Source organism: Bacillus cereus group sp. MYBK101-2, assembly GCF_051918845.1.
GTDB classification, from domain to species: domain Bacteria; phylum Bacillota; class Bacilli; order Bacillales; family Bacillaceae_G; genus Bacillus_A; species Bacillus_A paranthracis.
This window is the reverse complement of record NZ_JBQAIE010000004.1, coordinates 230,687-288,357: the sequence shown is the minus strand read 5'-3', so window position 1 is coordinate 288,357 and position 57,671 is coordinate 230,687. Positions and strand designations below refer to the sequence as shown.

Below are 57,671 nucleotides of genomic sequence, written 5' to 3'. Positions count from 1 at the left end.
CACGGTGCAGATACTGTACTTGTACAAGAGCTTTTAAAAGAAGATATGGATCAGTATTTACGGGTTGCAAAAGCTATTAAAAATGCGTACATTTATAAAAATGGAATTGCGATTGCAAAAGTTGATAGCGATGATTACTACGATCAAGTGCTTATTGCGCAATCAGCGGACACATTATTAACAATGACAGGAATTATTGCATCATTTGTTATTGCAAAACGTGGCGAGAATTTCATTGGAATTAGCGGCAGGTCTTTAGGTGAAGTGAATGTGCAGCTAATTATGGAAAACTTAGGTGGTGGCGGGCATTTAACGAATGCAGCCACACAAATGAAAAATGTTACAGTAGATGAAGCTGAGGAGAAGCTTCGATTTGTTATTGATGACTATTTACAGGGAGGCACACAATCATGAAAGTAATTTTTCTAAAAGACGTAAAAGGTAAAGGAAAAAAAGGGGAAGTAAAAAACGTACCAGATGGTTATGCAAATAACTTCTTACTAAAACAAGGATTAGCTGCTGAAGCGACGAATAGCAGTATGAAAACTTTAGAAGCTCAAAAGCGCAAAGAAGAAAAAGATGCAGCAGCAGAGCTTGAAAATGCAAAACAATTAAAAGAAACGTTAGAGAAATTAACTGTAGAATTAAAGGCTAAATCTGGAGAAGGCGGCCGTCTATTCGGTTCAATCACAAGTAAACAAATCGTAGATGCAATGCAAAAATCTCACAATATTAAACTTGATAAGCGTAAATTTGAAATGGATGATGCAATTCGTGCATTAGGCTATACAAACGTTACTGTGAAATTGCATCCGCAAGTAACAGCAACAGTAAAAGTTCATGTTAGTGAACAATAAAACTAAGTTAAGCAAGGAGGATTGCGTATGAGTGATGTAATGGCTGATCGTACCCCTCCGCATAATATAGAAGCTGAGCAGGCAGTCTTAGGTGCTATATTGATTGATCAGGATGCGTTAACATCGGCATCGGAACTATTAGTACCTGACTCATTTTATCGAACGAAACATCAAAAGATTTTTGAAGTCATGCTTGGTTTATCTGATAAGGGGGAGCCAATTGACTTAGTAATGATGACGTCAGCAATGGCTGATCAAGGGTTACTAGAAGAAGTTGGTGGGGTTTCTTACTTAGCAGAATTAGCAGAAGTTGTTCCGACTGCCGCTAACGTAGAGTATTATGCAAGAATCATCGCTGAAAAAGCACTGTTACGTCGTTTAATTCGAACGGCGACTCATATTGTGTCTGATGGATATGAGAGAGAAGATGATGTGGATGGTCTTTTAAATGAGGCTGAGAAAAAAATATTAGAAGTATCTCATCAGACGAATGCGAAAGCATTCCAAAATATTAAAGACGTTCTTGTAGATGCTTACGATAAAATCGAACTTTTGCATAATCAAAAAGGTGAAGTGACCGGGATACCAACTGGATTTACTGAATTAGATAAGATGACGGCAGGGTTTCAGCGAAATGATTTAATCATCGTGGCGGCACGTCCGTCGGTAGGTAAAACGGCATTTTCATTAAATATCGCACAAAACGTAGCGACGAAAACGGATGAAAATGTAGCGATTTTTAGTCTAGAGATGGGTGCTGATCAGCTTGTTATGCGTATGCTTTGTGCAGAAGGGAATATTGATGCACAAAGACTTCGTACCGGATCGTTAACTTCTGATGATTGGGCGAAATTAACGATGGCAATGGGTAGCCTTTCTAATGCTGGTATTTATATTGATGATACGCCGGGGATTAAAGTAAATGAGATTCGAGCAAAATGTCGTAGATTAAAACAAGAACAGGGTCTTGGTATGATCTTGATTGACTACTTACAGCTTATTCAAGGAAGTGGGAAATCAGGAGAGAACCGTCAGCAGGAAGTATCTGAGATTTCTCGTACACTAAAAGGGATTGCGCGTGAATTACAAGTTCCTGTTATTGCCTTGTCACAGTTATCTCGTGGTGTAGAATCTCGTCAAGATAAACGTCCGATGATGTCTGATATTCGTGAATCGGGAAGTATCGAGCAGGATGCCGATATCGTAGCCTTCCTATATCGTGAAGATTACTATGACCGAGAAACGGAAAATAAAAATACGATTGAAATTATTATTGCAAAGCAGCGTAATGGTCCAGTAGGCTCAGTAGAGCTCGCATTCGTTAAAGAGTTCAATAAGTTCGTTAACTTAGAACGTCGTTTCGAAGATGGACATGCGCCGCCGGCATAACGATAGTATAAAAAAGAAACGCATTTCTTATAATAAGATGTGTTTCTTTTTTTTTATAGAAAAGATAAGGCTTTCATAGTGTGAAAATATAATTCTTACGAACGAAAAAGTTTTTTTATAAAAAAATGTTCGCTTTTTGGTTGACTTCTTTTTCGGTTTTGGTACAATTATATTGTTTGAATAGATCGTTTGAAAATTGCGGAGGTGCTTTAATAATGTCTTCAGTAGTAGTTGTAGGAACACAATGGGGCGACGAAGGAAAAGGTAAAATCACTGATTTTCTTTCTGAGCATGCGGAAGTAGTTGCAAGATATCAAGGTGGAAATAACGCAGGACATACAATTGTATTCGGCGGGGTTAAATATAAATTACACTTAATTCCATCTGGTATTTTCTATAAAGAAAAAATTTGTGTAATCGGAAACGGCTTAGTAGTAGATCCGAAAGCGTTACTTGAAGAGTTAAAATACTTACACGATCGTGGTGTAAGTACTGATAATTTACGCGTAAGTAACCGTGCGCACGTTATTTTACCTTATCACTTAAAACAAGATGAGTTAGAAGAAGCAAGTAAAGGTGATGACAAAATCGGTACAACGAAAAAAGGTATCGGTCCTGCATATATGGACAAAGCTGCTCGTATTGGTATCCGTATGGCTGATCTTCTAGACCGTGAAGCATTTAAAGAGAAGCTTGAGCGCAATTTAGCACAAAAAAATCGTTTGTTTGAAAAAATGTACGATACAGAAGGTTTCAGTGTAGAAGAAATTTTCGAAGAGTACTTCGAGTACGGACAACAAATCGCACAATATGTGTGTGATACGTCTGTTGTATTAAATGATGCATTAGATAACAATCACCGTGTATTATTTGAAGGTGCACAAGGTGTTATGCTTGATATCGACCACGGTACGTACCCATTCGTTACATCTTCTAACCCGATTGCTGGTGGTGTAACAGTTGGAACGGGAGTTGGCCCTGCAAAAGTTACTCGCGTTGTAGGTGTATGTAAAGCATATACAAGCCGTGTTGGTGATGGTCCATTCCCTACGGAGCTTCATGATGAAATTGGTCATCAAATTCGTGAAGTTGGTCGTGAGTATGGAACAACAACTGGTCGTCCACGCCGCGTAGGTTGGTTCGATAGCGTTGTTGTAAGACATGCACGTCGTGTTAGTGGTTTAACAGATTTATCATTAAACTCTATCGACGTTCTAACTGGTATTCCAACACTTAAAGTTTGTGTTGCTTACAAATACAATGGCGAAGTTATCGATGAAGTTCCAGCAAACTTAAACATTTTAGCGAAATGTGAGCCTGTATACGAAGAGCTTCCAGGTTGGACAGAAGATATTACTGGTGTAAGATCATTAGACGAACTTCCTGAGAATGCAAGAAAATACGTAGAACGTGTTTCTGAGTTAACAGGAATTCAATTATCTATGTTCTCAGTTGGACCAGATCGTAATCAAACGAATATCGTTCGTAACGTATACGAAGCTTAATTGATATTTTTAAGAAAAAACTCATGTCCGCATGAGTTTTTTCTTGTTTTTTATAAAAAATAAAAAAAGGTATTGCAAAAAATAAATAAAACATGTTATGATACATCTTGTCGTCACGAAAATATGACGTTGGTGAGTATGAGCCATTAGCTCAGTTGGTAGAGCATCTGACTTTTAATCAGAGGGTCGAAGGTTCGAGTCCTTCATGGCTCACCATTTTATTTTTCGTGGCCCGTTGGTCAAGTGGTTAAGACACCGCCCTTTCACGGCGGTAACACGGGTTCGAATCCCGTACGGGTCATGTTTTTTTTATGTTCATTTTTGGTCCCGTGGTGTAGTGGTTAACATGCCTGCCTGTCACGCAGGAGATCGCCGGTTCGACCCCGGTCGGGACCGCCACTTTTGTTTATACCACCATTAGTGGTTTTATATATAGTTTTGGCTCGGTAGCTCAGTCGGTAGAGCAGAGGACTGAAAATCCTCGTGTCGGCGGTTCGATTCCGTCCCGAGCCACTCTCAGGATATTAAGTGGGCCCACTTAATATCCTTTTTATTTGTGTAATTTTACAAAATTGAGTAGTTATTTTAAAATAGAATGAGGAGCCTCTAGCAGTTGAAGCTAGAGGTTTTTCTATAGATCGTATAGGATTCCGTGTAAAAGTGGATCATACATGAGTCTGTGAGAATAGAGGAGAAAGTACTTAAGCAAAAGATGCGGTCATATAGGGACATACTATGTAGACATCAATGTGTTTAGGGATATTGACCATATTTTTACCCCGCTATTTAATGGGCAGTAAGGCCTCCACTTTAAAATTCAGCGAAAGCAAAGAAGTTAGGTGGAGGGAGGGCTGCCCGTGAAAGCCCAATTGGTGAGAGCTAATTAAAGCTTCACTTTATAAGGAGGAAATAAACGATGATGGGAAAGAAAATTTTAGTAGTTGATGATGAAAAGCCGATTGCAGATATTTTGAAGTTCAACCTAGAAAAAGAAGGTTTCGAAATTGTAATGGCGCATGATGGTGATGAAGCAATTGAAAAAGCAACTGAAGAACAACCAGATATGGTTTTATTAGATATTATGCTACCAGGTAAGGATGGCTTAGAGGTTTGCCGGGAAATACGTAAAAGCTCAGAAATGCCGATTATTATGCTTACAGCGAAGGACTCTGAAATCGATAAAGTATTAGGACTTGAGCTTGGGGCAGATGATTATGTAACGAAGCCATTTAGTACGAGGGAATTACTTGCTCGCGTGAAGGCGAATTTACGTCGCCATCAGCAAGGTGGTGCGGCAGAAAAAGAAGAAAATACGGAAATGGTTATTGGACCAATTGTTATCAATCCAAATGCGTATAGTGTAACGAAACGTGAGGAAAATATTGAGCTTACACACCGTGAATTTGAGCTATTACATTATTTAGCAAAACATTTAGGACAAGTTATGACACGTGAACATTTATTGCAAACAGTTTGGGGTTATGACTATTTTGGAGATGTACGTACAGTGGATGTAACAGTACGTCGTCTACGTGAAAAAATTGAAGATAATCCAAGTCATCCTACATTAATTGTCACTAGACGTGGAGTAGGGTATTACTTGCGTGACCCAGAGCAGGAATAGTATATGAAGAAAGTCGGTTTTTTTCAATCTATTCATTTAAAATTTGTACTCATATATATGCTATTAATATTGATAGCTATGCAAGTTATTGGGGTATATTTCGTAAGAGAGTTAGAAAAGAGTCTTGTACAAGGTTTTAGAGATTCTTTAACGCAACAAACGAACTTATTATCGTATAACTTGAAACAAGAGTTTAAAAAAAGTTATACAAAAGCAGAGACAGAATCAACAGGTGAAACGATTAAAACTTCCATTCGAAAATTTGCCTCTGATCGAAAGAAGGATATTCAAGAGGTAAGTGTATTTGATGCCAATAGAAAGCTGCTCGCTATTTCAGATGAGTCAAAGCAAAACAAGGTAAATAGAACGTCAACTGATATAGCTGTTCAGCGGGTATTGGTACAAAAGAAACCAGAAGTGAAAATTGAGAAGGATGGTCGTACAGGTCACCGTGTACAAGTTATGATTACTCCTATTATGGATGATAATAACAAAGATGCACTTGGTGCTATTTACGTTGTTGCATCCATGGAAGATGTTTATAAGCAGATGAAGGATATTAATCAAATCTTTGCGACCGGAACCGTTATTGCATTACTCGTAACAGCTGTACTTGGAATTTTGTTAGCTCAAACGATTACGAGACCAATCTCTGATATGCGAAGACAAGCAATTGAAATGGCAAAAGGAAACTATTCAAGAAAAGTAAAAGTGCATAGCCATGATGAAATTGGACAATTAGCATTATCTTTCAATAATTTATCAAAAAAATTACAACAAGCTCGTTCTTCAACAGAAAGTGAAAGACGTAAATTGTCATCCGTATTATCACATATGACAGATGGAGTAATTGCTACTGACCGAAAAGGGGACATTATTTTATTAAATGATCCTGCGGAAAAGATGCTAAATGTTTCGCGTGAAACGGCGCTCGATCAATCTGTTTTAGAAGTGTTGGGAATACAAGAAGAATTTACGCTCGATCATTTATACGAAGAGCCGGATTCTGTTTTATTAGATTTTAGTACGAGAAATGAGCCATATATTTTACGCGCTAGTTTCTCTGTTATTCAAAAAGAGACAGGGAAAGCAAATGGTTTAATTGCCGTATTATATGATGTGACTGAGCAGGAGCGTATAGAAAGAGAACGACGCGAGTTTGTAGCAAACGTCTCTCATGAATTAAGAACGCCATTAACGACAATGCGCAGTTACTTAGAGGCACTTACAGACGGTGCGTGGCAAGATCCAAATATTGCACCACAATTTTTAACAGTTACACAAGAAGAAACAGAAAGAATGATTAGACTTGTAAATGCGTTATTGCAACTATCTAAACTCGATAGTACAGAACATCGTTTAATGAAAGAATGGGTCGACTTTACTGACTTCTTTAATAACATTATTGATCGTTTTGAAATGTCTAAAGAGCAAAACGTAAGCTTCAAACGATCTTTCTCTAAAAAATCTCGATTTATTGATATGGATACGGATAAAATTACGCAAGTATTGTATAACATTATTTCGAATGCATTAAAGTATTCACCAGAAGGTGGAACAGTAACATATCGTTTACGTGATCGCGGAGAATTATTGGAGATTAGTGTAAGTGATCAAGGAATGGGTATTCCGAAAGAAAACGTCGATAAAATCTTTGAACGTTTTTATCGCGTAGATAAAGCACGTTCAAGACAAATGGGCGGTACAGGACTTGGATTAGCAATTGCGAAAGAAATGATTGAGGCACATGGTGGCTCGATTTGGGCAAAGAGTGAGGAAGGAAAAGGGACAACGATTTATTTCACATTGCCTATGGCAGCAGATGAAGAGGACGAATGGGAATGAGTATGGAGAATGTTAAAACGATAGTTTTAATTAATTTAGTTGTAATTAGTCTATTTCTTACTTTTAACTTATGGACGTATGTGCCAGATTCCACATCTATGCAAAACGCAAAATTTGTACAGGGGAATGAGGGAAATACTCAAACGAAAATCGCTGATGTTGTCCGCCCTACTTCTATCATTGTGCATAAAGATAAAAATCATTACGGGAGCAAAAGAGGGGGAGATATAGAATCAATCTATAGAACTTTGGAAGCAGGGGAATTACATGAGTTCAAAGAGATATCGATTGCTAAGGCTGACTTTCTTTCTTATGTGCATGGTGAAGGGAAAATTGAACTTATTTTCCCTACCAACATCCCATTTGATGCAGTTAAATCTATGTTTAGTATGAAAGAAAAAAGTATAGATAAGCCTAAACACTTTAATCGAATTATTCTTGACCCTTCTAGAAGTAGGGATCAAGAAATTAAAATTAATTTTGTTTCCGATGGTGATAACTCTAGAATATATGAAGCAAAATTAAGTGGTGTGTATTTAAAAGATATTGTAAATGCACAAAATCAATTTATAGTATCAGCGAAACCTTATTTTGACTATCAAATTAATGATATGAAAAAGCTATTTTTACCAGATGGAACGACAGAATTAAGTAATATAACATATATTTCATCTAATTTGGCGGTTGATACATTTAAGAATGCTCTTTTTAGTGACCCACGTTATTTAAGCCCGATTACCGAGCAATCGAAAGAAATATTTACAGATGGTATTAGGTCTATGGAGATTGAAAATGATCAGCATATGCTAAAGTATAAAAATTCTTCTGTTTTAAGTGAGAAAAAGCCAGATAATTTAATGCTTTTACAAAAAAGTTTTGATTTTGTAAATGGTCATAGTGGGAGTTTGGATTCATATCGTTTGGACTATATGAATAAAGGACAGACAGTATTCCGCTTACAGGAAGATGGATATCCCGTATTCAATACTGATGGATTAGCTGAATTGAGACAAGTATGGGGATCAGAAGAAGTAATGGAATATGAAAGACCGTTGCTTTCTTTAAATACGAAAGGTATAGAGCAGAAGGTTACTCTTCCGTCAGGTCATGTTGTAATAGCATCCTTAGAAAATAATGCCGCGGTAGATAAAAGATCCATTAAAGACATTGGGATTGGATACAAATTATCACTAGATGGGCAAGTAGCGCGACTACAGCCAATTTGGTATGTAAAGTTTGTTGAAGATGAAGCTGGCAAACAAAAAATATATGAGTGGAATGAGGGGGGACTAAATGGATTGGGATCGGATTAAAACCATATTTATTGTGACCTTTTTTGTTTTGGACCTCTTTCTCATTTTTCAATTCATTCAAAAGCAAGATAGTAATCAATTGGAGCTTATTGCAGAAACGAAGATAGATCAAGAATTAAAAGCAAACAAAATTACGATGGGTAATTTCCCTAAAGAACCGAAAAAAGAGTCATTTATTAGGGCTGAAAACAAGGCATTTAAAGAAGAAGACATACAGTCTTTAAAAAATCAAACGGCGCATATACAAAATATGTACAAAATAGAAAGTAAGCTAAAAGAGCCCTTTTTAAATACAAAATCTTTATCAAAAGATAAGTATAATGATTTTTTGAAGAACTATGTATTAGATGGACAAAAGTATGAGTTTGGAGCGATGAAAGACTCTAAAATTTACTTCTTCCAAAAATATAAAGATAAGCCTATTTTCTATAACGATCAGGCAATGATTGTTGTGGAATTAAATGAGAAAAATGAACTTGTGTCGTACACGCAGACGATGTTAACAGATTTAAAAGAAATGGGCGAAAGTGAAAAAACGAAACAGCAAGAAATTATTACTGCCCAAACCGCTTTAGAAAATCTGTATTTAAAAAATAAAATTCATGGGAATACACATGTAAAAGAAGCGCAAATTGGTTATGCCAACCTTACCGCATCTACTTCTAATAACCAAGTACTTGCTCCAACGTGGAACTTAAAGACGGAGCAGAAGCAGGACTTCTTTGTAAATGCAATTGAAGGACAAGTTATGGAATTAGGGGAAAAGGAAAATCAAGTGGTTGATGAACATACTGGAGTGAGAAAGAATGGGTTTGCATTTTAGCGTACTTGCAAGTGGAAGTACAGGGAATATGCTATATGTAGGAACAGATGAAAAGAAGTTACTTGTCGATGCAGGTTTAAGTGGTAAAGCAACAGAGGCTTTATTTAAACAGGCAGAATTAAATATAAATGATGTATCGGGTATTCTTGTAACACATGAACATAGTGACCATATTAAAGGCTTAGGTGTATTGGCACGTAAATATGATTTACCTGTTTATGCAAATGAGAAAACATGGAATGCAATGGAACACTTAATAGGAAATATCCCAACTGAGCAAAAGTTTATTTTCTCAGTTGGGGATGTGAAAACATTTGGTGATATTGAGGTCGAGTCATTTGGGGTGTCTCATGATGCGGCAGAGCCGATGTTCTATGCTTTTCATAACAATAATAGAAAGTTAGCCCTTATTACAGATACAGGGTACGTGAGTGACCGTATGAAAGGTGTTATTAAGGGAGCTAATGCTTTCGTATTTGAAAGTAATCATGACGTAGAAATGCTTCGTATGGGACGTTATCCATGGAGTATTAAACGACGTATTTTAAGTGATGTGGGGCACGTTTGTAATGAAGATGCTGCATTAGCGATGGCGGATGTAATTACAGATGAGACAAAACATATTTATTTAGCCCATTTAAGTTTAGATAATAACATGAAAGAACTAGCACGTATGTCAGTATCACAAGTATTAGAGGAAAAGGGATTTGGAGTAGGAGAAGCCTTCGAAATTCACGATACAGATCCAAAAATGCCGACAAAAATTCAATACGTATAATTCTTCATTTTAGTAAACAATAAAGGTGAATATAGTTGTTTTCAGGAAGATAGGTGAACAAATATGTCCTTTATTGATGAAGAAAATTATCGTATGAAACGTGCAAGAAAAAAGAAGCATAAAGGTATTGTTATTTCTAGTATAGCTGGAACAATTGTAGGAGCTTCGTTATTTGCATTTGGAGCTCCTTTGTTTTCAAATGATGCAGGCGCGTTTCCACAAGCAGAAGCAAGTGGAAGTAATATGGCCCAAGCGCAAGGAATTAAACAGATTAGCTTTGTCGATGCTGTTGATCGTGCATCTGAAGCTGTTGTTGGAGTTATTAATATTCAACGAGATAATTTTTCAGAGGCAGATTCAGAAGCAGGTACGGGATCAGGTGTAATTTATAAGAAGACAGATGGTCAAGCTTATATTGTAACGAATAATCATGTTGTTGCTGGAGCAAATCGTATTGAAGTAAGTTTAAGTGATGGTAAGAAGGTCCCTGGAAAGGTATTAGGAACCGATGTGGTCACAGATTTGGCTGTACTGGAGATAGATGCAAAGCATGTGAAAAAAGTAATTGAGATTGGCGATTCTAATACTGTTCGTAGAGGAGAACCAGTCATTGCGATTGGAAACCCGCTCGGGCTACAATTTTCTGGAACCGTCACACAAGGTATTATCTCGGCTAATGAGCGTATTGTCCCTGTAGATTTAGATCAAGATGGACATTATGATTGGCAAGTAGAAGTATTGCAAACAGACGCAGCAATTAATCCGGGTAATAGTGGTGGGGCGCTTGTAAACGCAGCTGGTCAATTAATTGGTATTAACTCAATGAAAATTGCGGCAAAAGAAGTAGAAGGAATTGGACTAGCTATTCCTGTTACTAGAGCTGTTCCAATTATGAATGAATTAGAGAAGTACGGAAAAGTAAGAAGACCGTATGTTGGAATTGAACTTAGATCATTAAATGAAATTCCAAACTACTATTGGTCAAAAACGTTGCATTTACCAGGCAATGTAACAGAGGGAGTTTGCATTTTAGATGTGAAAAGTCCTTCGCCAGGTACAGATGCTGGTTTGCGAGAACACGATGTGATTGTAGCAGTAGATGGAAAACCAGTTCGCGATATTATCGGATTCCGTACGGCCTTATATGATAAAAAAATTAATGATAAAATGACTCTTACGTTTTATCGTGGTACAAAACGAGCAACAACAACGGTTAAACTAGGCATTCAAAAGTATTAAAAACAGGAGGGCCTACCTCCTGTTTTCTATTGTAGAAAAGTGAGGTGAAGAATATGAACTTACCTTGTTGTTTAGAACATGTTGAATTAGCGTTAGATATTATTGTGGATGAGTGTGAAGTCGCGCCGGTTATTAACAATGTGGATAACTCGGAAAAAGAGAAAAAAACATGTGAATTTTGTCAAAATGAGGCGACATATGTTGTATCGAACACAGATTCTCACACAATATGTGGGTAACAATTGTGGATATGTGGATAAGTTATGTGGATAACATGTTTGTAAGGTGGGGAATACGTGTGAATATCTCGATTATTTCAATTGGGAAATTAAAAGAAAAATATTTAAAACAAGGTATAGCAGAATACTTAAAACGATTATCTGCATACGCAAAAGTAGAAGTAATTGAATTGCCAGATGAAAAGGCACCAGAAAATTTAAGTGAAGCAGAAATGTTAATTGTAAAAGAAAAAGAAGGTATACGTATACTAGATAAAATTTCTGATGATACGCATGTCATTGCGTTAGCGATAGAAGGAAAGCAAAAATCATCAGAAGAATTTGCAGTAAGCTTAGATCGTCTTGCTACATATGGGAAGAGTAAAGTTGCATTCGTAATTGGTGGATCACTTGGACTAAGTTCAGAAGTAATGAAGCGTTCAAATGAATCACTTTCTTTTTCAAAGATGACATTACCACACCAATTAATGCGATTAGTATTGCTTGAGCAAGTGTATAGGGCATTTCGTATTAATCGAGGGGAACCGTATCATAAATAGTAATAGTACATTCAAACGGCTACAGATGTGGCCGTTTTCTATATTTCCTAAAATAAGTATGTTTCTATTTCTAAAAAAGTATGCTGTAATATGAAGAGGAAAAAGTATAAGTAGTCATAGAAGTGAGGAGTTAAAGGTGAAGAAGTTTAAGAAATTTTACTTGGAGATTACGAGTGTATGTAATCTTGCGTGCAGCTTTTGTCCGCCGACGGAAAGACAGAAGCAATTCATTTCTGTGGAGGATTTTGCAAAAAGGTTAGACCAAATTAAACCACACACAGACTACATTTATTTGCACGTGAAGGGTGAGCCGTTGCTGCATCCAAAAATAGATCAATTGTTAGATTTAAGCCACGAAAAAGGGTTTAAAGTTAATATTACAACGAACGGAACGTTAATTAATAAGAGAAGGCATAGATTGTTAAATAAGCCTGCTTTAAGACAAATGAATTTTTCACTGCATAGTTTTGATGGGCACCCAGGCTCACAAGACAAAGAGGGGTATGTAAGAAGTATACTTTCCTTCATTAGAGAGGCAACAAGCCAATCAGATTTAATTGTTTCACTAAGATTATGGAATTTAACGCAGGATAATAAAACGAATGCTGAAATCCAGAAAAATAGAGAGTTATTATCCATCATCGAAAATGAGTTTGATCTATCTTATCAAATTGAAGAGAAGCTTACACCAGGAAAAGGTATAAAAATTGCCGAACGCGTCTTTATTAATCAAGACTATGAATTCCAGTGGCCAGCGTTGCATGAAGAAGAGGATGATGGAAAAGGATTCTGTCATGGTCTTCGAAATCAAGCTGGTATTTTAGCGAACGGAACGGTTATTCCTTGTTGTTTAGATGGTGAAGGGATTATTAACCTTGGAAATATTAATAATGATTCATTCTCTAACATTATAGAAGGCGAAAGAGCAACAAACATTGTTGATGGATTTTCGAGAAGAGTTGCAGTTGAAGAGCTATGTAGAAAATGTGGATACCGTAAAAGGTTTGGAAAGTAAATAAAAAATAAACCCTCATAAAGTGAGGGTTTATTTTTTATCCCGCTATTTGCCGGACAGTAAGATCCCCACCTCAAAATTCAGCGGAAGCAAAGAAGTTAGGTAGGGAGCGGGCTGCCCGTAAAAGCCCGATTGGTGAGGGCTAATAATCAGTAGGGGATGGACACCCCCCACTGATTAAAGTTTCACTTTATTCTTGATAAGAGCGCTCTAATTCATCAATTAAGGAACCAACGTAAGAAACAGCCCTGCGGATTGCGTCTGGTTTTGACATATCGACTCCGGCATGTTTCATTAATTCAAGTGGTTTCATCGTACCACCAGCGCGAAGTACATCTAACCAGCGATCAACGGCAGGTTGTCCTTCCTCTTTAATCATTTGAGCCACCGCAGTAGATGCAGTGAGGCCTGCGGAATATGTGTAAGAATATAAGCCCATATAATAATGAGGTTGACGCATCCAGGTTAAGCCAGCACCTTCATCAATTTCTACGGAATCTCCCCAGAATGTTGAAAGTACATTTGCTTTTATTTCAGTTAAAGTTGTAGCTGTAAGTGCTCCATCTTCTTCTGCTAGGCTGTATACTCTTCTTTGATATTCTCCCTCAAGTAAGTGAGTAACAAAGTTATGATAATATGTGCCGAGTAGTTGCAGAATGACCCATCTACGCATTCTCTTATCGTCAGTGGTCGCTAATAAATGCTGGCCCAATAGTAATTCATTCATTGTAGATGGTGCTTCAACAAAGTACATAGATGGACGTACATTCATAATACGCTGGTTTTTATTTGCTAAATAAAAATGACCAGCATGCCCAAATTCATGAGCTAATGTGAAGCAGCCACGCATCGTATTTTGCCATGTAATTAAAATGTATGGATGAGAACCGTATGGACTTGAACAAAATGCCCCAGTTGATTTGCCTACGTTATCTGCAAGGTCGACCCATCTTTCTTTGAATCCTTTTTCGATAATGGCACTATATTCATCGCCAAGTACTTGTAAAGATTCTTGAATGAGTTTTCCAGCTTCTTCGTAAGTAATTGCTGGATTAAATTCGGGATCTAAAGGTGCATGTAAGTCGCAGAACAGCATTTGATCGAGTCCTAACACTTTCTTTTTTAAATCTGCAAAACGGCGCATATGAGGCGCCAATTCTTTATAAATAATATCGAGTTGATTGTTATACATTTCAAGTGGAACTTTTTGAGGTTCTAAAAGCATATGAGTAACAGATTCGAATTTGCGTAAACGAGAGAGTGTTACTTGTTTTTTGACCTCGGTAGCATATGTTGTTGCCACGGTATTTTTATATCGCTTCAAAGTGGACACAAATGATGAGTATGCCTTTCTGCGTATGTCTACGCTTGGAGAAAACTCATATTTACTTTCAAATAATGCAAATGAGACAGGAAGTTCATTTCCTTGTTCGTCTTGTATGGAGTTAAAATCCATATCGGCTAATTTAGTCATACCGTAAATTTTGTATGGAGAACTATGTACCTCGCCAAGTGCAGCAAGTGCTTCTTCAGTTTCAGGAGAGAGCGTGTGCGGCCTTTTTTGTAGTATGTCTAGTAATGATTTACGGAAAGGTTCGAGTTTTGTTTCTTCAGTTAAATATTTTTCAATTGTGCCTTCTTCTAATGAGAGAATTTCATTATGAATAAAGGATAGCGCCGTATGTACTTTCGTCCATAAAGCAGCAACTTTGGAAGAGTTCGCTTGAATAACTGGATTTGTACGGTCGGTAGATTCTTTTAAATTTGCGTAGGAGTATAGTTTTGTTAACTTCATTAAAAGCTCTTCTTCTAAAAGTAGGCAATGTAATAAGATAGTGGGGCTAGTGTGTAATTGACCTTTAAACGCATCAAGTTTTTTTATATCATCTGTTAATACACGTAATGCAGTTTCCCACTCTTTATCAGATTCGTATAAATTAGAGAGGTCCCATGTTAATTCAGTAGGAACTTCTGCACGAATATGGCGTTTCTCAATTACATCTTTCATATATTATATCCCCCTTATTATAAGTATCTAAAAACATGATACTAGAAAATTCAGTAAAATGAAAATATTTTACATTTCTATATATGAAAAAGAAGGACAAGCATAAAACTGCTTGTCCTTCGAGTTAAATTTAAAAATTAATATACTTTATCACCGTTGAAAATAGAGTTTTTCACGACTACATAATCTACAGTACGAATAGAGTCTAATTTTGTTCCACCAGCGTAAGAGATAGAAGATTGAAGATCTTGTTCCATTTCGATTAAAGTGTCTTCTAAAGAACCTTTATGCTCAACGAACATTTTCTTACCTTCAACGTTTTTCTTCTCACCTTTTTGGAATTCAGAAGCTGAACCGAAGTACTCTTTATAAAGTTTGCCGTCTTTTTCGATTGTTTCCCCTGGAGACTCTTCATGACCAGCGAATAGAGAACCGATCATAACCATAGTCGCCCCAAATCGAATAGATTTAGCTACGTCGCCATGTGTACGAATACCACCGTCAGCGATAATTGGTTTACTTGCAGCTTTTGCACACCAGCGAAGTGCAGCTAGCTGCCAACCGCCAGTTCCAAATCCTGTTTTAATTTTAGTGATACAAACTTTACCAGGTCCAATACCAACTTTTGTTGCGTCAGCACCAGCGTTTTCTAATTCTCTTACCGCTTCTGGAGTTCCAACGTTTCCAGCGATAACGAAGCTTTCTGGTAAATGCTTTTTAATATGTTGAATCATGTTGATTACAGCATTAGAATGTCCATGCGCGATATCAATCGTGATGTATTCAGGCGTAAGATGCTCAGCAGCTAATTGTTGTACGAATTCATACTCGTCTTCTTTTACACCAACGCTAATAGAAGCGATTAATCCACGTGATTGCATATCTCTAATGAATGAGATTCGTTTCTCTGGTTGGAAACGATGCATGATATAGAAGTAATTATTTTCAGCTAAATACGTTGCAATTCTTTCATCAATAATCGTTTGCATATTTGCAGGTACGACAGGTAATTTAAATTTATGTTTACCTAAAGTGACAGTTGTATCACATTCAGAGCGGCTGTTCACAATACATTTTGCAGGAATTAATTGAATATCTTCATAGTCGAATACGTTTTCCATCATTTACACCCCTAAAATACGAATATTTTATTTTTATTAATAAAAAATGTTCGTCTATATGATAATTTACATTGTTTTCATTAAAAAGTCAAAGGATTTCTTAACGTTTTTTTTAAAAGTAGATTTTATATCTAAAAAACACCGTTAAAAACGAATTTAAAACGTTTTTTTGTTTATATTGTTCGTCTATAAAAAGATTTGAAAATTAAGATGATTACACAAGGATGTATGTATTCTTTTTATTTTTTTTTGAGTGGATGTAGGATTCTATGAAAAGGTTAATGCTAACAATACGAGCAAAAGATGTTATCAAGTAGTTGAACAATATATGAAATGATAAGGTTTATTTCTATGTAAAAAGATGAATCTGGCATAATCCATCTTTTTGTGTGAGGTTTCAAGTATAATAAGTAGGGCGATAGTAACGTATACAAAAGATAAATAAGAAAATAATACAGAATAAAATGAGGTTAATATATGAGTGGAAAAGTTTTTTTTGAGTATAAATTAAGTAAAGAAATTGTAAGGGCACTTACTGGGTTAGGGTATGATCATCCAACAGAAGTACAAGGTGAGGTTATTCCAGTCGCATTACAAAAGAAGGATCTTGTTGTGAAGTCCCAGACGGGAAGTGGAAAAACAGCTTCATTTGGTATTCCACTTTGTGAAATGGTGGAGTGGGAAGAGAATAAACCACAAGCATTAGTTTTAACACCAACGAGAGAGCTTGCGGTACAGGTAAAAGAAGATATTACAAATATAGGTCGATTCAAAAGAATCAAAGCTGCGGCAGTTTATGGGAAATCCCCATTTGCACGTCAAAAATTAGAATTAAAACAAAAGACACATATTGTAGTTGGGACTCCTGGTCGTGTGTTGGATCATATTGAGAAGGGTACCCTTTCTTTAGAGTGTTTGAAGTATTTAGTTATTGATGAAGCAGATGAGATGCTAAATATGGGCTTTATCGATCAAGTAGAGGCAATTATTGATGAATTACCTACAAAAAGAATGACAATGTTATTTTCAGCAACACTCCCAGAAGATGTTGAGAAATTGTCTCGTACATATATGAATTCACCAACTCATATTGAAATTAAAGCGGCTGGGGTTACGACGGATAAAATTGAACATGTTCTTTTTGAGGTGATAGAAGACGAGAAGCTTTCATTACTTAAAGATGTAACAACGATTGAGAATCCGGATAGTTGTATTATTTTCTGCCGTACACAAGATAATGTAGATCATGTATATAGACAATTAAAACGAGCTAACTATCCTTGTGACAAAATACATGGCGGTATGGTACAAGAAGATCGTTTTGAGGTCATGGATGATTTTAGAAAAGGAAAATTCCGTTATTTAGTAGCAACAGACGTGGCTGCAAGGGGAATTGATATTGATAATATTACACATGTTATTAATTATGATATTCCACTTGAAAAAGAAAGCTATGTACATCGTACTGGAAGAACGGGACGAGCTGGAAATAGTGGAAAAGCTATTACATTTATAACACCATATGAAAATAGATTTTTAGAAGAGATTGAGGAGTATATTGGCTTTGAAATTCCAAAGGCAATTGGACCTTCAAAAGAAGAAGTTATGAAAGGGAAAGCTGCATTTGAAGAAAAGATACATGCTAAACCAATTATAAAGAAAGATAAAAATGCAGACATCAACAAAGGCATTATGAAGCTTTACTTTAATGGCGGGAAGAAAAAGAAAATTAGGGCGGTAGATTTCGTCGGTACAATCGCTAAAATTAAAGGTATTACAGCAGAAGATATAGGCATTATTACGATACAAGATAATGTTTCTTACGTTGAAATATTAAATGGAAAAGGACCACTTGTCTTGAAAGTCATGAAGACTACAACGATTAAAGGGAAACAACTAAAAGTTCATGAAGCAATTAAGTAAATAAAAACTATCCACTTTAATAGGTGGATAGTTTTTTATTTATGATTCTTTTAAATCATCCACTAGTTGCTCCGCTAAACGTCTATACATATTACTCATAGTCACGAAGGATGTTAGTAGTAGAAATTTTTCTAGCTTTGTGTCTTCTAAGGAAGAAATCTCATTTACTTCTGTAACACGGTTATTTACGTCTTGTTTAAAGCTTTCGACATTGCTTTCAGTAAGAGCAAGATAATTTTTGTATAACGTATTTAATTCGAATGAATCATCATTTAATAAGGAGTCATTTATAGTTTCTAATGAACTTTTTATGTCGTTAATGGAAAGAGCACCTTTTAATTGATAAATTAGGCTAATTAAAATCATATGCTCTTTTGAATACTTTTTATTTTTGATAGGGATGAATAGTTTCCCTTTTGCGTAATTATTAATCATCGTTTTTGTTAATACTTTTTCATCATCAGTTCTCGTTGTATCTGCATAAGTATTCTCAAATAGTTGGACAACTTGATCTACATATAAGTCCACATTTGGAATATCCTCAAGTTTAATATTTTTTTCTAAATGCAATGTCTCAAGTAATTCATTTATATTTTCCACGTAGAATCCCTCACTTTTATAACTTAGTGGAACTTAATGTCTAATACATCCTTAAATATGGTATTACGAAACAAATAAATTGTAAATGTTGACCTTAAAAAGAAATGTGTATATAATTACACGTAGTTATTAAAACTACATGTAATTATATGAGGGGTGTTATTATGAATACTTACGTAAGAGAACCAGTTAATGCATTTACTCACTTAGGTGGAGCGATATTATCATTTATTGCCTTATTAGCTATGCTTGTGAAAGTTTCTATCAAGATGCCATCATTTGCTGCAATTACAGCTGTTATTTTGTTTGGGATTGGAATGATGGTCCTTTATACGGCATCAGCTGTATATCATAGTGTTGTGGCCAATGAACGTGTTATTTACTTCTTTAGGAAGCTAGATCATTCTATGATTTTTATATTAATTGCAGGTACATATGCACCCTTTTGCTTAATTACATTAAATTCAGCAAGTGGTTTGCTATTATTTTGTTTAGTCTATGCAACTGCGATTTGTGGCATTGTGTTTAAAATGTTTTGGTTTAATTGTCCAAGATGGTTATCGACAGCAATTTATATTACGATGGGTTGGTTAATTGTTTTATTCTTTGCACCGTTAGCTGAGAATTTAAGTACAGGGGGCATTGTTTTCTTAGTACTTGGGGGCATTTTTTATACAATTGGTGGATTTATTTATGGAACAAAGCCAAAGTGGCTAGAGTTTAAATATATGGGACATCATGAAATTTTTCACGTTTTTGTATTATTAGGTAGTCTTGCACATTTTCTAAGTGTATATTGTTACGTAATTTAATAAGAAAAATGCCACATAACAAAAATTATGTGGCGTTTTTCTTATTATTTGATTGGAATCATATATGTTATAAAATTATTATGGGATAAAATGTAAGTTTCTGTGTTCGCATATTAAACATAGGATAAGAAATATGTGATATACTTTGAGAAGTTTATAATGAATGAAATATGGAGGACTATAATTATGGCAATACTTGTAACAGGTGGAGCAGGGTATATTGGTAGTCATACATGTGTAGAATTACTAAATAGCGGTTACGAAATTATAGTAGTTGATAATCTTTCGAATAGCTCGGTAGAATCTATAAATCGAGTGAAAGAAATAACAGGAAAACAATTTAAGTTTTATAAAGAAGATGTTTTAAATCAAGAAGCACTTGACGCAATTTTTGAAGAAAATGCAATCGAAGCAGTTATTCACTTTGCAGGATTTAAAGCTGTAGGGGAATCAGTAGCAATTCCATTAACATATTATCATAACAACATTACGAGCACTTTAGTGCTATGTGAAGTAATGCAGAAACATAATGTAAAGAAGATGATTTTTAGTTCATCCGCAACTGTATATGGTATCCCGGAAACGTCACCGATTACAGAGGAGTTTCCATTAAGTGCAACAAATCCATATGGTCAAACGAAATTAATGATTGAGCAAATTATGCGTGATGTAGCGTTTGCAGATAGAGAATGGAGTATCGCGTTACTTCGCTATTTCAACCCATTTGGTGCACATGAAAGTGGACGTATTGGAGAGGATCCAAATGGAATTCCAAATAACTTAATGCCATATGTCACACAAGTGGCAGTAGGTAAGCTAAAAGAATTAAGTGTATTTGGAAATGACTACCCAACGAAAGATGGAACAGGCATCCGTGACTACATACATGTTGTAGACTTAGCAAAAGGTCACGTAAAAGCGCTAGAGAAAGTACTGAATACAACAGGAGTAGATGCTTATAATTTGGGCACAGGTACAGGGTATAGTGTACTTGAGATGGTTGAAGCATTTGAAAGGGTTTCAGGAAAAAAAGTTCCTTATAAAATTACAGAGCGTCGTCCTGGCGATGTGGCAATATGTTTTGCAGATGCATCAAAGGCAAAACGTGAACTAGGATGGGAAGCAAAACGTGGATTAGAAGAAATGTGTGCAGATTCTTGGAGATGGCAATCAAATAATAAAAATGGCTATTTGGAAGTTTAATATGTAGATACAAAAAATGACCTTTGCATGAGCAAAGGTCATTTTTGTATTTATTTCCTGTTAAGTTTATTAGCTAATTTGGTAAAAAAGGTCCGCTGTTTTATAGGAATATTTGACTGGCAAAATGTATAATAATCAATATCTTTAATGTAAGTAAAGAGCCTAGAAATAGCATATAGGAATGTAATAGAAGATCCAACGGCGAAACTAATGCCGTAACCATTGAATCCAAATGGAAGTAGGATAAGGCTTAATAACAAGTTTGCAAAAAAGAAAATAGCTGATGTTCGAAATGCCCCTTTACGATCCTCAAAGTATAGGAGTAGTAATGTAATAACGAGCACCATTCCATTTGCATAAGCACCAACTATAGTTAGTTGCAGAATAGAGTAATTAAGTGTTGTCTTTCCAGATTGCGAACTAAACATCCATATTATAAAAATAATAAGTAAGGAAAAAATACCTTGATTACGAAGTATACGTTCCATTTCCTGCTTTAAGACAAAGTTCATGGAATCTTTCAATTGTAAAAGCGTATGTAATGTTCCGCCATTATTTACCGAACCGAAGAACTTTTTATATCTTTCATAAAACCTGGTTTCAATGGATACTACAAAGAAAATATAGGTTGGGATAATACTTAAATACGCCCAGAAAACAGAAGTATCATAAATTTGATGATAAATAAATGTGTTTTCAATATTTCCCCGACCGTCTCCAAACCAAATAACAAAATTACATACCCAAATACCCACATTGTAAAAGAGGCTTGACCAAAATAATTCTGGATATTTATCTAAATAAGACAGAAAGGTAAATTGTTCAGTAGCATCACTATTTGGAAACATTCGTACAATAACGATACTTAACCATACTAGTGTAATGAAAGTACCGAGTGTAAAAGAAATTAAAAGCAATAGGGCAGATCCATGTTCTAACCCAAGTGTAGGGTGCCAGTAAGCTACTAGGATAATTCCTAATAGTGAAAAAATGGATCCAATTAAAAATGCCAGTGCAATTGATTGATAATCTTTAGCTGCTGTTAAATAAATGGACTGAATCCAGATGATATTTAAAGCTAAAAATAAAAATAGCATCACAATTTTATAATATAAAGCTAACGGTGTGAAAAATGCAAACAAAAGCCATAACATAATAGCTAAAAAAAGTGTGATCTTCGTCATTCCTAAAAATGAAGAAAATACTTTATCAGCTTTTTGTTCGTATAAAAGGTCAGCTACATATCTAGTTACAATGAGCTGCAATGCTCCGTAAATAATTTGAGAAAAAATAAAGCAATATGAAATTGAAATAGTGAAAAGACGCTGTTCTTCAATTGAAATAGAATGAAATAAATTCAAAATGAATCGAATAGTTGTTACTGCTAAAATAACGACTAACCAAGGACCAGCTGTAACAAATAACGAAAATCCATAAGCTTTTACCCTTGAAGAATAGTAGTCTTCCTGAAATAATTTTTGTAATCGAAATCCTATACCTGCCATGTTTTCGCACCCCTTTCTAAATAAAGCTTACGATAACTATCAACAACACCTGATAATTGATAATATGCTTCAATACGATTACGCCCATTGTTTCCGAATTGTTGAATGGATTCAGGGTGGCGATAATACCATTCTAAGTGGGTGGCAACTTGTTCAGGAGATACAGGTGGTACAACAAAGCCACATTGGCCGTAAGGATCTTCATCTTGTCCATAAATTAACTCCTTACAAGAACCAACGTCTGTAACAACCCATGGTAATCCCGATGCCATTCCTTCTAACATAGCTAGTGGTTGCCCTTCAGATATGCTAGTTAATACGAGAATATCCGTTTGTTTTAAGTAATCTTTAATGTTTACTCTGCCAGTCATTATTACATGTTCTTTTAATCCAAGTTGCTGAATTAAATCACGACATTCTTGGGCATACTCTGGTTCTTCTGTATCAGGACCTAATAAGTAGAAGATAAACGGAATATCTTTTTCTAATAATAATTTAGCTGCATAAATCATTGTTTTTACGTCTTTAATTGGCACAACTCGTATAATAGCAGAAATAATGAGTTTATCTGAATTATGTTTTGGCTTACGTAGCCCTTTATAGTCAGATAAAGTAACACCATTTGGAATAATGTTTAGTTTATGGGCCGGAGCTCCTAGTTCTTTTTGATATGCACTATTCCGTCCGAATAACGTAATCACATCAGCAGCTTGTTCATATGCTTGGTGAGATAAATGATGGAAGAAAGAAACCCACCTTTTTTTATATTCAATTGGTATCCAAGTTGATTGGAGTATTTCCTCTTCACGTTCCCGGGAATAAATACCATGCTCCGTTAGAATAAATGGTATATCAGATTTGGCACCAATTGCAGCACCAAGAAGCCCACCATAGCCTGTAGATACAGAATGGATAAGATCTAATTCAGGAAAATCAATTTGTAAAATTTGAATGATTGGTGTGAACATAGATCTCCACATCCAAAAGTAATTTAAGAAAGAGCCACTACTTTCTTCATACAAATAGCTTTCTTTTACTATTTCATAAAATTCACGACTTTCGAAGAAGGAATGTAGTGTTCCTAGCTTTTGCTTGTTCCCTAATATTTGTAATGCTTCTGTGTCGTTAGCTTGGAATGTAAACCATTTTTGAAGTGTTTGTACTTCATCAGTCGTTAAATTGGTTTTTATATGGTTTGAGTCACTTTCTGATTGTAAGGGAATCATAATGATATCTTTTACATTGTTAGGAATTTCATATTGATATTCCTCTTCTGTTTTTATTTGCGGTACGATCGCAAAAATGGTGAATTCATGTTCTTTAAATTGTTGGATAATCATTTGTACCCAACTTGCTACTCCGCCACTGACAAAAGGATAACTTCCTTCAACGACTAAACCTATTCTCATCTGCTATACCCCTTTAATTGGAATTGTAGCGTTAGCTTGTTTTAATATAACGCTATAAATTTGTGAATCTAGCTTTGTAACTGTGCCGTATGGGAATGAACCGGTTTTCAATTTTTTCCCTTCTTCCACACGTATAATCGTTGCAGTGTGGTTTGGTAATCCTTTATATGCAATGTGAACAGCATCATCTTCATAAGAAACAGCTAAATCACCGGTTTGATAAATTTTCATGGAAGCAGTTGCTTCACTTTGTGTCATACTTTTTATATAAGGATATCTTTCTCGTATTTCTTTAATTGTCGTTTTATAAGCTTTAAATAATTCTTCCCACGTTAAATTACCCGAACGTTTTTCATCAAGGATATCATCTGGATGGACGAAATGTGATATAACCCCTAAATTTGCAGTAACATCAGCTAAAATAAATTGTTCTTCATCTGAAATAGCATAGCCACTCGTAATACGTGGGAAGTGATAAATATTTTTGTTGTGCTCGTCTGGTCCAAATTCTTGAATTAAACTGCCGTTACTTTTACTTCCCACATATAGAGAAGCAACTGTTTCCATAGTTGGAACCGCGTCGTTTAATGCACTTAATCCAGTTGTATTTATAATATTGGATGGTGGTACATAGGTTTTTAGTTTTTCGTTTGGAAAGAAGTTATACACGAGTTTTTGTAAAGCATCTAAGGATCTCTCCATGTCCTCTTTTGAATTCCATGGAACATATTCAAGCGCTTTATCTACTGGGTCTGGTGGTAATAATAAAGGTTGATGGTTATAGCCATGAATACCGATTTCTCCACCGTGACTTAATAATTCTCTCCCAAATAATAAATAGGTATTTCTATTTTTACCTGTAAAATTTTCAAAGGGTGGCGTTACTTTATTTTGATATGTCCCAATTGCAACCCCTGTATATTTAATATCAAACTCTTCAGAGATATCCTTCATATTTTTCCACCAATGTTTTTTATAAAATTCTTCAACAGAAATTTTTTCTGTTGTTAAGTTTTTTAGTTCTCCACTTGGAATTGGAGATGGGAAGTCATCGATATACATAATCTCCGCTCCAAGTTGTACTGTAGCGAAAGTCGGGAAAATAGTACCCAGTGATTGAACGAACATACCTCTACCTAATTTATCGTTCAATGCTGTTGTATTCCAATATAAGACTTTTCCTTCACCGTAGTCATTGGTCCAAAGGATGGGAGTATCTTCTGCAGTAATCAAAGTATCAGTTGTATTCTCATCTAGCGTAATATTCATTGAGCTATGAGTGAACAATGGAGAAGAACTTGAGAGATCAGGATAACCAGGGAATAAAACTTCTTCAAAGGTTAATCCTTTCACATCTTTGAAGCCTTCTTTTTTTGTAATACCAAATAATGTGTTCCAGGAAGAATCTGAATCAAGTCGGTTTGCGATAATAATCCTTCCACCCATTTGTACAAAATTTTGAATATCAGCTTGTGGAAGTTGCGCCATTATTTCACCTGTAATAATAATTCCTGTATAGGGAGAGGGAGTAAGTCCCTTAATTTCATTAGCTGTAATATTTTTATAGTGTAGGTGTGCGTAATCCATTGCCTTTTTCGTATTAAATTCGACTTGTTGCCCTAATGTATTATCCGTTTTTAAAACGTATAATTGCATTTTTTGTCCATTTTGGGCTACATCTTTTGCTTTGAGTGTTTTAACAATATCTGTTTTTTTAGTTTTAGGAACAGAAAACTTTTGATAGAAATTTTCTGTTCGATATATAAGGATAGATATAATTAAGAGAAATAAAATGATACTAACAATTCCGATATATATATTAATCCCCTTTTTCAATGTGTGCGCCTCCAAACTGCCTTACAAATAATTGATATTTACGCGGTAGTATATGAACTCTTTTTGCAGCTGCTAGATTATTGATTAAGTTATAGAGCTCGTCCCATAACTTTTGCTCATAATATATTTCAAGTAACCCAACATAACCGTAATATGATTCAGGATAAAAATGAATAAGATTTAAAAATTGTTCTTCAGACTTTGCATATTGTTTTGTATGTAGAAACAGATTTCCAAGGTGGAAAGGATAAAGAGGTTCGGTAGGGAATAGTTCTACACTTTGTGTAATAAAATTCATAAATTCGGCGATTATTTTTTCTTTTTGCTGATTAGAAAGAAGACCACTGTCTATATATCTTAAATAGTTAGAAACCAATTCTTTTGCAATTTCATTTTGTGGATTTTGTAGAAATTGCTTATTTAAGTATTCGATCTGTTTTTCGTACCGTTCATTTAGTAAATTAATAGTAGTTGCTGCGTAATGTACAGTTTCAGGATCTTTATGGTGAATGGCTTCTTTCAATAAGCCTCCTTCATTGGAAATAGGGGAGGAGCTTAACTGTACAATGAGTTGTTTATGTAATTCAGGCTTATCTAGTTCTAATCCAGAAGAAAATGAAATTAGGTCCATATCTTGTTTTGCTGATGCCAAAATATCTTCATAATGATCAACTTGAAAGGAAACATACTCAGAGTATTGCTGTAACCACTCGGTCTTGGAGCGTCTTATATTCAGTAATAACATGATTGCTGATACAATAAGTCCGACAAGCGGGAAAAGGAGAGAGATAATTAAGCAAAACTCAATAATTCCTTTCTTATCTTCAGTAATCAAACCTTTCGTAAATCGAAATAAAAGAAAAACCAAAATAGCATAAATAAAGTAAAGAAGGAGTAAAATCATTAGAATACCACTCCTTTAGAAGAAAGAGCGTTTTGTATACGAGTTTTGACTGGTAATAAAAATTTTTCTTCAGTGCCAGGTAATAGAATCATAACTTTTTGCTCGAGCGTGCTATAACCGAATATATCAATATCACGCAAATGATCTTTTAAAATAGAATTTATCATTTCTAAGGAATCTTGTGGAACAGTAAATTCAAAATAGGAATATGGATAAGATAATGTTTCATAACGTTTCTTTTCTATTTTTAGTAAATGTTCAAATTCATCTTCATAATAAATGCTCGTTTTAGGGAATGTACGATCCTCTTGACTTGATAGCCAAAGATTAGAAGCGTTTTGTAAACGATCACCCATCCAGCGTAAATACCATGTGAAAAGTTCGAATTGCTCAGAAGTTACTTTTGAAAATTCAATTTCGTCTAATATAATGACGTATTGTACATCATCTTGGAATAGGACGGGACCAACTAAAAGTGGAGCGTCTTGAAAATCCTCTTCTGTACGGAAAAAAGGTCGATTATGTGCTAGAGCATTTTTGATGACTAGCGAAGCATTTTTAACAAAAATGGATTGAGGTAATGTATTTTTACCAGTTTCTGCTCTTAATTTAATACGAAGTGATTGTTTATTGTTATCGACGTGATAGATACCAATTTTTTTTGCTCCGAAATACATTTTTAATACATTTATCCCCTCATCGAGTACAATTTCAGGATGTGTATGATTTAAAGCTTTAAACATATGATACATTTTAGATAAGTGATTATTTGATTCAAGTACACGAGAACGTAGTGTAATACGTGTTTCATCCAATTGTTTCACAACATATTTTAATTCTTTATTTTCGGCTTTTAGCTCATTATTTATCATATGTACATCTTCATACCGTTCCTTTTGTGCAGTACTCATTAGTCCACAACATAAACTAATAACAAGTAAGAAAATCCAATTAATCCAGTAATCTAATGAATAAAAGTACAGTAATATATCATCTTCCTTATATATACCGCTTACAAAAATATAAATCATTGCTTCTAGAAAGGTGAAAAGGGCGATAGATATGCCATACCGGCTAGAAATAATTAATGTAATAAATAAGAGTAAGAAGTATTCATACGTTGGTGTTAGAAAATCAGTTAGTATTGAGAGAAAAAATAGAGCAATAAAGAGAATCGTAGGTTCAATCATTTTTTGTAATAAATTAGATTGTCTATAGTGCATAAAAAATCCCTTCTTTCGTTTGCGAATTTAATTTTGAGGAATAGTACACTGAAATAAAATACATAATTTAAAAGAATTATTTTAAAATATATAAAGCCCAAATCATTTTATCAACAGAGATGTAGTAAATTCAAGTGAAATAAATTCTAATTTTTGTTAATGTATTGTATTTATTGGAATTTTTATTAAATATCGAGCTTGAAAAAATGTAAAATGTTATTGTATTACTATACTTGTATTAATATTTAAAATGATAAAAAATTACAGTTTTATAGGGGGGGAATATTATTATGGAGTGGAAACGTTCCATATGCTTTTTAGCTATATTTTCTTTTATTTTTTCCTCAAGTACATTCGCCCAAGCAAATGTCGTGGAACCAGTTTTAAAAAATGTACGAAGTTATAAAATTTATTATGGTGAAGCAAATGAGCAAGTAATTGAGGGACTTTCAAAGTATGACATGGTCATTATAGAGCCATATGCATTTTCGAAAGAGCAAGTTCAGCAATTAAAAAAATCAGGAACAGTAGTCCTTGGGTATGTTAGTGTTTTAGAATTAGAATCGTGGCATAAATCGCAAGTAGTTGAATCAGACTATTATTATCGAGACGGTAAGACAATGAAGATTGAGCAGTGGGATACATATATTATGAATTTAGCTGATGAACATTACCGGCGGATTGTTGTAAATAAAGTGAAACAGCAAGTTATTGGAAAAGGAATAGACGGTGTGTTTTTAGATACCGCTGGTGATATTGACGACTATTTTTATGATCAGCCAGTTACACAAGGGAAATTTCGCGAAGCATATGTAAATTTATTAAAAGAAATAAAAGGTGTTGATTCTGATTTGCTTCTTATACAGAATTGGGGATTTGACACAATCAAAAATACATCCTTGAATTTTATACATGGTGTATTGTGGGAGGACTTCAATAAACAAGTTATTACGAAAGATGAATGGAGTCAAAATTGGATGCGCTATTTTAAACAACAAAGTAATAAGATTGTAACGTTTACCGTTACTCCAAATACCGTATCTAAAAAATATAGTTCTATAAATGGATTTATTCCTACAATTAATCCGAATGATATTTATGATAAATAGCAATTATTAGGGATGAGAAACTATCAATATTGACTATGAAAGTTTAGGTCAGTATACGATTATCTTATAAAGATGAATGTATTACTGACTAGCTCATTTTATAATATTCCATGTTAGAAATTAGTAGAATAAGATAGAAAAAGTGCATTATCCTATTAATTTTTATAGAAATAAAAAACGTAATATTTAAAATAACATCAATACTTGTGTCATGGTTAGAGTACGTTTATAATCAAGGAATCCTATTAATGTTCTGATAGGGTTATTTATGATTGAAAGCGTTTTAAATTTGGTGTTCTTCAAGGTAGGAAGTCTGACCTATTTGGATTAAAAATTATGTATGTAGTTTTAAATAGGAAGAAAAATAATAAAGAATCACTTTATATTGTGGGGAGGTTAAAAGTGTGAAAGGGAAAGACTTTCACACGAATACATATGGGTTACGTAGGATTATTACTTTCGGGTGCAGCTTTATTTTTAAATAGTCTTGTTATATTAGGAAAAGCAGAGATGAAAAGTGCAGGTGTTTTTAACTTATTTGTGGGTGCACTACAAATTATTATTCCGTTCTATTTAATCATGATTTCTGATCAAAGTAATTGGACGGTATATTCATATGCAGCTACTTTCTTATTCGGATTAACCTATTTATATGTAGGTGTTACTTTTATAAAAGGAATGGACAGTAGTGGTTTAGGGTGGTTCTGCATTTGGGTAGCAATTATTGCTTTATTCTATATGGTTGTTTCATTTGTTCAATTCCACGATGTTGTGAATGCGTTAACGTGGTTTATGTGGGCATTACTTTGGTATTTATTCTTTGTATTAAATACACAAAAAAAGAACATCAATCAATATCTTGGAAGGATTGCCTTCGTACAATCTTGGGTAACATTGACGTTACCTTCACTCTTTTATTTTATGGGAGTATGGGGAGAGGGATTCGTATATGAATTATGGGTTTATGTATCTGTAATTTCTATTTTATACTTCTGTTATTGTATTTATAAATATCGAGTACGTTAATATATTTTTTGTAGAAAAGCATGGAATCGTTAAACGAGTTCCATGCTTTTTATATGTTAGCATTTATAATAGAGAGGTAGTATTTTACAATTTATCGAAATGGGGATGATAAAGTTGAAGAAGGTATTGGTGCTAGGGGGAACTAGATTTTTTGGTAAACATTTAGTAGAAGCACTTTTGCAAGATGGGCACGATGTAACGATTGCGACGAGAGGAATTACGGAAGATTCTTTTGGGAGTAGAGTAAAAAGACTTATTGTAGATAGAGAAGATGAAAAACAACTAGCAGAGCGTCTAGCAGATAAAAGTTATGATATTGTATTCGATAATTTATGCTATAGCTCGAACGCAGCGAAGATAATATGTGAAGTGTTACGAGGGAAAACGAAGAAATACGTTATGACATCTTCAATGGCTGTCTATGAACCAACACTAAGTTTATTAGAAGAGGACTTCAATCCGTACGAGTATGCAATCGCGTATGGAGATAGGAATGACTTCAATTATGGTGAAGGAAAGAGAGTAGCCGAAGCAGTTGTATTTCAACAAGCAACATTTCCAGTTGTTGCAGTTCGTTTTCCAGTTGTTATTGGAAAAAACGATTATACGAAAAGTTACAATTTTATGTTGAACATATTGTGAGAGAAGAACCTGTCGCAGTGAATGATCTAGATGGAAAATTGTCGTTTATACATGAAGAAGAAGCCGGGGAATTTTTAGCTTGGTGTGGGATGAAAGAAATAGAAGGGCCAATTAATGCTTGTAGCAACGGGGTAGTTTCTACTCGGGAAATTATTCATTTTATAGAAGAAAATACGGGAATAAAATCACTCATTCAAGAAGTAGGAGATCATGTAGCACCTTATAATGAAGTGACTAATTGTACATTACATAATGGAAAAGCTAATGAATTAGGATTCCCGTTCCGAGGGTTGAAAATAGAAATGGAAAAAGTATTACGTTATTACATACATGCAATGAAATAATCATAAATCCCCCGGTGGCAATCCGGGGGATTCTGGAGGATTTCGACAATACTAATTTTACATTACCAAACTTACCTTATACGCACGACTAATGTTTTTGTGATTGAATTGCTTGTAAATATTTTTCATTTACCCGGTCCCAGTTCACTGTATGCCACCAGTTGGTAACAAATTCTGGGCGACGATTTTGGTACTTTAAATAATAGGCATGTTCCCATACATCAATGACAAGTAATGGAATTTTGCCTTCTTGCAAAGGTGTATCTTGATTAGGTGTACTCATTACAGTAAGTTCTTCACCGTCAAGAACAAGCCATCCATAACCACTTCCAAAACGGCTAATTGCTGCTTTAGACAGTTGATCTTTTAAGTTGTCAAAGGTATTGAAATAATAATCAATTACTTTTGCAACGTCTCCATTAGGCTCGCCGCCACCCCGTGGGCTCATTACTTCCCAAAAAAGACTATGACAATAATGTCCACCACCGTTATTTCTGACAGCTGTAACAATGTCCTTTGGTAAAGCTTCTAAATTACATAGTAACTCTTCTAAAGATTTATTGTGTAATTCCGAATAGTTTTCTAGTGCGGCATTCAAATTATTTACGTATGTCGCATGGTGCTTTCCATGATGAATAGAAAGTGTATTGCTATCGATATATGGCTCTAGTTCATCATAGTCATATGAAAGCTTTGGCAATTGAAATGAAGACATGACATTTCCTCCTTTCTCTCTAAAAGTTGGTCTAGGTAAAAATAATTTACCTGAGTAAAAAATACACCTATTTTTCATGAAAGTCAATAGTAATCTCTTAATTTTCTGAAAGATAGTACAATAAAAGTAACACTTAGACTTTCGTTTGTGACTCTTATTCTTTTTGCTTATACTGTAAAGTAGTAACGTTTTGTTGAAATAGAAGGAGATCGCTTATGAGTAAAACGAAGCAATTAATAGAGGAAGCGAGTCATTTTATTACGATTTGCTATAAAGAGCTTAATAAAGAACAATTCATAGAAGAACGCATGAAAGAAATTCGAGTTGAAATAGAGAAGACGGGGACGTATGAACATACATTTGAAGAACTTGTTCACGGATCGCGAATGGCATGGCGCAATAGTAATCGATGTATCGGAAGACTATTTTGGAGTAAGATGCACATATTAGATGCACGTGAAGTAAATGATGAGGAAGGTGTATATAATGCATTAATTCATCATATTCAATATGCAACGAACAACGGAAAAGTGAAACCGACCATTACAATTTTTAAGCAATATCAAGGTGAAGAAAATAATATACGAATTTATAATCACCAATTGATTCGGTATGCAGGATATAAAACAGAAATGGGAGTGATTGGTGACTCTCATTCCGCTGTGTTTACAGATTTTTGTCAAGAACTTGGCTGGCAAGGAGAAGGTACGAATTTCGATGTATTGCCACTTGTGTTTTCTATAGATGGAAAAGCGCCGATATATAAAGAAATTCCGAAAGAAGAAGTAAAAGAGGTGCCAATTGAACACCCAGAATACCCAATTTCGTCACTTGGAGCAAAATGGTACGGGGTTCCAATGATTTCAGATATGCGCTTAGAAATTGGCGGTATTTCCTATACAGCAGCTCCGTTTAATGGATGGTATATGGGAACAGAGATTGGGGCACGTAACTTAGCGGATCATGATCGCTATAATTTACTTCCAGCAGTTGCGGAAATGATGGATTTGGATACATCAAGAAACGGTACGTTATGGAAAGATAAGGCATTAGTTGAATTAAACGTGGCTGTTTTACATTCTTTTAAAAAACAAGGAGTCAGTATTGTTGACCATCATACTGCGGCGCAACAATTTCAGCAATTTGAGAAGCAAGAAGCTGCTTGTGGTCGTGTTGTAACGGGCAATTGGGTGTGGCTCATTCCGCCGTTATCTCCAGCTACCACTCATATTTATCATAAACCGTATCCGAATGAAATTTTGAAGCCGAATTTTTTTCATAAATAGTTTGTAGTATAGGGCATTTTCTGTAAAAATATAATTTTTTTTTAACTACTGTTACGTAGCAAATGGAAGCCTTTACCCTCGGTTATTTTTGGAAGGAGCTTTTTGAACCAAGGAGTTCCTTATGTTATAATCAAATTTCTGTTTCGAAGACCTTATAGAAATATAAGGTCTTTTATTTTGCTTTTTTATGTAAGAGGAATAGAAATTTTCTTTTAAATAAGGGATTTAGCATATTTTTAGGGACAACATAAGTGTGTAGGAAATAGATAAATTATTATGCTTATATAATCATTGTGTTTTGGGTGTAAACAATAAAACATAATAAAGTTGTTTTTTTAGATTGCTGAGGAAGGAGGAAGTGTAAATGAGGATGAAGAGTCGAAAAACGGATTGGCCTGTATTTCTTATGAGTGGTGGTTCGCTTTTATTATTTGTAATTGCGGTTTTCTTAAATAAAAATTATGTAGAGGGAGTCATTAATAGCAGTTTTGCAGCTTCAATTAAATATTTTGGTGCCTTCTGGCAAGTTTTATTAATTGGTACATTTATTGTTGCAATGTGTATGGCATTCTCGAAGTATGGGAGAGTTAAACTTGGGGGATTAGAAAAACCTGAGATTAGTACGACAAAATGGCTTGCTATTATAATGTCTACATTATTGGCCGGAGGTGGTGTTTTCTGGGCAGCGGCAGAGCCGATGTACCATTTAATGACGGTGCCACCAATACATGAAGGTATAACTGCTGGAACGAAAGAAGCAGTAATGCCTGCTTTAGCACAAAGTTATATGCACTGGGGTTTCCTGGCTTGGACAATTTTAGGTACAATTAGTGCGGTAGTTATGATGTATGGGCATTATCATAAAGGTATGCCATTAAAACCTCGAACGCTTTTATATCCTATTTTTGGAGAGAAATTGCGAAAGAGTTGGCTTGGAACAATGATCGATGTATTTGCCATTATTGCGGTAGCGGCAGGCACGATTGGTCCAATTGGATTTTTAGGCCTACAAGCAAGTTATGGCCTACAAGCATTGTTTAACATCCCGGATGTGTTTACGACTCAATTAGCCATTATTGTTTGTGTAGTAGCTGTTTCTACTATATCTGCGGTAACAGGAATTGATAAAGGGATTCAAATTATAAGTAATTTAAATGTTAGGTTAGCAGTTTTATTAATGCTATTCGTATTACTATTTGGACCAGGTGGATTTATTATTGATTCATTTGTTTCTTCGTTTGGATTTTATATAAATGAATTTATTCCAATGAGCACATATCGTGGTGATACAACTTGGTTAGGATCGTGGACAATCTTTTTCTGGGGATGGTTTATTGGGTATGGACCGATGATGGCAATTTTAGTGAGCCGCATTTCAAGAGGAAGAACAATCCGAGAAATCATCGTTGCAATTGGAATTATTGCACCTATTATTACAACGTTTTGGTTTACTATTTTGGGAGGATCAGGTGTGTTTTATGAGTTAATGAATCCTGGTTCTATATCGGCAGCATTAAGTGAATCTGGTATGCCAGCGGCTATGATTGCAATTACAGAGCAACTGCCACTCTCTCATATTATTGGACCGGCATTTCTTTTATTAACAATTTTATTTGTAGTAACAACAGGGGATTCAATGGCGTATTCGATTTCAATGGCAGTGACTGGAGATGGAGACCCTAGAATTAGCTTACGAGTGTTTTGGTCGCTTATTATGGGAACAGTTGCAGCGATTCTTTTATACATGGGTGAGGGAAGTATTAATGCACTGCAATCATTTATCGTAGTAACAGCTGTCCCGGTATCCATTCTGTTGTTCCCAATGCTATGGCTAGCGCCAAAAGTTGCGGGGGAATTAGCTTTAAAGCAAGGTATTGTAAAAGAAGAAGAGAAAACCTCCTTCTTGTTCCAAAAAGCTAGTAAATCAAAGTAAATAATTGTATTTATATAAAAAGAGGAAGCATCTCATTTGAGATACTTCCTCTTTCCTATTTATCCACCTATTTTTTTGAAGGATACAGTTTCAATCTATTCTAATACTTTATCTTTCGTCTCTGGAACACATAATAACATCGTAACTAAACCGATTGGATAGATAATGAAGATGAGGGATAATGCTCCCATTAAATTACCACCTGCAGCAAGTAAGCCGATAATAACAGGCCCAAATCCAGCTAAACCACGTCCTGTACCGAAAATAAAGTTTTCTGCTGTAGAGCGAGCTTCAGCAGGATAGTTTTCAGCTAAAACTGCCCCGAATCCTCCCATCATGCCATTGGCAAAGAATCCAAGCAATGCACTTCCCCATAACAATAATGTTGAGTCTGTGAATAAGAAGAAGTAAATGAGACAGTATATAGTACCACCGACATAATAGATTGTAAAAGTTTTACGGCGACCAATTTTATCAGCTAGAATACCAAAAGTTGCAATACCAATTAGCATACCAATCGTAGAGATGAACATCCAGCCGCTCGCCTTTGCTAATGTGTAGTTATATTTATTTGCTAAAATAGTTGGCATCCATGTGAAAATTCCATAATATCCGAAGTTTTGGATGAATGACATAATAATAAGACCAATTGTTGTTATCGTTACTTTTTTATTTGCAAATAATTTTCGGAGTGGGAATTTTTTCATTTGCTTTAGTTGCTCTGCCTCAGTAGTTGTTAAATTACCTTCAGCTTCTTTTTGTAACAATTCTTTTTTGTATCGTTGTTTTTGTTCCCATATTTTCGGTTCACTTAAACTTTTTCGGACATAGACAGCTAGTAGTGCGGGAATGAGTCCAAATAAGAAAACGGCTCTCCATCCAAAGTGTGGAACGATAAATGCTGGTAGGAGTGAAGCGACTAGTACGCCGAATTGCCATCCAAGTGCCACAACGGATGTTGCCTTTGCGCGCATTTCTTTCGACCATGTTTCAGTTACGATGGCCATTCCAATACCGAATTCACCACCAACTCCCATTCCAACTAAAAAGCGAAGAATTAATAATTGCCAATAATCTGTTGCGAAATAAATGAGTGCTGTTGCGAGTGAAAATAGTAAGATTGTGAAGGCCATCGTACGGATACGACCAAATAAATCAGCAATAAATCCAAATAAATAAGATCCGATTAGCATTCCTATTGTGGTGGCTAATGTTAAGTTTCCACCTTCAACAGGGCTTAAATGAAATTCTTTTAAAATGTAGACGAGTACGAAAGATAAGAGCAACATATCTAAGCCTTCTGCTGCATATCCTAGCGCAGACCCAAATAGTGTTTTATATCTTTTCTCTTTCGTCTCCTCTGTTGTTGATTGTACATCAGTAGTGACGTTCATCATTATTCCTCCTTATTTTCTTCTACAGTCGCTATGGAAGAATAACAAAAGGCCTTCTCACCTGATATGATGAGAAGGCCAAAAAAGCATACGTATTCCTAGAAAAGAACATACGTATATTGTATTCCGACTTCCTTCTCAACCTCACGGGGTTGGGTTAAAGGACTGTATTATATTACTTTATTTTTAGCACTCTTCTATTACATTGTCAAATAATGAGGGAATTGTTATGTGTAAAATATTTCAAAAGATATTTCATTCTTCTTGACGTCCACTTCATTATTTTCCCATAATAAAACTAACTCATATAAAAAGGAATGAATCACAGATGCTAAATTTAGTACTTATGATGATTGAACGTGTCGGACTTATTGTTATTTTAGGGTTTTTACTTTCGCATATTAAAACGTTCAGGCGTCTTCTTCATAAGCAAGATGGTTATGTAGATAAGCTTAAGCTTATTTGTATTTTTTCGGTGTTTACAATTGTAAGCAATTACACTGGGATTGAAATAGCGGGTAATACGATTATGAATGAAAATTGGCTACAGGGTGTTTCTTCATCGAGCACAATCGCGAATACACGTATTATGGGTGTTGGAATTAGTGGATTGCTTGGCGGACCTATCGTTGGAATTGGAGTAGGATCGATTGCTGGTATTCACCGTTATATGCTTGGCGGGACGACTGCACTAAGTTGTGCAATCTCTTCAATTTTAGCGGGGATTATAACAGGTTATATTGGATACATTTTCAAAAAGTATAATCGTACAATTACGCCTAAATTTTCAGCGGTTTTAAGTGTGTTTATCGTTTCTTTAGAAATGATTATGATCTTATTAATTGTAGAGGATGGAATGAGTATTGTGAAAACAATTGCGATACCAATGATCCTTGTAAATAGCTTTGGAAGTTTTATTTTACTTTCTATGATACAAGCTATTTTGCGCCAGGAAGAGAATGCAAAGGCACTTCAGACTCATAAGGTATTACGTATTGCAGATAAAACGTTACCGTATTTTCGCCAAGGCTTAACAGAAGAATCGTGTAAGCATGTGGCACAAATTATTCACCGCTTTACAGGAACTGATGCGGTATCCTTAACAGATACAGAGAAAATATTAGCTCATGTTGGATTAGCATCAGATCACCATATTCCTTCACATAGTTTAATAACTGGTTTGTCGAAAGAAGTGTTACACACAGGAAAAATAATGAAAGCAAAATCACGTGAGGTCATTAATTGTCAACATGAAGGATGCCCTTTGCAAGCGGCGATTGTTATTCCACTAACTTCACATGGAAATACGATAGGAACATTAAAACTGTATTTCAAAAATCCTAACCAGTTAAGTCGTGTGGAAGAGGAATTAGCAGAAGGGTTAGCAAAAATATTCTCTACACAACTTGAATTAGGGGAAGCTGAGTTGCAAAGTAAATTATTGCAAGATGCGGAAATAAAGGCATTACAAGCACAAATTAACCCACACTTTTTATTTAATGCGATTAATACAGTATCAGCTTTATGCCGAACAGATGTAGAAAAAGCAAGGAAGTTATTATTACAGCTTAGTGTGTATTTCCGTTGTAATTTACAAGGGGCACGTCAGTTATTGATTCCACTAGAACAAGAATTAAACCATGTACAGGCATACTTATCGCTAGAACAAGCAAGGTTTCCAAATAAGTATGAAGTAAAGGTGTATATTGAGGATGAGCTAAAGACAACTTTAGTACCACCATTTGTTCTTCAACTATTGGTTGAAAATGCGTTGCGACACGCTTTCCCGAAGAAGCAACCAGTGTGCCAAGTGGAAGTGCATGTTTTTGAAAAAGAGGGTATGGTTCATTTTGAAGTAAAAGATAATGGGCAAGGAATTGAGGAAGAACGTTTAGAACAATTAGGAAAGATGGTAGTTTCGTCCAAGAAAGGGACTGGAACAGCTTTATATAATATTAATGAACGTCTTATTGGGCTATTTGGAAAAGAAACGATGCTTCATATCAAAAGTAAATTAAAAGAGGGGACAGAGATTACTTTTGTTATTCCAAAAAAAGTAGGGGAGGAAGAGCAGATTGTTAAAAGTACTAGTAGTTGATGATGAAATGTTAGCACGCGATGAACTAAAGTATTTATTAGAAAGAACGAAGGAAGTTGAGATAATTGGTGAGGCTGATTGTGTAGAGGACGCATTAGAAGAGCTAATGAAAAACAAACCAGATATTGTTTTCCTAGATATTCAGTTATCTGATGATAACGGATTTGAAATCGCGAATATATTAAAGAAGATGAAAAATCCACCTGCCATTGTATTTGCGACTGCCTATGATCAATACGCGTTGCAAGCATTTGAAGTAGATGCGTTAGACTATATTTTAAAGCCATTTGATGAAGAACGTATTGTACAAACATTAAAGAAGTATAAAAAACAAAAGCAGTCGCAAATAGAAACGAAGCAAGAAATAAAAGGGGCAGATGTAACGGCAGATATGCATAAATTAGCATTACCAATTGAAGAATCAATCGTACTTGTGAATATTGAAGATATTATATATGTAGGACTTGTGGATGGAAAAGTAACAGTAAAAACAATGAGGGACACATATATAACACACGATACACTTGTGATTTTGGAAAAGAAGTTGCCGCAAGCAAGTTTTATGCGTGTACATCGTAGCTTCATTGCAAATATTAATCATATTACAGAAATCCAGCCGTGGTTCAATTCTACTTATAATTTAATTATGAAAGAAGGATCAAAAGTACCTGTTAGTCGTACATATGCAAAAGAACTTAAGAAGCTGCTTCGTATTTAAGAAGCAGCTTTTGTATTTCATCCTTTTATATTTGTAACTGATTCTGTATATTTGACGTTCTGTTATGTAAACGCTTACTAAGGCGATTATATCCTATACAATAAAGGTACCAAATCGAAAGAGGTGGCCAAAATGAGTACGAAAAAAGTATATAGTTTCTTATCACAAGCATTCATATTCTCAGCTATTATGTTAATTTCTAATATTATTGCAACACATTTACCAATTCCGATGCCTTCATCGGTAATCGGGTTAGTCATTTTATTTAGTCTATTATGTTTAAAGGTTATTAAATTGGAACAAGTTGAATCACTTGGAACAGCTTTAACAGGTATTATCGGATTCCTTTTCGTCCCATCAGGTATTTCGGTTATTAATTCTCTTGGTGTAATGGGACAATATTTTGTACAAATTTTAACTGTAATTGTTGTCGCAACAGTTATTTTACTCGCTGTAACAGGATTATTTGCACAATTTATTTTAGGAAAAGATAAAAAAGAAACAGAAGATACAAAAGAATTGAAAGTAGTAAATAAAGGACGCAAGCACGGAAAAGTTGCGTAACCATTTTAGTATATATTGTTAGGAGGGAATGAACATGGCAAGCACAATGACTCCATATTTCGGAATCGTCGTTTCATTAATCGCATACGGAATCGGAACATTATTATTCAAGCATTCAAAAGGGTTCTTCTTATTCACACCATTATTCGTAGCGATGGTATTAGGGATTGTCTTTTTAAAAGTAGGTAACTTTACTTTCGAAGAATATAATACTGGTGGAAAAATGATTAGCTTTTTCTTAGAGCCAGCAACAATCGCGTTTGCAATTCCATTATATAAACAAGTGGATAAGTTGAAAAAATATTGGTGGCAAATTTTATCAGCTATCGTGGTTGGATCTATTTGTTCAGTAATTGTCGTGTTCATTGTTGCAAAAGCAATTGGTTTAGATACAGCAGTAATGAATTCAATGTTACCACAAGCGGCAACAACAGCAATTGCATTACCAATCTCTGAAAGTATTGGTGGTATACCAGCAATTACATCATTTGCAGTAATCTTTAACGCAGTTATCGTATACGCATTAGGAGCGTTATTCTTAAAAACATTTAGAGTGAAACATCCAATTGCAAAAGGTTTAGCACTTGGAACAGCAGGTCATGCATTAGGAGTGGCAGTAGGAATTGAAATGGGTGAAGTAGAGGCAGCTATGGCAAGTATTGCTGTAACAGTAGTTGGAGTTGTAACGGTAGTTGTCATACCGATGTTCATGCCATTCATTGGATAGTAAAACTTACTTGAAAAATGAGAAAAGCAAGCTATTTGTAGGACAGATTTCTACTGATAGCTTGCTTTTTATGTTACAGTAGTGGTAAGACCTATTGTGACAAAATGTAAGTTTCCTTAAATCTTTATTAATACTGTGTAGAATACGTTTTGAATTAGGTCATTGTATTGTAAAATAAGAAGTAAGCTACTATAGATCTGCTAAGGCAGGCGTATAATGAGCTTATAAAAATCTTAATATGAATGAATAATTAAAAGTAGAAAAGAGAGAAAAATCTACTTATTAACGTTTTACTTTATAGGACAGGAGAGAGTACTCGTCGATTATGCAAATAAAAAACCTGTTTCAAAGCAAAGGATTTCAGAGGTTACTCGTATTAGTAATACTTGCCCTCGTGTTATACGGGCTGCAAAGTATGTTGAATTTAATTTTAATTACGTTTATTCTTACGTATTTAATGGATCGATTCCAAAAGTTTATTTCCCGCAAATTAGATCATTTCATGCCCATTAATCGAAAACTCATTATAGCATTTCTATATGTCATGTTAATTGGTGGAATTGCTATTACGCTATTTAAATATTTACCAGTATTAACGATACAAATTTCACAATTGATTTATCAATTTAACGTATTTTTAAGAAACCCACCGGACAGTGAATTAATTAAGTATGCAGTTAATGCTGTTAATCATATGGAACTTTCGAAGTATGTAGGACAAGGCGTTGACATTTTGTATAAATCGATTACGAATGTTGGGAAATTTGGCCTTCAAGTGTTACTTTCTTTAATTTTAAGTTTATTTTTCTTATTGGAGAAAGCTCGTATCGTTGCTTTTACTGCAAAATTTAAAGAGAGCAGACTGGCAATTTTCTATACTGAAATTGAGTACTTCGGTAAGAAATTTGCACGTTCATTCGGAAAAGTAATTGAGGCACAATTTTTAATTGCAGTTGTTAACTGCGTTTTATCCGTTATTGCATTATGGATATTAGGATTCCCACAATTATTAGGTTTAGCGTTAATGATCTTCTTACTTGGTTTAATTCCAGTAGCTGGGGTTATCATTTCGTTATTCCCGCTTTGTATGATTGCTTACAATATCGGCGGTATTATGTACGTTGTTTATATTTTAGTTATCGTAACAGTCATTCATGCGCTTGAAAGTTACGTGTTAAATCCGAAGTTTATGTCGCAAAAAACAAACTTACCAATTTTCTATACGTTTATGGTATTAATCTTCTCGGAACACTTCTTAGGTGTATGGGGATTAATTATCGGTATTCCAATCTTCATTTTCTTATTAGATGTCTTAGATGTGACAAGTGATGAAATGGAGAAGGACGCTGGAAAAAAATAAAGTGAAGAGAAAAAAGCATCGATGTTCGATGCTTTTTCTTTTATAACATGATGTTTCTTATGCCATACTGTAAGGAGAAGATAGAATAGGGGTGAAAGAATGGCTGTAAATGAAAAGGTAGAATTAGCTACATTTGCTGGAGGGTGCTTCTGGTGTATGGTTTCGCCATTTGAAGAGATGGAAGGAATTATAAAGGTTGTTTCTGGCTATACAGGTGGTCATAAAGAGAATCCAACATATAAAGAAGTATGTTCAGAAACGACGGGACATTATGAGGCAGTACAAATTACATTTGATGCAAATAAAATGCCGTATGAGGAGTTATTAAATATATATTGGAGACAAATTGATCCGACTGATGTAGGTGGGCAATTCCACGATCGCGGGCAGTCTTACGAAACAGTGATTTTTTATCATAATGAAGAACAACATAAAAAAGCAGAGGCTTCAAAAGAAGAGCTTGCAAGGAGTGGGCGCTTTTCAAAGCCGATTGCGACAAAAATATTGCCAGCTGCTACGTTTTATCCCGCAGAGGAATATCACCAAGGATATCATAAGAAAAATGAATTCCGCTACGAGTTATACCGTAAGGGCTCAGGGCGAGATGCGTTTATTAAGCAACATTGGCCAAAGGATAATGCTCATTTAAAGGAAAAACTGAATGAGATGCAATTTTATGTAACACAGGAAAATGGTACAGAACCACCATTTCGAAATGAGTATTGGAATCATAAAGAAGAAGGTCTTTATGTAGATATCGTTTCAGGTGAACCTTTGTTTACTTCTCTAGATAAATTTGATAGTGGATGTGGATGGCCTAGTTTTACGAAGCCAGTTATGTCAGCTAGTGTGAAGGAAAAAATGGATGTGAGTCATAATATGACGCGTACAGAAGTGAGAAGTAAGGAAGGAGATTCACATCTCGGCCACGTATTTCCAGATGGTCCAGGACCAAATGGACTTCGCTATTGTATAAATTCAGCAGCTCTTCGATTTATTCCAACAGAGGAATTAGAAAAAGAAGGCTATGGTGATTTCCTAATCTTGTTTGGAAATAAAAAATAACCTCGCAGTTAGCGAGGTTATTTTTTTGTTACTTTACTTTTTTCTTTTTAAACTTGCTTAATACTTCATAAACGATTGGAACAATAAGAAGTGTTAATAATGTTGAACTTGTTAATCCACCAATTACTGTTACACCAAGTCCTTTAGAAATTAAGCCGCTACCTTCAAATCCTAATGCGAGCGGGATAAGAGCACCGATTGTTGCAATTGCAGTCATTAAAATCGGACGAAGGCGTGTTGCACCAGCTTCTAATAAAGCTTCACGTGTTGATAGACCTTCATTTTCTTTATGAATAACGCGGTCGATAAGCACGATTGCGTTTGTTACAACGATACCGATTAACATAAGGGCACCGATCATTGCAGAGACACTTAACGTTTCACCAGAGATTAATAAGGCAACAAGGGCTCCAATGATTGTAAATGGTAGCGAGAATAAAATTGCGAATGGTGCAAGAGCACCGCCAAATGTAACGACAAGAACGAAGTATACAATAGCAATCGCAGCTAACATCGCTAAGCCAAGTTGCTTGAATGATTCTTCAATATCTTTTGTAACGCCTCCCATAGAAACATCTACGCCAGAAGGAAGATCCATTTTATCTACTTCTTTTTGAACCGCGGCGGATGCTTTTGAAACGTCATCAGATGTTAGTTTTGCACTTACTTCCGCATAAACACGGCCATCGCGGTGTTTCACTGTATTCGAAGTTTCTCCTTCTTTTACAGTCATCACATCTTTTACAGCCACTTCATTACCAAGCGGCGTTGTAATTTTACGATTTGTTAAGTCATCGATTGTTTCATAATTTTGTTTTTCAGCTTCTACATATACATTGATATCTTTACCGTCTTTTTTAATTGTTGTCAGAACAGGGCGATCATGTTGATTAGAAAGTCCCATTCCAATTTGTGCAGCCGTTAGACCCATTTTACTTAGCTTTTCCTGATCTGCGACTAAAGTGTATTCTGCGTATGTTTTTGCAATACTAGAGTCTATATCTTTTAAGTCTTTGTTTTTCTTCATTATGTTTTGAATATCTTTTACGACAGGCTTAATGTCTTCTGAGCTATCTCCGTAAACGTATAACTTGATTTCGTTACTACCGCTACTTGCTCCGAAGTCTTGGTTTTTCCATTCGCCTTTTCCAGACATTTTCTGTAAATCTTTAACGACTTGTTCTTTCTCTTTTTCGAAGTTTTTCGTGTCGTTATCATATTGTACGAAGAACATTGCCTGATTTGATTGACCAGGACTCATTGGGTTTTCGCCACCTAATGAGAATTGAATTGTTTTGACGTCTTTATTATCTTGGAAGTGCTTCTCAGCTTTCGTTGCAATTTTTTCAACGTCTTCTAACGTTTGACCTGGTTCAGGGTTGTACGTTGCAATAATCATTTTTTCTTCTTCAGATGGTAAGAAACTTACACCGATAATTGGAACAAGTGCAAGACTACCAACTAATAGAAGGACAGCAATACTTGATGTGATGATTTTATGATTTAAAGCCCATGCAAGTATACGTTTATAACCGTTTGCTAATTTACTTGGTTTTTCTTCATGATGTACTTCTTTTTCTCTCATGCTCTCTTTTTTAAATAAAGAATGAGCTAGCATCGGTACGATTGTAACTGCTACTAGTAACGACGCTAATAAAGCGAAGACGATAGTTAAGGCGAATGGTAAGAACATTTCACCAATCATACCTTTTACTAGTCCAAGCGGTAAAAATACAGCAATTGTTACAATGGTAGAAGACATAATCGGAATAAACATTTCTTTCGTAGCTTCACGAATTAAATCTTTCCCGCGTAGTTTCTCTCCTGATAACGACATACGTCGGTAAATATTTTCAATAACAACAATGGAGTCATCCACAACGCGCCCGATAGCGACTGTCATTGCTCCGAGTGTCATAATGTTAAGTGTAATATCCATTTGCTTTATGACTAATACAGCAATTAATAAAGAAAGTGGTATGGAAACGACAGAGATTAATGTTGTTCGGATATTTCGTAGGAACAGCATAATAATAACAATCGCAAAAATAGCACCAAAAATGGCTTTGCTCAGCATTGTTTCTACTGATTTCTCAATAGGTGCACCTTGGTCGAATGTTGAAATAATCTCTAAGTCTTTATATTTTTTCTCAAGTTCTTTTACTTTATCTTTCACTGCATTTACAACATCAACTGTGTTGGCGTCAGCAGCTTTGACAATTTGAATTCCAATTGCTTCTTTTCCATTTGTTCGAGAAATAGATTCTGCTTTTCCGACTTCCTTAATGTCAGCAATTTCGTCTAATGTAACTGTCGGAATCCCGTTCATAGCAGCTGGATTCATTTGTGGCATTTGTGCACCAGTTCCAGCAGTTTGACTACCTTGACCGCTTGCTGATGAAGGAACAGCAGGGATTTTTAATTCTTTTAATGCTTTCATTGTTGTAATATTTCCATCTACAACAACTGATTTTTCTGTGTCTTTAAATGTATATAGGCCAAGTGGTAAAGATACGTCCGATCCTTTAATTACATTTTTTACAGTATCTTCACTTAAACCTAATTCTTTCATCTTATCTTTTTTAAAGACAAGTTGTACTTCATCTACTTGTTGACCTGAAATTTGAACAGATGCGACTCCATCAAGTCCTTTTAATCCTGGCACAACATTTTTTTCTACATTTTCAGTTAAGGTAGCTAAAGATTCATTTTTACTTGCTACGCTTAATGAAATAACAGGAAAGGCATTGAAGTTTACACGTGAAACTTTCGGGTCCTTTACGCCTTCTGGCAGTTTCACATTTGCGAGAGCTTCTTTTATTTCTGTTTCAGCCTTTTCCATATTTTTATCAAAATCATATTCTACCTGAATAGAAGATGCATTTTGAAAAGATGATGAACTAACAACGTTTACACCACTTAAATTTTGCAGTTGCTCTTCCATCGGTTTTGAAACTTTATCAGCTACTTCTTCTGGTGTAGCACCAGGATAAACCGTGGTTACTGTTACAACAGGTGTTGTAATATCAGGAATTGTTTCCAGCTTCATATTCAGCCCAGAATAAATACCTGCAATGGTAACGATAATGGTTAGTAGCCAAACTGCGAACTTATTTTTTAACGAAAAATTAATAATTTTGTTCATGTTTGCGCTCCCTTTGTATTATATTGACCAACTGGTCAGTCTAATACATAATATAACTGACTGATTGGTCAGCCGTCAATGAAAAGGGATGGTATAATACATTCATAATAAGATGCGAGATTAAATTTAGGAGAGACATGATATGAAAGAAAAAGAGCGCTTAATTATAGAGATGGCTATGAAGTTATTTGCGACTAAGGGTGTAAATGCGACATCGGTGCAGGAAATTGTGACAGCTTGTGGCATATCTAAGGGAGCCTTTTATTTATACTTTAAATCAAAAGAGGAACTTTTATTAGCGACACTTCGATATTACTATGACAAGATTCAAAACAAAATGATGGATATTGAAAAAGAGTCGTTATTGCCACGTGAAAAATTTGCAAAACAATTGCATTGCCAGTTTAATGATATACAAAAGCATAAAGAATTTATTATTATGCATGCAAGGGAAAATGCGATTCCTTTTAATAAAGAAGTAGAAGAATTTATGATGCGGATGAAGTTAGAGTCTCACGCATTTTATCGGAATAGTTTACTGTCTATTTATGGTGATAAGGTTATGCCATATTTATTAGATTTAGTCATTATGGTAGAAGGCATATGCCGTGGATATTTAGAACTAATTATTTTACAAGCGCCAGAAATAGACTTATCTTACGTCGCTGCTTTTATTTTGAAAAGAGTGGATCATTTAGTAGATGGATTGGTAGAATCTTCAGAAGAACCTGTATTACATGAAGAAAAGCTTGGAGAATTTCTTTGTAAATCAGAGCTTATTAAGGAGCAGGTTAAGGAACATTTTTTAAAAGAAATTATTGTGTTTAAACGTACTTTAGCGGATCAATTAGAAGATGAGGAATTGCTTGTTACATTAGATGTTTTGGAGGCAGAAATGAGGATGCAAAATCCAAGAATTCCGGTTATCCAAGGGATGTTGTTTAATTTAGAGGCATATCCAACTTTAAAAGAATTTCGTTTGAGGCTTATGGGCTATTACAATATAAAAAGGTAACAATGATAGTTTTCATTGTTACCTTTTTATTATGCATTCACTTTTTCTTTTTGCAGTGCTGTCTCTTCTTCATCAATGTTAATTGTTTCTTTTACGATATAAATCGGACGGTTTTTACTTTCGTCATAAATACGAGCAATATACTGGCCAACGATTCCAAGACCAAGTAATTGAATACCACTAAAGAATGTAATAGCAACCATAATGGACGCCCAACCTGTTTGCGTGCCATGTCCAAAGACTTTCACAGTAATTGTATATAGTAAGACAATTATAGAAATAAGAACTGATAATAAACCTAAAGACATAACGATGCGTAATGGCTTTGTCGAAAATGCAATAATGCCGTCAGATGCAAATTTAATCATTTTCTTTAATGGATATTTTGTTTCGCCAGCAAAGCGCTCATCACGTTCATATTCAACATACGTTTGGCGGAAGCCAACCCAAGACATCATACCGCGGATGAAGCGATTTCGCTCAGTCATTTGATTGAAAACATCAGCTATTTTACGGTCGATGATTCGGAAATCACCAGTATCTTTTGGGATATCGATATCAGACATATAGTTTAAGAATTTATAGAAATACTTAGCTGTTAAAAGTTTGAACCAAGTTTCACCTTTACGTTGCTTACGTTTTGCATAAACAACTTCATATCCTTCTTCCCATTTTGCAATAAGTTCAGGAATAACTTCAGGTGGATCTTGTAAGTCTGCATCTATAATTACAATAGCGTCACCTTTTGCGGCAGCAATACCAGCTGTAACAGCTACTTGGTGACCAAAGTTACGTGCGAAATTAACAATTTTTGTACGGTAATCATTTGCTGCAATTTCAGATAAGATTTCCATTGTGCGATCTGTACTACCGTCGTTTACAAAGACAAACTCGTAATTAATGTTATTTTGAAGCATAACGGACTTTAAACGGTTATAACATTCTTGTGCTACTTCTTCCTCGAAGTACATAGGAACTACAACCGAAATTAATTTTTGCATGTTGCATCCTCCGTATTTTTAATAAGTTGTTCAAATTTAATTAGTCACCTTTTTAGTTTGGTTGAATGTCCAAATTTTATTAAGGACAAAATTTATAACCATTCCGAAACCAATTGCGAAGATCTGTGCAATTAATGCATTAAAGGTAAGTTTATTTACTAATATAAATAAACATAATGTATTAAAAGCATATACAATTAAATTTACAGTTAGAAATTTAAAGAACATTGACGAGCCTTTATTATTAGGTTTAAATACCCAATTTTTATTCCAATAGTAGCTATTGGCAACACCAATTGAATAGGCAATGGTATTCGCAATAAGGTAGTTCATACCGAATTTTAATAATATCCAAAAGCTAATAATTGTAATGAGTGTATTAAAGATCCCTACTAAGCCAAACTTTAAGAGTTTTTCCATAATAATATCCTCATGTTTATAATAATATATAAGTAAAACAAAAAATATAGAAGTGTTATTCATATACAACAAATAAAAATTATACCATATTTTCAAGTCTCAAATGAAATTAATCATAAAAAATTGCCCTCAAAATGTAAATTATAAGTAAAATTGAGGGCAATTATAAATATTTTGAAAGGTAGTTTCTTATTTTCTTTTTATGACAATTTCTTTTTCGATATTAGACTATAAAAAATATATATTCCGTAGCCTTGAATTATTGTAAAGCTAGGGATAATGAAGTATCGGTACCTTGTTTGGTATTCGATTAAGAAATGAATAGCTACGTAACCAATTATTAGTAATAAAAATAGAGTGTAATGTGTTTTATTTTGTTTAGTTAGGATGAGATAAAGGAGTGATAATGTGCCAAATATCATAGCTGCAGTATACATATACTTTTCATATTTTGTAAGATCTTCTTTTAATGACACCATATCCTTATCTGTCTTTTCCAATGTTACTAGGCTCCATAATGGTGCGGAGTCATAATCAGCCCACATGAGTACAAATTTATCCCCAAATAAAGATAAAACTTTCTGTGGATCAGATAGTCGCTCTTGAATTAGCTTTTTTTGGGCCGCAGTTCGTTCTTCGCCAAGTTTAAGGGACATAATATATTCCGCATCTGCACCAGAATAGCTACCTTTTGTTTCATGATTAAATCCTAACGTGAATTTCCAAAGTGGATCACGATTAGAGAGAGGGTATTGTGTAATTCCGGAATATATAAATGAGTAACTTACAATTTGATGTAAAAGGAAAAATACAATCAAAATGCCACTAAGTTTTTTTACAGAAGTAAAAATCTCTTTTCTTGATTTTCCTAATATACCTTGCAAAAAGACGTATATAGTTATTGCAATTAAGATTATAGCACCAAGTGGACGCATGATGTCTCCTAAAGCTAGGATAGCCCCTATAAAAATCCACGTATATTTATTGCTTAGGCCTTTTGTAATTAATAAATAGAAGCCTAGATAAAATAAAAATACAGCAAGGTGTTGATTTGTTAGTACAGAACTCAATACAATACTTGGGATATAAAATGCATATAGTAATCCAGCTATTCGTCCAGACCATTCATTAAATATATAAGAAGTTATTTTATAAATTAGTAATGTTGTTCCTGTACAATAGATTATATTTAAAAATTTTAAGAGAAACGTCCCTTCACCAAATAACTTAATAATAAAGGCTTGGTACATTGTAAAGCCAAGTTGGTAAACCCATGAAGTATAATAAGTATTTTGTGCGAAACTAAAGTCTCCTTTAGCAGCTTGTATAGCGCTATGGTACATCATTGAAAAGTCTGTTTCTACAGGAGTTTGAATATTGAGCATCCAAATTAATCGAATAGAAAAAGCCAAAATGATTAGTGAGATAGAAAATGTCAATTTTGACATATATTTATTAGAAATGTAGCCAAAAAGTAAAAATACAAGACCTATTAGAATAAGGACTGGTATTAAAACTAAGAGGCTAGTCTCATCATGTTCTTTAATCACTGCTACCGAATGCCATGTGATAGCACCAGAAATGATTAGACATAGTACTAATAAAATTTTCACAAAAAACGTATTAAGTTTGAGAGAGAATGTACTTTCCATTATATTTGAAAACTCCTTATCAAAATATATTACTGATTCAACTTAACTGCCCTTTGTACGTTAAGTTACAGTATAAAGGGCAGGTTAGATAATTAAGAGTTTTGTTGTGCCCATTCTTCTATGTTCCAAACCTTTGTAATCCAATCTTCATAAAAGTCCGGTTCGTGACATACAAGAAGAATTGTTCCTTTGTATGCTTTCATAGCCTTCTTAAGTTCCGCTTTTGCTGTAACATCAAGATGGTTTGTCGGCTCATCAAATAGTAGCCAGTTACTTTCTTCACCCATTAGCTTACATAAACGAACCTTTGCTTGTTCTCCACCACTTAATTGACTTAATGGGCGAGAAATATGTTCATTTTTTAATCCGCATTTTGCTAACATCGCACGAATTTGATGCTGGTCTAGGCCAGGGAATGTATTCCATACATCATCAATTGGTGTTATATTATCAGCTTTAACTTCTTGCTCAAAGTATGCTGGCTCTAAGAAGTCACCAAGACTTGTTTTGCCACTTAAAGGTTTAATTTTACCTAAAATTGTTTTTAGTAACGTTGATTTACCAACACCATTACATCCAACGATAGCAATTTTTTCACCGCGTTCAATTGTCATTGATAGCTTTGGTAGTAGCGGATGTGTATATCCAATTTCTACATTTTCACCTTCAAAGACGAAGCGACTACTTGCACGACTTTCTTTAAATGAGAATTCAGGTTTAATTGCTGTTTCCGGGCGATCAATAAGTTCCATGCGATCAAGTTGTTTTTGACGACTCTTTGCACGACCTGTTGTTGAATAACGGGCTTTGTTCTTTGCAATGAAATCTTCTTGCTTTTTGATAAACTCGCGCTGCTTTTCATAAGCGTTTATATGTTGATTTTTATTGATTTCTGCTAGTTCTAGGAATTTTTCATATGTTGCTGTATAGCGTGTCATTTTTGTGAATTCCAGATGGAAAATAACATCAACACATTTGTTCATAAATTCCGTATCATGAGAAATTAATAAGAATGCATGTGGGTATTCTTTTAAATAATTTGTTAACCAATGAATATGTTCAACGTCTAAATAGTTAGTAGGCTCATCAAGTAATAACACTTCTGGTTGTTCAAGTAATAGCTTTGCAAGCAATACTTTTGTACGTTGTCCACCGCTTAGTGCTGAAACATCACGATCTAAACCAATTGCATCAATTCCAAGACCACGTGCAGCCTCTTCAATTTTCATATCTAGTAAATAGAAACCACCTGCTTCAAGTGCATCTTGTATTTCTGCCATTTGCTCAAGAAGTTCTTCTAGCTCTTCTGGTGTAGCAGTTCCCATTTTTTCTGTAACTTCATTTAAAGCTTTTTCCTTTTCGAATAACGGTAAAAATGCATCCGCTAGTACGTCACGAATTGTACGTCCAGGCGTTAAAACAGTATGCTGATCTAAGTAGCCGTAATGTGTGCCCGGTGTCCATTCTACACGACCTTGGTCATGAATAAGTTGACCAGTAATGATATTCATAAATGTTGATTTACCAACACCGTTTGCACCAACTAATCCAACGTGTTCACCTGCTAGTAATCGCATAGATACATCTTTAAATAATGTACGATCGCCAAATGTATGTCCTAATTTTTCAACTGTTAATAAGCTCATAGTATCCTCCGTCCAACTTGAAATAGTACCTTGAATCATGATACTAAATTCTTTCATATAATGCCATCATTTCAAAATGTATATATTTTCAAAATAAGCTAATGTACGAATGTTTATTGCTCATTTCCCAAACTTTTATGGTCCAAATGCAGAAAACACACTTGTCCATCATACATTAAAAGGAATACTTGCAAATAAAATGTCTAGCTTTATTGGAGATAAAAAGATCGCCCGTGAATATATTTTTACACCAGATGGTGCAAAAGCAATAGTTGAATTAGCTTCACATGACGAGGCCTATGGACAAAATTGGAACATATCAGGTTATGGTGCCATTACAGGTGAGGAATTGATTTAACACATACGAGAATTAACGGGATATACCAAACGAATAATAACTGTAAAAAAAGAATGATCCAGTTCATTGGTCTGTTTGATAAGTAGATGAAAGAATTTGTGGAAATACTATATTTGACGGAAAAGCCAGTTGTATTAAGTGGAGAGAAGTACGAGAAATATATTGGGGTTGTACCTAGAACCTTTTATTATGAAGGGGAATTGTATATAAGTAAAAAAACAAGCTTCTATTTACAATCTAGAAGCTTGCCTTGTTATTGTTTATCTACCTAGCTTTTTATTTACAAATCCTAAAATTAATCCGCGTATTTGTGGATCAATTGCAAGGCCAATAATGCCATACAATATACCAGTAAGTACTAAAGCTACTAGTGGTGGTAAGCTAATTAATACTGTGCGGTATATTGCATAACTAATTATAAATGCTAGTGTATTGAATATTATTCCTTTGAATAGCAATGAAAATCCTTTACGAACGAATAATGAAAATCCGATTAATAATGTAATCTCAGTAAGGATAGCAGCTACAGCAGCTCCCATCATTCCAAATTGGCTACCTAATATGATGTAACTTATGATAGCGACAGCCAATCCAATTGCCATAGTTGTTGCACGTTTCCATTGTTGACCAGCTGTTGTTAAATTATCAGCAAGCGGATAGTTGATAGATTGTAAAATGACCATAAAGGCTAAAATTGCAAGGGCATCACCAGCTGGTGCATATTTTTCACCTAATAGAGTTACAATCCAAAAACTTGGATCGGCAATAAACGGGATAGAAATTCCCATCCCTAAGAAAGACATAAGCTTTAATTCGAATTGAGATAGCTTTCTATGTTCATCAATATTATTTTCGTTTCCAAAAGCAAACAATTTTGGATAAAAGGCTGCTGCAATTACACCAGGTATTTGGTAAAGTACAGCAGGTATTTTATAGGCGGCCCCAAAGAATCCAACTTGTGCTTTCGTTGAAACTTTTTCTAAGATAATAGGACCTAACTGCGGTAAAAGCATAATGATAACGCCATTGACTGTGAAAATAAGTAATTGATCTAAAATGCCTTTATTCCAACCCTTATGAATTGTTGTATAGCGGATTGTCATTATAAAGGCAATGACTCCTGTTACAAGGCTAGATATTCCATACATAGCAGCAACCATCATAAGTGACCATTTAAATGACATCCCTAGCAGAAGAGCGGCTGCGGCCGTCACACCTTGTAGTACAGAAATAATCGCCGTGAATTGCATACGCTCTGTTACTTGGAAATAGGCCATCCCGACCCCTTGTAAAGTAGCTCCAAACATGGTTGGTAGTACGACCCAATATACCATGGCACGTAAGTAAGCATCAGTGTAGAAGAACTGAGCGAAAATGGCGAAGAGCACAGAAATTACGATAGCTAATACTAAACGAATTCGTAAATAACTGCTTATTAATACGCTAATGTTAGCGTTGCTTCTTGTTCCTTCACGCATAAACGTATGTGTCAAACCTGCATCCGTAAAATAGCAAATGACAGCGGAAACTGCTAATGCAACTGTAAACATCCCGTACTCATCTGGTGAAACATATCTTGCAAAGAGAATTGTTGCAATAGCCAGTACAAAACGAACAGTAATGTTTCCTACAAAGAGGTAGGATGCATTTTTTAGAATTTTATTTGTTTTCATGAGAAAAGACCTTTCTATTCTTTAGGACCCGGTTAGCTTGTCCTATTTGTAATTTTGATTTGTTCACAGAAAGAGAGTATCGTTATATTTTCAGTTTAAGAAAACAGAAATTTAATTCGTACAAACCAAAGCATTGCATATAGTTTTTTACTACGCTTTCCATTCTTTGAATAGATTTTACGGCAATATTTCTTTATATCTTTTTTGATTAATTGAACTTGTGATTTATCTAATTGAGAGTTTTCTTTAATATATATACAAGAGTTATTGATGACTGTATAAGGAAATAAATAAGTCTCAAGAATCTCAATAAGTGACTGAGGATCTTTTGTAATGAAATCTTGAGATTTATTATGTATCCAGTCTTTCATACGATTGAATACTTCCAGCTCTTTTGCCGTTTTTAATTCATAATCTTTATATTTAGAAGAAAGATTTCCTTCTGATAAGATTCTGTAATATGTTAAGTATTCATCGACATAACATACATTTGTCACACTCATAAGTTTAAATAAAAACTCCAAGTCTTCGCCCCAACTACATCCTGGTGTAAAACGAATGTTATGATCTATTACGATAGATCTTTTGAAAATCCAAGTACTTGTTTGAGCAACAACTTGATGTGTTAGGAATGCTTTTGTCATATCACCTTTAATAAAGTTTGTTGTATGTTCAACCTTCTCGCCTGTTTCTTCGTAGAAATTCATATAACCACAATAGCACGCGTCCATTTCGTTTTTATGCATACTTTCGACTTGCTTCTCAATTTTAGTTGGATGCCATAAGTCATCGCTATCAAGGAAAGCGACATATTCTCCGCTAGCATTTTCCATACCTGTATTACGGGCTACTGAAACGCCTTGGTTTTTTTGATGAACGTATTTTACTTGCCCTGGGTATTTTTCAGCAAGATTTTTTACGATAGAAGGTGACTGATCTTTACTCCCATCATCTACAATTACAATTTCGATATTTTTATATGTTTGATCTAATATTGACTGCATCGTTTCTTCAATATATTTTTCCGTGTTATACAGAGGTATGACAACAGAAACAAGTTGTTTTTGTTCCATCATAGAATTTTTATCTCCTCAAGTTTTTTATGTCTTGCACCATATATACAAGCCTTTTGAAAGGAAGAAGATTACAAGAACATCTGTATAATTTTAACGCATATAAACTTTGTAAATCAACTTTCTATTAAAAAGGTGGTGGCTTATGGTTAATTCTCGTATTTCAAACGGCTTTAATATGTTTATTGCATATAAATTCTTATTTATACTATTTTTACTTAGTTAGTAAGTAGGATATATTTATCGTAACGATTGTGAAGGGGAATAAATTATTATTGAGAATAAAAAACCTCTTAATTTTTGAAATAAATTAAGAGGTTTTTTATATTGGTTTTGAACTATTAGGTTAATCTTTGTCTGGCTCAGTTGCATGTAATTTTTGCTTTAGTAACGCATAATCTTGCGTTAATGTTACAAGTTGATGATGTTGTTTAGAAATTTTTCTTGTTAGATCAAAAATTAAGATGAAACAGAATAATAATCCAAATAAAAATAAAATGGAAGGGGGATATTCTACTTTTAATAGTTTTCCAATCCAGTTTATAATTTTATCGGTAGAACTTAAAATAGCCATTGCAATACAAACAAAAATCCACAAAACAGCATATTTCGTTTCTAAAGTTCCGCGACGAATAGAATTAATAATTAATAATAATAATAATAAAATAAAGATGAATGAAAAGGTAATTATAGGCATTTATTATCAACCTTTCACGATTTTTTGCATCAATATAGCAAGACTTACCTTAATCATGTAATATGCAGATTTAAAAGGTGTGATAGAAGATTGTCCACCTTGTCGCTCTTGCATATTTACAGATATTTCATTAATGCGAAGTTTTTTCTTTTTTAAATGAATAAGAACTTCTGGTTCTGGATAATCTTTTGGATAATTGTGTGCAAAAATTTTAATTACTTCTCGATTGATAGCACGATATCCAGAAGTTGGATCCATAAATGTTTGTTTTGTTAGTACTTTCAATAGGGCAGTAAAATAAAAAATACCGATTCTTCTGGAAATACTACCTTTATATGCTGTTTTTTCTGTAAAACGTGACCCTAGTACCATATCGCATTCATCTTCAGCGATAGGCTTTATAATTTTATATAAATCATCTGGGTTATGTTGTCCATCAGCATCGAACTGAATCGCAATATCATATCCATTCTCATATGCGTATTTATATCCAGTTTGTACAGCTGAGCCAATACCTAGATTATACGGTAAATTCACAAGGTGAACAGGAAATTCTTTTACGATTTGAGCTGTTTTATCGTGTGATCCATCATTAATAACGCAAATGCTTAATCCAGTAAAATGCTGTTTTAGTTTTAATAATCTTGTTAATGTATCTGCAATTGCCTCTTCCTCGTTATACGCTGGAATAATAATTAACGTTTTTGGTATTGAAATTGGTACTTCAATAGTCATTACCGCACCATCCCTTATATACTTAATCATATTATGGTTATTTTTAAACGAACTTTCTTTAATATACCATTAACAGTATAACAAAATAAAGGAAAAGCTGGTGCATGATTTAAGAGGACAGATTGAGAATAAAAGGATAAGAGGGAATATTTTGCATAAAAAATACATGCAAGGAAGAAAGAACCTATGCATGTATATGGAAGAGTATCGTATTAAATATTCCAAGGTTTATTTAAAGTTAAAACCTCAGCCATTTCTTTACTTTTTAAACGTCCTTTTTTTCTATTTTCCGCGCGTTCTGAACCGGTTGTGTGTAACCAATGTTCTTCTTCAGTTTCAGGAAGTACTTGTGGTACGGACGAAGGTTTTCCATCTTTTATTGCCACAAATGTAATGAAGCAAGTGGCGGCAATTCTACGCTCGCCTGCTAATAAATTTTCTGCGATTACTTTTACGAAAACTTCCATTGAAGATTTCCCTGTATAACATACAAATGCTTCATAACAAACAGAATCAGCTTGGTGAATTGGAGTTAAAAAATCAACTGAATCAATAGATGCTGTTACGCAATGTTTACGACTATGTCTTGCAGCCGCAATTGAAGCAATACTATCAATTTCTGCTAATAATTTCCCTCCAAAAAGTGTTTGGTGATTATTTAAATCGTTAGGAAAAACACGTGTTGTTTTAATTGCTTTTGATTCTCGCATGAATTTCTTTTCCATATATTCAGCCCCTATAGTCTGTTTTCAATCAGAATAATATGTGTAAGTGGATTACTCATATTAGATATTTAATAAAGTAAAGCGTATTCCAAAAGAGGATTATTTAAACTTTTGTATTTGTATTCATGTAACTGAAAGAAAATTTATTTTATCTAAAATGTAGTGTAAAAGAGGATTCGCTTACATTGCAAGCAAAAAGTAATGACTATGTATTTGTCATAGAAATTCCCTATCAGCCGTGTACCCATTCATGATAGAATCGTTTTGTTATGAATGGAAATAGAGGTGCAATGGACATATGAATCATATACAAACAAATTTTTCATCTTTCTTCAATAAAATTACGATTGGTGCGATGCTTGCATTTTTTGTTTATAGTTGTTGGACAGCATTTGAGACAAGTAAGCAATTTTTTGGGGGAAGTACAACAAGTGTAACAATCATATTGGCAATTTTCGTCATACTCATTTTGTTAGTGGCATCAATTCTACAATATCGTTTTACAGACAAACAATTTCTTATTTTTCTTATAAGTATATCTATAGTTGTGAGACTTAGTATGCTGTTATTTGTAGATGCTCCAATAATTGGTGATATGAAAGTGATGTATGAGTCTGCAAAGGAGATTGCAATTGGTAATAATATAGGGACTGTAACTCATTTGCCTTTTCTTATATATGAGTCGGTAATTATTCGTATATTTGGTGATTCATTATTCGCTTTACAACTATTTAATGTGTTATTTTGCGCAGGAACTGCATTTTTTATTTATCGTATTGCGGCAATGGTTTTTGGAGAAGAATGCGGTCGTATTGCTTCCACATTTTATGCTCTGTATAT

Annotated in this window: 48 protein-coding genes, 4 tRNA genes and 2 pseudogenes (2 of these 54 running past the window's edge); 34 read left to right on the top strand and 20 right to left on the bottom strand. The window is 34.6% G+C overall.

Annotated features, from left to right (window positions below):
* The 17 genes from ACTFSI_RS12200 to ACTFSI_RS12120 all read left to right on the top strand — a co-directional run.
* On the top strand, positions 1–414 hold the 3' end of the coding sequence (locus ACTFSI_RS12200; protein WP_001113897.1) for a DHH family phosphoesterase. Its footprint begins 1,560 nt before the window's first position; only the last 414 of its 1,974 coding nucleotides appear in the window; its start codon lies off the left edge, out of view; it ends in the stop codon at positions 412–414.
* Positions 411–857: a 50S ribosomal protein L9 gene (gene rplI, locus ACTFSI_RS12195; RefSeq protein WP_000864231.1), complete on the top strand. Its 447-nt coding sequence runs from the start codon at positions 411–413 to the stop codon at positions 855–857. The genes ACTFSI_RS12200 and rplI overlap by 4 nt, the downstream gene beginning before the upstream one ends.
* 27 nt (positions 858–884) lie before the next feature.
* Positions 885–2,246 (top strand): replicative DNA helicase, encoded by a 1,362-nt coding sequence (gene dnaB / locus ACTFSI_RS12190; RefSeq protein ID WP_001286244.1) that lies wholly within the window; start codon positions 885–887, stop codon positions 2,244–2,246.
* A 215-nt stretch (positions 2,247–2,461) separates the two neighbouring features.
* Positions 2,462–3,751 (top strand): adenylosuccinate synthase, encoded by a 1,290-nt coding sequence (locus tag ACTFSI_RS12185; protein WP_440045416.1) that lies wholly within the window; start codon positions 2,462–2,464, stop codon positions 3,749–3,751.
* Positions 3,752–3,891: 140 nt separating this feature from the next.
* A tRNA-Lys gene (locus tag ACTFSI_RS12180) sits at positions 3,892–3,967 on the top strand.
* A gap of 13 nt (positions 3,968–3,980) precedes the next feature.
* Positions 3,981–4,052, top strand: a tRNA-Glu gene (locus ACTFSI_RS12175).
* A 22-nt stretch (positions 4,053–4,074) separates the two neighbouring features.
* A tRNA-Asp gene (locus ACTFSI_RS12170) sits at positions 4,075–4,150 on the top strand.
* Positions 4,151–4,191: 41 nt separating this feature from the next.
* Positions 4,192–4,264, top strand: a tRNA-Phe gene (locus ACTFSI_RS12165).
* Positions 4,265–4,667: 403 nt separating this feature from the next.
* Entirely contained in the window at positions 4,668–5,375 is a 708-nt protein-coding gene (walR, locus tag ACTFSI_RS12160; RefSeq protein ID WP_000971872.1) for a cell wall metabolism DNA-binding response regulator WalR, read from the top strand.
* Positions 5,376–5,378: 3 nt separating this feature from the next.
* A complete protein-coding gene (gene walK / locus ACTFSI_RS12155) occupies positions 5,379–7,220 on the top strand; it encodes a cell wall metabolism sensor histidine kinase WalK (protein WP_000755380.1) in 1,842 nt (613 codons plus the stop codon).
* Positions 7,217–8,533 (top strand): YycH family regulatory protein, encoded by a 1,317-nt coding sequence (locus ACTFSI_RS12150; protein WP_440045415.1) that lies wholly within the window; start codon positions 7,217–7,219, stop codon positions 8,531–8,533. The genes walK and ACTFSI_RS12150 overlap by 4 nt, the downstream gene beginning before the upstream one ends.
* Entirely contained in the window at positions 8,514–9,356 is an 843-nt protein-coding gene (locus tag ACTFSI_RS12145) for a two-component system regulatory protein YycI (RefSeq protein WP_000383723.1), read from the top strand. Before ACTFSI_RS12150 ends, ACTFSI_RS12145 begins: the two co-directional genes overlap by 20 nt.
* Positions 9,340–10,134 (top strand): MBL fold metallo-hydrolase, encoded by a 795-nt coding sequence (locus tag ACTFSI_RS12140; protein ID WP_000522836.1) that lies wholly within the window; start codon positions 9,340–9,342, stop codon positions 10,132–10,134. Before ACTFSI_RS12145 ends, ACTFSI_RS12140 begins: the two co-directional genes overlap by 17 nt.
* A 63-nt stretch (positions 10,135–10,197) precedes the next feature.
* Positions 10,198–11,373 (top strand): S1C family serine protease, encoded by a 1,176-nt coding sequence (locus ACTFSI_RS12135; RefSeq protein ID WP_000008038.1) that lies wholly within the window; start codon positions 10,198–10,200, stop codon positions 11,371–11,373.
* Positions 11,374–11,426: 53 nt separating this feature from the next.
* Positions 11,427–11,612, top strand: coding sequence for a CxxH/CxxC protein (locus tag ACTFSI_RS12130; RefSeq protein ID WP_001052827.1), 186 nt, complete (start codon positions 11,427–11,429; stop codon positions 11,610–11,612).
* A gap of 59 nt (positions 11,613–11,671) precedes the next feature.
* Positions 11,672–12,151 (top strand): 23S rRNA (pseudouridine(1915)-N(3))-methyltransferase RlmH, encoded by a 480-nt coding sequence (rlmH, locus tag ACTFSI_RS12125; RefSeq protein WP_001027003.1) that lies wholly within the window; start codon positions 11,672–11,674, stop codon positions 12,149–12,151.
* A 136-nt stretch (positions 12,152–12,287) separates the two neighbouring features.
* On the top strand, positions 12,288–13,166 hold the full coding sequence (locus tag ACTFSI_RS12120) for a radical SAM/SPASM domain-containing protein (RefSeq protein ID WP_000713634.1): 879 nt from the start codon (positions 12,288–12,290) through the stop codon (positions 13,164–13,166).
* A gap of 190 nt (positions 13,167–13,356) precedes the next feature.
* On the opposite strand, the gene pepF is transcribed toward ACTFSI_RS12120, so the two are convergent.
* Together pepF and guaC are read right to left on the bottom strand one after the other, a co-directional pair.
* Positions 13,357–15,174, bottom strand: coding sequence for an oligoendopeptidase F (pepF, locus tag ACTFSI_RS12115; RefSeq protein ID WP_197225591.1), 1,818 nt, complete (start codon positions 15,172–15,174; stop codon positions 13,357–13,359).
* A 137-nt stretch (positions 15,175–15,311) separates the two neighbouring features.
* On the bottom strand, positions 15,312–16,295 hold the full coding sequence (gene guaC, locus ACTFSI_RS12110) for a GMP reductase (RefSeq protein WP_000432434.1): 984 nt from the start codon (positions 16,293–16,295) through the stop codon (positions 15,312–15,314).
* Between the two features lie 477 nt (positions 16,296–16,772).
* On the opposite strand from guaC, the gene ACTFSI_RS12105 reads away from it, so the two are divergent.
* Positions 16,773–18,218, top strand: coding sequence for a DEAD/DEAH box helicase (locus ACTFSI_RS12105; protein WP_000015592.1), 1,446 nt, complete (start codon positions 16,773–16,775; stop codon positions 18,216–18,218).
* Positions 18,219–18,257: 39 nt separating this feature from the next.
* On the opposite strand, the gene ACTFSI_RS12100 is transcribed toward ACTFSI_RS12105, so the two are convergent.
* Positions 18,258–18,818: a DUF1836 domain-containing protein gene (locus tag ACTFSI_RS12100; RefSeq protein WP_000427879.1), complete on the bottom strand. Its 561-nt coding sequence runs from the start codon at positions 18,816–18,818 to the stop codon at positions 18,258–18,260.
* Positions 18,819–18,982: 164 nt separating this feature from the next.
* Here ACTFSI_RS12100 and trhA point away from each other — a divergent pair, with 164 nt between their 5' ends.
* Together trhA and galE are read left to right on the top strand one after the other, a co-directional pair.
* Complete coding sequence (gene trhA / locus ACTFSI_RS12095; RefSeq protein ID WP_001099729.1) at positions 18,983–19,630, top strand: PAQR family membrane homeostasis protein TrhA; 648 nt, start codon at positions 18,983–18,985, stop codon at positions 19,628–19,630.
* A gap of 186 nt (positions 19,631–19,816) precedes the next feature.
* Positions 19,817–20,833 carry a UDP-glucose 4-epimerase GalE gene (gene galE / locus ACTFSI_RS12090; RefSeq protein ID WP_000996533.1) on the top strand — a complete coding sequence of 339 codons (1,017 nt, stop codon included), beginning with the start codon at positions 19,817–19,819 and terminating at the stop codon, positions 20,831–20,833.
* Between the two features lie 50 nt (positions 20,834–20,883).
* Here the strand turns inward: galE and pelG are convergent, their stop codons facing one another.
* From pelG to ACTFSI_RS12065, 5 genes are read right to left on the bottom strand one after another with little or no spacing between them, the layout of a single operon-like run.
* Positions 20,884–22,338 carry an exopolysaccharide Pel transporter PelG gene (gene pelG, locus ACTFSI_RS12085; RefSeq protein ID WP_197225592.1) on the bottom strand — a complete coding sequence of 485 codons (1,455 nt, stop codon included), beginning with the start codon at positions 22,336–22,338 and terminating at the stop codon, positions 20,884–20,886.
* On the bottom strand, positions 22,326–23,747 hold the full coding sequence (gene pelF / locus ACTFSI_RS12080) for a GT4 family glycosyltransferase PelF (RefSeq protein WP_044791866.1): 1,422 nt from the start codon (positions 23,745–23,747) through the stop codon (positions 22,326–22,328). The genes pelG and pelF overlap by 13 nt, the downstream gene beginning before the upstream one ends.
* Positions 23,748–23,750: 3 nt before the next feature.
* Entirely contained in the window at positions 23,751–25,583 is a 1,833-nt protein-coding gene (locus ACTFSI_RS12075; RefSeq protein ID WP_044791868.1) for a DUF2194 domain-containing protein, read from the bottom strand.
* The gene (locus ACTFSI_RS12070; protein WP_044791870.1) at positions 25,567–26,487 is read right to left on the bottom strand and encodes a tetratricopeptide repeat protein; all 921 of its coding nucleotides are present in this window, start codon (positions 26,485–26,487) and stop codon (positions 25,567–25,569) included. The genes ACTFSI_RS12075 and ACTFSI_RS12070 overlap by 17 nt, the downstream gene beginning before the upstream one ends.
* On the bottom strand, positions 26,487–27,710 hold the full coding sequence (locus ACTFSI_RS12065) for a hypothetical protein (RefSeq protein ID WP_000559345.1): 1,224 nt from the start codon (positions 27,708–27,710) through the stop codon (positions 26,487–26,489). Before ACTFSI_RS12065 ends, ACTFSI_RS12070 begins: the two co-directional genes overlap by 1 nt.
* A 290-nt stretch (positions 27,711–28,000) precedes the next feature.
* Between ACTFSI_RS12065 and ACTFSI_RS12060 the strand changes: the two genes are divergently transcribed.
* The 3 genes and pseudogenes from ACTFSI_RS12060 to ACTFSI_RS12050 all read left to right on the top strand — a co-directional run bounded on the left by ACTFSI_RS12060 (position 28,001) and on the right by ACTFSI_RS12050 (position 30,831).
* Positions 28,001–28,819 (top strand): putative glycoside hydrolase, encoded by an 819-nt coding sequence (locus ACTFSI_RS12060; protein WP_440045414.1) that lies wholly within the window; start codon positions 28,001–28,003, stop codon positions 28,817–28,819.
* Between the two features lie 435 nt (positions 28,820–29,254).
* Positions 29,255–29,845, top strand: coding sequence for an AmiS/UreI family transporter (locus ACTFSI_RS12055; protein ID WP_000542569.1), 591 nt, complete (start codon positions 29,255–29,257; stop codon positions 29,843–29,845).
* 99 nt (positions 29,846–29,944) lie between these two features.
* Positions 29,945–30,831: pseudogene (locus tag ACTFSI_RS12050) on the top strand (NAD-dependent epimerase/dehydratase family protein).
* A gap of 88 nt (positions 30,832–30,919) precedes the next feature.
* Here ACTFSI_RS12050 and sodA read toward each other — a convergent pair.
* On the bottom strand, positions 30,920–31,546 hold the full coding sequence (gene sodA / locus ACTFSI_RS12045) for a superoxide dismutase [Mn] (RefSeq protein WP_000094045.1): 627 nt from the start codon (positions 31,544–31,546) through the stop codon (positions 30,920–30,922).
* A 215-nt stretch (positions 31,547–31,761) separates the two neighbouring features.
* On the opposite strand from sodA, the gene ACTFSI_RS12040 reads away from it, so the two are divergent.
* Complete coding sequence (locus tag ACTFSI_RS12040) at positions 31,762–32,832, top strand: nitric oxide synthase oxygenase (RefSeq protein ID WP_197225594.1); 1,071 nt, start codon at positions 31,762–31,764, stop codon at positions 32,830–32,832.
* A gap of 364 nt (positions 32,833–33,196) precedes the next feature.
* Complete coding sequence (locus ACTFSI_RS12035; RefSeq protein ID WP_139896033.1) at positions 33,197–34,765, top strand: BCCT family transporter; 1,569 nt, start codon at positions 33,197–33,199, stop codon at positions 34,763–34,765.
* 95 nt (positions 34,766–34,860) lie between these two features.
* Here ACTFSI_RS12035 and ACTFSI_RS12030 read toward each other — a convergent pair whose 3' ends face one another.
* Entirely contained in the window at positions 34,861–36,159 is a 1,299-nt protein-coding gene (locus tag ACTFSI_RS12030) for an MFS transporter (RefSeq protein ID WP_001103428.1), read from the bottom strand.
* A 328-nt stretch (positions 36,160–36,487) separates the two neighbouring features.
* On the opposite strand from ACTFSI_RS12030, the gene lytS reads away from it, so the two are divergent.
* The 6 genes from lytS (at position 36,488) to msrB (ending at position 42,691) form a co-directional block, all read left to right on the top strand.
* On the top strand, positions 36,488–38,257 hold the full coding sequence (gene lytS, locus ACTFSI_RS12025) for a two-component system sensor histidine kinase LytS (RefSeq protein ID WP_197225595.1): 1,770 nt from the start codon (positions 36,488–36,490) through the stop codon (positions 38,255–38,257).
* Positions 38,235–38,975, top strand: a complete 741-nt coding sequence (locus ACTFSI_RS12020; protein WP_000921833.1) for a LytR/AlgR family response regulator transcription factor — start codon at positions 38,235–38,237, stop codon at positions 38,973–38,975. The genes lytS and ACTFSI_RS12020 overlap by 23 nt, the downstream gene beginning before the upstream one ends.
* A gap of 132 nt (positions 38,976–39,107) precedes the next feature.
* Positions 39,108–39,539 carry an antiholin-like murein hydrolase modulator LrgA gene (lrgA, locus tag ACTFSI_RS12015; RefSeq protein WP_000104902.1) on the top strand — a complete coding sequence of 144 codons (432 nt, stop codon included), beginning with the start codon at positions 39,108–39,110 and terminating at the stop codon, positions 39,537–39,539.
* A gap of 34 nt (positions 39,540–39,573) precedes the next feature.
* Complete coding sequence (gene lrgB / locus ACTFSI_RS12010; RefSeq protein WP_000168869.1) at positions 39,574–40,266, top strand: antiholin-like protein LrgB; 693 nt, start codon at positions 39,574–39,576, stop codon at positions 40,264–40,266.
* A 325-nt stretch (positions 40,267–40,591) separates the two neighbouring features.
* Positions 40,592–41,626, top strand: coding sequence for an AI-2E family transporter (locus ACTFSI_RS12005; protein ID WP_001166015.1), 1,035 nt, complete (start codon positions 40,592–40,594; stop codon positions 41,624–41,626).
* A 99-nt stretch (positions 41,627–41,725) separates the two neighbouring features.
* Positions 41,726–42,691 carry a peptide-methionine (R)-S-oxide reductase MsrB gene (gene msrB, locus ACTFSI_RS12000; RefSeq protein WP_061529238.1) on the top strand — a complete coding sequence of 322 codons (966 nt, stop codon included), beginning with the start codon at positions 41,726–41,728 and terminating at the stop codon, positions 42,689–42,691.
* Positions 42,692–42,719: 28 nt separating this feature from the next.
* Here the strand turns inward: msrB and ACTFSI_RS11995 are convergent, their stop codons facing one another.
* Entirely contained in the window at positions 42,720–45,836 is a 3,117-nt protein-coding gene (locus tag ACTFSI_RS11995; RefSeq protein ID WP_001033533.1) for an efflux RND transporter permease subunit, read from the bottom strand.
* Positions 45,837–45,978: 142 nt separating this feature from the next.
* Here ACTFSI_RS11995 and ACTFSI_RS11990 point away from each other — a divergent pair, with 142 nt between their 5' ends.
* On the top strand, positions 45,979–46,851 hold the full coding sequence (locus ACTFSI_RS11990; protein WP_000659609.1) for a TetR/AcrR family transcriptional regulator: 873 nt from the start codon (positions 45,979–45,981) through the stop codon (positions 46,849–46,851).
* Positions 46,852–46,880: 29 nt separating this feature from the next.
* On the opposite strand, the gene ACTFSI_RS11985 is transcribed toward ACTFSI_RS11990, so the two are convergent.
* From ACTFSI_RS11985 to ACTFSI_RS11970, 4 genes are all read right to left on the bottom strand, one after another.
* The gene (locus ACTFSI_RS11985) at positions 46,881–47,852 is read right to left on the bottom strand and encodes a glycosyltransferase family 2 protein (RefSeq protein WP_001170717.1); all 972 of its coding nucleotides are present in this window, start codon (positions 47,850–47,852) and stop codon (positions 46,881–46,883) included.
* Between the two features lie 36 nt (positions 47,853–47,888).
* Positions 47,889–48,272, bottom strand: coding sequence for a GtrA family protein (locus tag ACTFSI_RS11980; protein ID WP_000413286.1), 384 nt, complete (start codon positions 48,270–48,272; stop codon positions 47,889–47,891).
* A gap of 200 nt (positions 48,273–48,472) precedes the next feature.
* Entirely contained in the window at positions 48,473–49,924 is a 1,452-nt protein-coding gene (locus ACTFSI_RS11975; RefSeq protein WP_000446227.1) for an ArnT family glycosyltransferase, read from the bottom strand.
* Positions 49,925–50,016: 92 nt separating this feature from the next.
* Positions 50,017–51,570: an ABC-F family ATP-binding cassette domain-containing protein gene (locus ACTFSI_RS11970; RefSeq protein WP_014481802.1), complete on the bottom strand. Its 1,554-nt coding sequence runs from the start codon at positions 51,568–51,570 to the stop codon at positions 50,017–50,019.
* A gap of 97 nt (positions 51,571–51,667) precedes the next feature.
* Here ACTFSI_RS11970 and ACTFSI_RS11965 point away from each other — a divergent pair.
* Positions 51,668–52,200, top strand: a pseudogene (locus tag ACTFSI_RS11965) (short chain dehydrogenase); the annotation flags it as partial.
* On the opposite strand, the gene ACTFSI_RS11960 reads toward ACTFSI_RS11965, so the two are convergent.
* The 5 genes from ACTFSI_RS11960 to ACTFSI_RS11940 all read right to left on the bottom strand — a co-directional run bounded on the left by ACTFSI_RS11960 (position 52,189) and on the right by ACTFSI_RS11940 (position 56,831).
* Positions 52,189–53,601: an oligosaccharide flippase family protein gene (locus ACTFSI_RS11960; protein ID WP_016719048.1), complete on the bottom strand. Its 1,413-nt coding sequence runs from the start codon at positions 53,599–53,601 to the stop codon at positions 52,189–52,191. The pseudogene ACTFSI_RS11965 and the gene ACTFSI_RS11960 sit on opposite strands and share 12 nt — an antisense overlap.
* Before the next feature lie 95 nt (positions 53,602–53,696).
* Positions 53,697–54,677, bottom strand: coding sequence for a glycosyltransferase family 2 protein (locus ACTFSI_RS11955; RefSeq protein WP_000970533.1), 981 nt, complete (start codon positions 54,675–54,677; stop codon positions 53,697–53,699).
* Positions 54,678–55,020: 343 nt separating this feature from the next.
* Entirely contained in the window at positions 55,021–55,371 is a 351-nt protein-coding gene (locus tag ACTFSI_RS11950; RefSeq protein WP_001121772.1) for a DUF2304 domain-containing protein, read from the bottom strand.
* Positions 55,372–55,377: 6 nt separating this feature from the next.
* Complete coding sequence (locus ACTFSI_RS11945) at positions 55,378–56,106, bottom strand: glycosyltransferase family 2 protein (RefSeq protein WP_000151537.1); 729 nt, start codon at positions 56,104–56,106, stop codon at positions 55,378–55,380.
* A gap of 212 nt (positions 56,107–56,318) precedes the next feature.
* Entirely contained in the window at positions 56,319–56,831 is a 513-nt protein-coding gene (locus ACTFSI_RS11940) for an acyl-CoA thioesterase (RefSeq protein ID WP_000412121.1), read from the bottom strand.
* 298 nt (positions 56,832–57,129) lie between these two features.
* Here ACTFSI_RS11940 and ACTFSI_RS11935 point away from each other — a divergent pair, with 298 nt between their 5' ends.
* Positions 57,130–57,671: the start of an ArnT family glycosyltransferase gene (locus tag ACTFSI_RS11935; protein WP_001015643.1), read on the top strand. The gene runs 772 nt beyond the window's last position; 542 of the gene's 1,314 nt are visible here — the first part of the coding sequence; the start codon lies at positions 57,130–57,132; the stop codon falls past the right edge of the window.

What these genes read in the sequence shown, in the direction of transcription:
- rplI (WP_000864231.1), top strand. Translation starts at nt 411, where the DNA reads ATGAAAGTAATTTTTCTAAAAGACGTAAAAGGTAAAGGAAAAAAAGGG.
- dnaB (WP_001286244.1), top strand. Translation starts at nt 885, where the DNA reads ATGAGTGATGTAATGGCTGATCGTACCCCTCCGCATAATATAGAAGCT.
- ACTFSI_RS12185 (WP_440045416.1), top strand. Translation starts at nt 2,462, where the DNA reads ATGTCTTCAGTAGTAGTTGTAGGAACACAATGGGGCGACGAAGGAAAA.
- walR (WP_000971872.1), top strand. Translation starts at nt 4,668, where the DNA reads ATGATGGGAAAGAAAATTTTAGTAGTTGATGATGAAAAGCCGATTGCA.
- walK (WP_000755380.1), top strand. Translation starts at nt 5,379, where the DNA reads ATGAAGAAAGTCGGTTTTTTTCAATCTATTCATTTAAAATTTGTACTC.
- ACTFSI_RS12150 (WP_440045415.1), top strand. Translation starts at nt 7,217, where the DNA reads ATGAGTATGGAGAATGTTAAAACGATAGTTTTAATTAATTTAGTTGTA.
- ACTFSI_RS12145 (WP_000383723.1), top strand. Translation starts at nt 8,514, where the DNA reads ATGGATTGGGATCGGATTAAAACCATATTTATTGTGACCTTTTTTGTT.
- ACTFSI_RS12140 (WP_000522836.1), top strand. Translation starts at nt 9,340, where the DNA reads ATGGGTTTGCATTTTAGCGTACTTGCAAGTGGAAGTACAGGGAATATG.
- ACTFSI_RS12135 (WP_000008038.1), top strand. Translation starts at nt 10,198, where the DNA reads ATGTCCTTTATTGATGAAGAAAATTATCGTATGAAACGTGCAAGAAAA.
- ACTFSI_RS12130 (WP_001052827.1), top strand. Translation starts at nt 11,427, where the DNA reads ATGAACTTACCTTGTTGTTTAGAACATGTTGAATTAGCGTTAGATATT.
- pepF (WP_197225591.1), bottom strand. Translation starts at nt 15,174, where the DNA reads ATGAAAGATGTAATTGAGAAACGCCATATTCGTGCAGAAGTTCCTACT.
- guaC (WP_000432434.1), bottom strand. Translation starts at nt 16,295, where the DNA reads ATGGAAAACGTATTCGACTATGAAGATATTCAATTAATTCCTGCAAAA.
- ACTFSI_RS12105 (WP_000015592.1), top strand. Translation starts at nt 16,773, where the DNA reads ATGAGTGGAAAAGTTTTTTTTGAGTATAAATTAAGTAAAGAAATTGTA.
- trhA (WP_001099729.1), top strand. Translation starts at nt 18,983, where the DNA reads ATGAATACTTACGTAAGAGAACCAGTTAATGCATTTACTCACTTAGGT.
- galE (WP_000996533.1), top strand. Translation starts at nt 19,817, where the DNA reads ATGGCAATACTTGTAACAGGTGGAGCAGGGTATATTGGTAGTCATACA.
- pelG (WP_197225592.1), bottom strand. Translation starts at nt 22,338, where the DNA reads ATGGCAGGTATAGGATTTCGATTACAAAAATTATTTCAGGAAGACTAC.
- pelF (WP_044791866.1), bottom strand. Translation starts at nt 23,747, where the DNA reads ATGAGAATAGGTTTAGTCGTTGAAGGAAGTTATCCTTTTGTCAGTGGC.
- ACTFSI_RS12070 (WP_044791870.1), bottom strand. Translation starts at nt 26,487, where the DNA reads ATGATTTTACTCCTTCTTTACTTTATTTATGCTATTTTGGTTTTTCTT.
- ACTFSI_RS12065 (WP_000559345.1), bottom strand. Translation starts at nt 27,710, where the DNA reads ATGCACTATAGACAATCTAATTTATTACAAAAAATGATTGAACCTACG.
- ACTFSI_RS12060 (WP_440045414.1), top strand. Translation starts at nt 28,001, where the DNA reads ATGGAGTGGAAACGTTCCATATGCTTTTTAGCTATATTTTCTTTTATT.
- ACTFSI_RS12055 (WP_000542569.1), top strand. Translation starts at nt 29,255, where the DNA reads ATGGGTTACGTAGGATTATTACTTTCGGGTGCAGCTTTATTTTTAAAT.
- sodA (WP_000094045.1), bottom strand. Translation starts at nt 31,546, where the DNA reads ATGTCTTCATTTCAATTGCCAAAGCTTTCATATGACTATGATGAACTA.
- ACTFSI_RS12040 (WP_197225594.1), top strand. Translation starts at nt 31,762, where the DNA reads ATGAGTAAAACGAAGCAATTAATAGAGGAAGCGAGTCATTTTATTACG.
- ACTFSI_RS12035 (WP_139896033.1), top strand. Translation starts at nt 33,197, where the DNA reads ATGAGGATGAAGAGTCGAAAAACGGATTGGCCTGTATTTCTTATGAGT.
- ACTFSI_RS12030 (WP_001103428.1), bottom strand. Translation starts at nt 36,159, where the DNA reads ATGAACGTCACTACTGATGTACAATCAACAACAGAGGAGACGAAAGAG.
- lytS (WP_197225595.1), top strand. Translation starts at nt 36,488, where the DNA reads ATGCTAAATTTAGTACTTATGATGATTGAACGTGTCGGACTTATTGTT.
- lrgA (WP_000104902.1), top strand. Translation starts at nt 39,108, where the DNA reads ATGAGTACGAAAAAAGTATATAGTTTCTTATCACAAGCATTCATATTC.
- lrgB (WP_000168869.1), top strand. Translation starts at nt 39,574, where the DNA reads ATGGCAAGCACAATGACTCCATATTTCGGAATCGTCGTTTCATTAATC.
- ACTFSI_RS12005 (WP_001166015.1), top strand. Translation starts at nt 40,592, where the DNA reads ATGCAAATAAAAAACCTGTTTCAAAGCAAAGGATTTCAGAGGTTACTC.
- msrB (WP_061529238.1), top strand. Translation starts at nt 41,726, where the DNA reads ATGGCTGTAAATGAAAAGGTAGAATTAGCTACATTTGCTGGAGGGTGC.
- ACTFSI_RS11995 (WP_001033533.1), bottom strand. Translation starts at nt 45,836, where the DNA reads ATGAACAAAATTATTAATTTTTCGTTAAAAAATAAGTTCGCAGTTTGG.
- ACTFSI_RS11990 (WP_000659609.1), top strand. Translation starts at nt 45,979, where the DNA reads ATGAAAGAAAAAGAGCGCTTAATTATAGAGATGGCTATGAAGTTATTT.
- ACTFSI_RS11985 (WP_001170717.1), bottom strand. Translation starts at nt 47,852, where the DNA reads ATGCAAAAATTAATTTCGGTTGTAGTTCCTATGTACTTCGAGGAAGAA.
- ACTFSI_RS11980 (WP_000413286.1), bottom strand. Translation starts at nt 48,272, where the DNA reads ATGGAAAAACTCTTAAAGTTTGGCTTAGTAGGGATCTTTAATACACTC.
- ACTFSI_RS11975 (WP_000446227.1), bottom strand. Translation starts at nt 49,924, where the DNA reads ATGGAAAGTACATTCTCTCTCAAACTTAATACGTTTTTTGTGAAAATT.
- ACTFSI_RS11970 (WP_014481802.1), bottom strand. Translation starts at nt 51,570, where the DNA reads ATGAGCTTATTAACAGTTGAAAAATTAGGACATACATTTGGCGATCGT.
- ACTFSI_RS11960 (WP_016719048.1), bottom strand. Translation starts at nt 53,601, where the DNA reads ATGAAAACAAATAAAATTCTAAAAAATGCATCCTACCTCTTTGTAGGA.
- ACTFSI_RS11955 (WP_000970533.1), bottom strand. Translation starts at nt 54,677, where the DNA reads ATGATGGAACAAAAACAACTTGTTTCTGTTGTCATACCTCTGTATAAC.
- ACTFSI_RS11950 (WP_001121772.1), bottom strand. Translation starts at nt 55,371, where the DNA reads ATGCCTATAATTACCTTTTCATTCATCTTTATTTTATTATTATTATTA.
- ACTFSI_RS11945 (WP_000151537.1), bottom strand. Translation starts at nt 56,106, where the DNA reads ATGACTATTGAAGTACCAATTTCAATACCAAAAACGTTAATTATTATT.
- ACTFSI_RS11940 (WP_000412121.1), bottom strand. Translation starts at nt 56,831, where the DNA reads ATGGAAAAGAAATTCATGCGAGAATCAAAAGCAATTAAAACAACACGT.